This is a genomic window from Pseudomonas sp. JZ134 (assembly GCF_051027695.1).
Classification (GTDB): Bacteria; Pseudomonadota; Gammaproteobacteria; order Pseudomonadales; family Pseudomonadaceae; genus Chryseomonas; species Chryseomonas luteola.
Genome location: NZ_CP069252.1, coordinates 57672 through 113152, shown reverse-complemented (window position 1 = coordinate 113152; position 55481 = coordinate 57672). Strand labels below are relative to the sequence as shown.

General features: G+C 51.6%; 59 protein-coding genes and 10 pseudogenes (2 of these 69 cut by a window edge). 39 read left to right on the top strand and 30 right to left on the bottom strand.

All coding sequences use genetic code 11. From position 1 onward, the window contains the following. Positions 1-1332, top strand: the 3' portion of a protein-coding gene (locus JQR86_RS23665) for a P-loop NTPase fold protein (RefSeq protein ID WP_434155715.1). It extends 384 nt beyond the left edge of the window; the window shows 1332 of its 1716 coding nt (coding positions 385-1716); the start codon falls outside the window, past its left edge; its stop codon occupies positions 1330-1332. Positions 1333-1523: 191 nt separating this feature from the next. On the opposite strand, the gene JQR86_RS23660 is transcribed toward JQR86_RS23665, so the two are convergent. From JQR86_RS23660 to JQR86_RS23650, 3 genes are all read right to left on the bottom strand, one after another. After that, complete coding sequence (locus JQR86_RS23660; protein ID WP_434155714.1) at positions 1524-1946, bottom strand: type II toxin-antitoxin system YafO family toxin; 423 nt, start codon at positions 1944-1946, stop codon at positions 1524-1526. Between the two features lie 6 nt (positions 1947-1952). Continuing rightward, positions 1953-2123 carry a hypothetical protein gene (locus JQR86_RS23655; RefSeq protein WP_434155713.1) on the bottom strand — a complete coding sequence of 57 codons (171 nt, stop codon included), beginning with the start codon at positions 2121-2123 and terminating at the stop codon, positions 1953-1955. A 278-nt stretch (positions 2124-2401) separates the two neighbouring features. After that, the gene (locus JQR86_RS23650; protein ID WP_434155712.1) at positions 2402-2725 is read right to left on the bottom strand and encodes a hypothetical protein; all 324 of its coding nucleotides are present in this window, start codon (positions 2723-2725) and stop codon (positions 2402-2404) included. Between the two features lie 217 nt (positions 2726-2942). On the opposite strand from JQR86_RS23650, the pseudogene JQR86_RS23645 reads away from it, so the two are divergent. The 13 genes and pseudogenes from JQR86_RS23645 to JQR86_RS23585 form a co-directional block, all read left to right on the top strand. Further along, a pseudogene (locus JQR86_RS23645) lies at positions 2943-3256 on the top strand (IS66 family transposase); the annotation flags it as partial. 107 nt (positions 3257-3363) lie between these two features. Further along, complete coding sequence (locus JQR86_RS23640; protein ID WP_434155711.1) at positions 3364-3852, top strand: GNAT family N-acetyltransferase; 489 nt, start codon at positions 3364-3366, stop codon at positions 3850-3852. Positions 3853-5041: 1189 nt separating this feature from the next. Then, a complete protein-coding gene (locus JQR86_RS23635; RefSeq protein WP_434155710.1) occupies positions 5042-5317 on the top strand; it encodes a hypothetical protein in 276 nt (91 codons plus the stop codon). 192 nt (positions 5318-5509) lie between these two features. Further along, positions 5510-5854, top strand: coding sequence for a hypothetical protein (locus JQR86_RS23630; RefSeq protein ID WP_434155709.1), 345 nt, complete (start codon positions 5510-5512; stop codon positions 5852-5854). A gap of 146 nt (positions 5855-6000) precedes the next feature. Further along, a complete protein-coding gene (locus JQR86_RS23625; RefSeq protein ID WP_434155708.1) occupies positions 6001-6327 on the top strand; it encodes a hypothetical protein in 327 nt (108 codons plus the stop codon). Positions 6328-6468: 141 nt separating this feature from the next. Further along, positions 6469-6870 (top strand): DUF6331 family protein, encoded by a 402-nt coding sequence (locus tag JQR86_RS23620; protein WP_434155707.1) that lies wholly within the window; start codon positions 6469-6471, stop codon positions 6868-6870. Between the two features lie 568 nt (positions 6871-7438). Further along, entirely contained in the window at positions 7439-7798 is a 360-nt protein-coding gene (locus tag JQR86_RS23615) for a hypothetical protein (RefSeq protein WP_434155706.1), read from the top strand. Positions 7799-7892: 94 nt separating this feature from the next. Continuing rightward, positions 7893-8453, top strand: coding sequence for a hypothetical protein (locus tag JQR86_RS23610; protein ID WP_434155705.1), 561 nt, complete (start codon positions 7893-7895; stop codon positions 8451-8453). Between the two features lie 66 nt (positions 8454-8519). Beyond that, complete coding sequence (locus tag JQR86_RS23605; RefSeq protein WP_434155704.1) at positions 8520-9023, top strand: hypothetical protein; 504 nt, start codon at positions 8520-8522, stop codon at positions 9021-9023. A gap of 42 nt (positions 9024-9065) precedes the next feature. Beyond that, on the top strand, positions 9066-9542 hold the full coding sequence (locus tag JQR86_RS23600) for a DUF6985 domain-containing protein (RefSeq protein WP_434155703.1): 477 nt from the start codon (positions 9066-9068) through the stop codon (positions 9540-9542). A gap of 402 nt (positions 9543-9944) precedes the next feature. Next, positions 9945-10340 carry a hypothetical protein gene (locus JQR86_RS23595; RefSeq protein ID WP_434155702.1) on the top strand — a complete coding sequence of 132 codons (396 nt, stop codon included), beginning with the start codon at positions 9945-9947 and terminating at the stop codon, positions 10338-10340. Positions 10341-10423: 83 nt separating this feature from the next. Beyond that, positions 10424-10834, top strand: a complete 411-nt coding sequence (locus tag JQR86_RS23590) for a hypothetical protein (RefSeq protein ID WP_434155701.1) — start codon at positions 10424-10426, stop codon at positions 10832-10834. Between the two features lie 172 nt (positions 10835-11006). Further along, positions 11007-11297: a hypothetical protein gene (locus JQR86_RS23585; RefSeq protein ID WP_434155700.1), complete on the top strand. Its 291-nt coding sequence runs from the start codon at positions 11007-11009 to the stop codon at positions 11295-11297. A 122-nt stretch (positions 11298-11419) separates the two neighbouring features. Here JQR86_RS23585 and JQR86_RS23580 read toward each other — a convergent pair whose 3' ends face one another. The 3 genes from JQR86_RS23580 to JQR86_RS23570 form a co-directional block, all read right to left on the bottom strand. Continuing rightward, complete coding sequence (locus JQR86_RS23580) at positions 11420-12631, bottom strand: tyrosine-type recombinase/integrase (RefSeq protein WP_434155699.1); 1212 nt, start codon at positions 12629-12631, stop codon at positions 11420-11422. A gap of 160 nt (positions 12632-12791) precedes the next feature. Beyond that, positions 12792-13181, bottom strand: coding sequence for a hypothetical protein (locus JQR86_RS23575; RefSeq protein ID WP_434155698.1), 390 nt, complete (start codon positions 13179-13181; stop codon positions 12792-12794). Then, positions 13156-14009 (bottom strand): IS5 family transposase gene (locus JQR86_RS23570; protein ID WP_434155697.1). Its coding sequence is split into 2 segments (ribosomal slippage): positions 13156-13661 and positions 13661-14009, totalling 855 coding nucleotides; the frame shifts between segments, so codons are not numbered across the junction. The genes JQR86_RS23575 and JQR86_RS23570 overlap by 26 nt, the downstream gene beginning before the upstream one ends. A 107-nt stretch (positions 14010-14116) precedes the next feature. On the opposite strand from JQR86_RS23570, the pseudogene JQR86_RS23565 reads away from it, so the two are divergent. Both JQR86_RS23565 and JQR86_RS23560 read left to right on the top strand, forming a co-directional pair. Further along, positions 14117-14243: pseudogene (locus JQR86_RS23565) on the top strand (3'-5' exonuclease); the annotation flags it as partial. A gap of 333 nt (positions 14244-14576) precedes the next feature. Continuing rightward, entirely contained in the window at positions 14577-15041 is a 465-nt protein-coding gene (locus JQR86_RS23560; protein WP_434155696.1) for a hypothetical protein, read from the top strand. 937 nt (positions 15042-15978) lie between these two features. Here the strand turns inward: JQR86_RS23560 and JQR86_RS23555 are convergent. Further along, entirely contained in the window at positions 15979-16941 is a 963-nt protein-coding gene (locus tag JQR86_RS23555; RefSeq protein ID WP_434155695.1) for an endonuclease, read from the bottom strand. Positions 16942-17110: 169 nt separating this feature from the next. On the opposite strand from JQR86_RS23555, the pseudogene JQR86_RS23550 reads away from it, so the two are divergent. The 3 pseudogenes from JQR86_RS23550 to JQR86_RS23540 all read left to right on the top strand — a co-directional run. Continuing rightward, positions 17111-17946: pseudogene (locus tag JQR86_RS23550) on the top strand (3'-5' exonuclease); the annotation flags it as partial. Positions 17947-18006: 60 nt separating this feature from the next. Continuing rightward, positions 18007-18860, top strand: a pseudogene (locus JQR86_RS23545) (IS5 family transposase). Continuing rightward, positions 18824-19162 (top strand): annotated as a pseudogene (locus JQR86_RS23540) (DNA polymerase II); the annotation flags it as partial. The pseudogenes JQR86_RS23545 and JQR86_RS23540, both read left to right, overlap by 37 nt. A 1139-nt stretch (positions 19163-20301) precedes the next feature. Here JQR86_RS23540 and JQR86_RS23535 read toward each other — a convergent pair. Beyond that, positions 20302-20451: a hypothetical protein gene (locus JQR86_RS23535; RefSeq protein ID WP_434155694.1), complete on the bottom strand. Its 150-nt coding sequence runs from the start codon at positions 20449-20451 to the stop codon at positions 20302-20304. A 455-nt stretch (positions 20452-20906) separates the two neighbouring features. Here JQR86_RS23535 and JQR86_RS23530 point away from each other — a divergent pair, with 455 nt between their 5' ends. Continuing rightward, entirely contained in the window at positions 20907-21338 is a 432-nt protein-coding gene (locus JQR86_RS23530; RefSeq protein ID WP_434155693.1) for a hypothetical protein, read from the top strand. Between the two features lie 342 nt (positions 21339-21680). Here JQR86_RS23530 and JQR86_RS23525 read toward each other — a convergent pair whose 3' ends face one another. Continuing rightward, entirely contained in the window at positions 21681-22901 is a 1221-nt protein-coding gene (locus JQR86_RS23525) for an ATP-binding protein (protein ID WP_434155691.1), read from the bottom strand. A gap of 936 nt (positions 22902-23837) precedes the next feature. Continuing rightward, the gene (locus tag JQR86_RS23520; protein ID WP_434155690.1) at positions 23838-24125 is read right to left on the bottom strand and encodes a helix-turn-helix domain-containing protein; all 288 of its coding nucleotides are present in this window, start codon (positions 24123-24125) and stop codon (positions 23838-23840) included. 108 nt (positions 24126-24233) lie between these two features. Here JQR86_RS23520 and JQR86_RS23515 point away from each other — a divergent pair, with 108 nt between their 5' ends. Beyond that, the gene (locus tag JQR86_RS23515) at positions 24234-24677 is read left to right on the top strand and encodes a hypothetical protein (RefSeq protein WP_434155689.1); all 444 of its coding nucleotides are present in this window, start codon (positions 24234-24236) and stop codon (positions 24675-24677) included. Positions 24678-26415: 1738 nt separating this feature from the next. Here the strand turns inward: JQR86_RS23515 and JQR86_RS23510 are convergent. The 4 genes and pseudogenes from JQR86_RS23510 to JQR86_RS23495 all read right to left on the bottom strand — a co-directional run bounded on the left by JQR86_RS23510 (position 26416) and on the right by JQR86_RS23495 (position 28381). Continuing rightward, complete coding sequence (locus tag JQR86_RS23510; RefSeq protein ID WP_434155687.1) at positions 26416-26622, bottom strand: hypothetical protein; 207 nt, start codon at positions 26620-26622, stop codon at positions 26416-26418. 144 nt (positions 26623-26766) lie between these two features. Then, positions 26767-27597, bottom strand: a pseudogene (locus JQR86_RS23505) (IS630 family transposase); the annotation flags it as partial. Between the two features lie 112 nt (positions 27598-27709). After that, the gene (locus JQR86_RS23500) at positions 27710-27982 is read right to left on the bottom strand and encodes a DUF1654 domain-containing protein (RefSeq protein ID WP_434155685.1); all 273 of its coding nucleotides are present in this window, start codon (positions 27980-27982) and stop codon (positions 27710-27712) included. 105 nt (positions 27983-28087) lie between these two features. Next, entirely contained in the window at positions 28088-28381 is a 294-nt protein-coding gene (locus tag JQR86_RS23495; protein WP_260466474.1) for a hypothetical protein, read from the bottom strand. A 172-nt stretch (positions 28382-28553) separates the two neighbouring features. On the opposite strand from JQR86_RS23495, the gene JQR86_RS23490 reads away from it, so the two are divergent. Beyond that, complete coding sequence (locus JQR86_RS23490; protein WP_434155683.1) at positions 28554-29258, top strand: hypothetical protein; 705 nt, start codon at positions 28554-28556, stop codon at positions 29256-29258. Between the two features lie 166 nt (positions 29259-29424). After that, a complete protein-coding gene (locus JQR86_RS23485) occupies positions 29425-29571 on the top strand; it encodes a hypothetical protein (RefSeq protein ID WP_434155681.1) in 147 nt (48 codons plus the stop codon). Positions 29572-29695: 124 nt separating this feature from the next. Here JQR86_RS23485 and JQR86_RS23480 read toward each other — a convergent pair whose 3' ends face one another. Continuing rightward, a complete protein-coding gene (locus JQR86_RS23480; protein ID WP_434155680.1) occupies positions 29696-29872 on the bottom strand; it encodes a hypothetical protein in 177 nt (58 codons plus the stop codon). 44 nt (positions 29873-29916) lie between these two features. Continuing rightward, positions 29917-30333: a hypothetical protein gene (locus JQR86_RS23475; RefSeq protein ID WP_434155678.1), complete on the bottom strand. Its 417-nt coding sequence runs from the start codon at positions 30331-30333 to the stop codon at positions 29917-29919. 232 nt (positions 30334-30565) lie between these two features. Between JQR86_RS23475 and JQR86_RS23470 the strand changes: the two genes are divergently transcribed. Beyond that, positions 30566-30925 (top strand): hypothetical protein, encoded by a 360-nt coding sequence (locus tag JQR86_RS23470; RefSeq protein ID WP_434155677.1) that lies wholly within the window; start codon positions 30566-30568, stop codon positions 30923-30925. A gap of 55 nt (positions 30926-30980) precedes the next feature. Here the strand turns inward: JQR86_RS23470 and JQR86_RS23465 are convergent, their stop codons facing one another. Together JQR86_RS23465 and JQR86_RS23460 are read right to left on the bottom strand one after the other, a co-directional pair. After that, on the bottom strand, positions 30981-31256 hold the full coding sequence (locus JQR86_RS23465) for a DUF4326 domain-containing protein (RefSeq protein ID WP_434155738.1): 276 nt from the start codon (positions 31254-31256) through the stop codon (positions 30981-30983). A gap of 73 nt (positions 31257-31329) precedes the next feature. After that, positions 31330-32247 carry a LysR family transcriptional regulator gene (locus JQR86_RS23460; RefSeq protein ID WP_434136831.1) on the bottom strand — a complete coding sequence of 306 codons (918 nt, stop codon included), beginning with the start codon at positions 32245-32247 and terminating at the stop codon, positions 31330-31332. 89 nt (positions 32248-32336) lie between these two features. Here JQR86_RS23460 and JQR86_RS23455 point away from each other — a divergent pair, with 89 nt between their 5' ends. Continuing rightward, entirely contained in the window at positions 32337-33116 is a 780-nt protein-coding gene (locus JQR86_RS23455) for an NAD(P)H-dependent oxidoreductase (RefSeq protein ID WP_434136830.1), read from the top strand. Positions 33117-33459: 343 nt separating this feature from the next. Here JQR86_RS23455 and JQR86_RS23450 read toward each other — a convergent pair whose 3' ends face one another. Together JQR86_RS23450 and JQR86_RS23445 are read right to left on the bottom strand one after the other, a co-directional pair. After that, entirely contained in the window at positions 33460-33846 is a 387-nt protein-coding gene (locus JQR86_RS23450; protein ID WP_434155676.1) for a hypothetical protein, read from the bottom strand. Positions 33847-34702: 856 nt separating this feature from the next. Then, complete coding sequence (locus tag JQR86_RS23445; RefSeq protein WP_434155675.1) at positions 34703-35170, bottom strand: hypothetical protein; 468 nt, start codon at positions 35168-35170, stop codon at positions 34703-34705. A 146-nt stretch (positions 35171-35316) separates the two neighbouring features. On the opposite strand from JQR86_RS23445, the gene JQR86_RS23440 reads away from it, so the two are divergent. From JQR86_RS23440 to JQR86_RS23430, 3 genes are all read left to right on the top strand, one after another. Further along, positions 35317-35553, top strand: coding sequence for a hypothetical protein (locus tag JQR86_RS23440; protein WP_434155674.1), 237 nt, complete (start codon positions 35317-35319; stop codon positions 35551-35553). Between the two features lie 816 nt (positions 35554-36369). Then, positions 36370-36600: a type II toxin-antitoxin system VapB family antitoxin gene (gene vapB / locus JQR86_RS23435; RefSeq protein ID WP_074830119.1), complete on the top strand. Its 231-nt coding sequence runs from the start codon at positions 36370-36372 to the stop codon at positions 36598-36600. Between the two features lie 8 nt (positions 36601-36608). Beyond that, positions 36609-37007: a type II toxin-antitoxin system VapC family toxin gene (locus JQR86_RS23430; RefSeq protein ID WP_407364507.1), complete on the top strand. Its 399-nt coding sequence runs from the start codon at positions 36609-36611 to the stop codon at positions 37005-37007. A 44-nt stretch (positions 37008-37051) separates the two neighbouring features. Here the strand turns inward: JQR86_RS23430 and JQR86_RS23425 are convergent. The 5 genes and pseudogenes from JQR86_RS23425 to JQR86_RS23405 form a co-directional block, all read right to left on the bottom strand. Then, positions 37052-37219 (bottom strand): annotated as a pseudogene (locus tag JQR86_RS23425) (zinc ribbon domain-containing protein); the annotation flags it as partial. A 531-nt stretch (positions 37220-37750) separates the two neighbouring features. After that, positions 37751-39790: a 3-hydroxybutyrate oligomer hydrolase family protein gene (locus JQR86_RS23420; protein WP_434155672.1), complete on the bottom strand. Its 2040-nt coding sequence runs from the start codon at positions 39788-39790 to the stop codon at positions 37751-37753. 103 nt (positions 39791-39893) lie between these two features. Beyond that, positions 39894-41201 (bottom strand): CitMHS family transporter, encoded by a 1308-nt coding sequence (locus JQR86_RS23415; RefSeq protein ID WP_434155671.1) that lies wholly within the window; start codon positions 41199-41201, stop codon positions 39894-39896. A gap of 83 nt (positions 41202-41284) precedes the next feature. Then, a complete protein-coding gene (locus JQR86_RS23410; protein ID WP_434155670.1) occupies positions 41285-41608 on the bottom strand; it encodes an AtuA-related protein in 324 nt (107 codons plus the stop codon). Next, positions 41608-42957: an acyclic terpene utilization AtuA family protein gene (locus tag JQR86_RS23405; protein WP_434155668.1), complete on the bottom strand. Its 1350-nt coding sequence runs from the start codon at positions 42955-42957 to the stop codon at positions 41608-41610. The genes JQR86_RS23410 and JQR86_RS23405 overlap by 1 nt, the downstream gene beginning before the upstream one ends. Before the next feature lie 100 nt (positions 42958-43057). On the opposite strand from JQR86_RS23405, the gene JQR86_RS23400 reads away from it, so the two are divergent. From JQR86_RS23400 to JQR86_RS23375, 6 genes are all read left to right on the top strand, one after another. Beyond that, positions 43058-43951, top strand: coding sequence for a LysR family transcriptional regulator (locus tag JQR86_RS23400; RefSeq protein WP_434155667.1), 894 nt, complete (start codon positions 43058-43060; stop codon positions 43949-43951). Between the two features lie 513 nt (positions 43952-44464). Next, positions 44465-44986, top strand: a complete 522-nt coding sequence (locus JQR86_RS23395) for a JAB domain-containing protein (RefSeq protein ID WP_434155665.1) — start codon at positions 44465-44467, stop codon at positions 44984-44986. A 58-nt stretch (positions 44987-45044) separates the two neighbouring features. Continuing rightward, a complete protein-coding gene (locus JQR86_RS23390; RefSeq protein WP_407364516.1) occupies positions 45045-45320 on the top strand; it encodes an HU family DNA-binding protein in 276 nt (91 codons plus the stop codon). A gap of 249 nt (positions 45321-45569) precedes the next feature. Further along, positions 45570-45773, top strand: coding sequence for a carbon storage regulator (locus JQR86_RS23385; protein WP_434155664.1), 204 nt, complete (start codon positions 45570-45572; stop codon positions 45771-45773). 95 nt (positions 45774-45868) lie between these two features. Beyond that, the gene (locus tag JQR86_RS23380) at positions 45869-46615 is read left to right on the top strand and encodes a hypothetical protein (protein WP_434155662.1); all 747 of its coding nucleotides are present in this window, start codon (positions 45869-45871) and stop codon (positions 46613-46615) included. Next, complete coding sequence (locus JQR86_RS23375) at positions 46612-47400, top strand: tetratricopeptide repeat protein (protein ID WP_434155661.1); 789 nt, start codon at positions 46612-46614, stop codon at positions 47398-47400. Before JQR86_RS23380 ends, JQR86_RS23375 begins: the two co-directional genes overlap by 4 nt. Positions 47401-47649: 249 nt before the next feature. Here JQR86_RS23375 and JQR86_RS23370 read toward each other — a convergent pair whose 3' ends face one another. From JQR86_RS23370 to JQR86_RS23360, 3 genes and pseudogenes are all read right to left on the bottom strand, one after another. Next, the gene (locus tag JQR86_RS23370; RefSeq protein WP_434155659.1) at positions 47650-48696 is read right to left on the bottom strand and encodes a hypothetical protein; all 1047 of its coding nucleotides are present in this window, start codon (positions 48694-48696) and stop codon (positions 47650-47652) included. 304 nt (positions 48697-49000) lie between these two features. Then, a pseudogene (locus tag JQR86_RS23365) lies at positions 49001-50154 on the bottom strand (Fic family protein). 171 nt (positions 50155-50325) lie between these two features. After that, positions 50326-50859: a tyrosine-type recombinase/integrase gene (locus JQR86_RS23360; protein ID WP_434155657.1), complete on the bottom strand. Its 534-nt coding sequence runs from the start codon at positions 50857-50859 to the stop codon at positions 50326-50328. 420 nt (positions 50860-51279) lie between these two features. Between JQR86_RS23360 and JQR86_RS23355 the strand changes: the two genes are divergently transcribed. After that, a complete protein-coding gene (locus tag JQR86_RS23355; RefSeq protein WP_434155656.1) occupies positions 51280-51522 on the top strand; it encodes a type II toxin-antitoxin system Phd/YefM family antitoxin in 243 nt (80 codons plus the stop codon). Continuing rightward, positions 51519-51905 carry a type II toxin-antitoxin system VapC family toxin gene (locus JQR86_RS23350; protein ID WP_434155654.1) on the top strand — a complete coding sequence of 129 codons (387 nt, stop codon included), beginning with the start codon at positions 51519-51521 and terminating at the stop codon, positions 51903-51905. Before JQR86_RS23355 ends, JQR86_RS23350 begins: the two co-directional genes overlap by 4 nt. A gap of 141 nt (positions 51906-52046) precedes the next feature. Here the strand turns inward: JQR86_RS23350 and JQR86_RS23345 are convergent, their stop codons facing one another. Then, entirely contained in the window at positions 52047-53402 is a 1356-nt protein-coding gene (locus JQR86_RS23345) for a PipA/GogA/GtgA family type III secretion system effector (RefSeq protein ID WP_434155653.1), read from the bottom strand. 475 nt (positions 53403-53877) lie between these two features. Here JQR86_RS23345 and JQR86_RS23340 point away from each other — a divergent pair, with 475 nt between their 5' ends. From JQR86_RS23340 to JQR86_RS23330, 3 genes and pseudogenes are all read left to right on the top strand, one after another. After that, entirely contained in the window at positions 53878-54561 is a 684-nt protein-coding gene (locus JQR86_RS23340; RefSeq protein ID WP_434155652.1) for a site-2 protease family protein, read from the top strand. Positions 54562-54709: 148 nt separating this feature from the next. Further along, positions 54710-54899 (top strand): annotated as a pseudogene (locus JQR86_RS23335) (IS66 family transposase); the annotation flags it as partial. 79 nt (positions 54900-54978) lie between these two features. Next, positions 54979-55170: pseudogene (locus JQR86_RS23330) on the top strand (amidohydrolase family protein); the annotation flags it as partial. A 93-nt stretch (positions 55171-55263) separates the two neighbouring features. Here JQR86_RS23330 and JQR86_RS23325 read toward each other — a convergent pair. Further along, a protein-coding gene (locus JQR86_RS23325) for an NAD-dependent epimerase/dehydratase family protein (protein WP_434155651.1) crosses the window boundary here: on the bottom strand, positions 55264-55481 show its final stretch. 673 nt of this gene lie beyond the right edge of the window; only the last 218 of its 891 coding nucleotides appear in the window; its start codon lies beyond the right edge, outside the window; it ends in the stop codon at positions 55264-55266.

Here is a 55481-nt window from a genome sequence, read left to right as displayed (position 1 = left end):
ATAGATGATATTGAAAGAAAGCACAAAGACTTGGATATAGAAGAAGTCCTTGGATTTATTAACGAGTTTTCAGAGCTTCATAATGTAAAGTTTCTGATTCTTGTAAACTCTAACAAGCTTATCGATAAAGAGCTTTGGGACAAGTTTCATGAAAAAGTAATAGATCATGAAATAAAACTTAATCCAAGCATTGAAGATGCCTTCACCATTGCCAACAGTTTAGTGCCTGTCATACACCCACAGGTATTTAGTGAGTACCTGTCAATAATACATATCAAAAATATACGTGTTATAAAGAAAATACTTAATTTATTTAACAGGATTCATAAAAACTCTGACTTGCAAGACGAAGAAGTAGCTAGACCGATTATAGCTACAACACTTCTAGTAGCCGGATCCCACTATACGGCTTCCCCCCATATACCTACTGCTGCTTATCTTGAAAGTTATGATTCATTGGTTTGGGCAATGAAATCAAAAGAAAGCAATGATGAGAAAAGCGTCTGGAATCGCCTCTTGCAAGAGCTAGATACACATATAGATAAATCTTATGCTGATGGCCTTAACAAGTATATAGAAACAGGATTTATTGAAAACACAGATATCGATCTGTCTGTGAGGACTATTGCACAGTTTCAGAAAAATCGAAAAGCAAATGAGCTTTATGATGAATTTAAATGGGCATACTTATGGGATAAATCCCTAAATGAGGAAAGTTTAAAACCTTATTTCACCCGATTTTTTGGAAGCGTCAAAAGCCTAAATGCTGTCACTGTCACTTTAATAGCAGAGGCTTTTGATGAGTTTGGTTTGAAAGACTACTCATTAAGACTGATTAATGAATGGGTAGATAAAAACAAGAATACTCTTCTGTTATCAAGATCAGAGGCAGCACGCACAATAAAGGAAGTACACCCATTAATTGCTGAGATGATAAACGAAGAATCCAGTAAGCTTTACCCGCCTTTGTCTTTTGAAGCCGCTGTAGCCAGTATAGCTAAAGATGACAATTGGCTTGAGCAGGAATTAAAAGCTTTAGATGAATCAACTATTGAAACTTGCATTGAAGTTTTGCAAAGACTAAATGGATCTGAGCTTGCCCTGTTTTTAAGCCATATGTTCCATATAGCAAGAATTTCTAATAGAGGCCCTGAAACACAAAAAGCCTTAGATAACTTCTTAGCTGCTGTTCACACTATTATTAAGAAAGAGCCTAACTCCCGAGAAGCCAAGATACTGCAGCGAGCGTTTACTCAGTACGGTGCCGATGGTGCTCTCAAAGCACTCGACGAGAAGGAAAAAGCCGACGAAGATTCACGTAAGGCCCCGTAAATCTGAATTTACTGGCTATGCGCTCTGTGAAATCTGAGAGAGTTTGACGCCCTATCTCTTCCAGATTTCGCGTAGCTGCATGTAGGTTGAGTCTAGCCCAAGCCGTCAGGATATACTTCGGTCACAGGCACTTGCAGGCATCCAGCAACAAAAAAGGCCCCCGATTGGGAACCTTTGGCGTTCTGAATGATTTACTGGTCAGGTTCTTCGTCGTACTTACGTTTGCCTTGAAGCCAAGGTTCTATAACGGTCGTGTTGAGCTTACCGATATAGGATCTCCACTTGTTTCTATCGTGGGCTGCAGGACCAATAATATCCAACAGTAAATACTCTTCTTGGAAAGTATCCTTGCCGTACAGCAAGTAAAAGTCGTTCGGAGGGTCAAGCCGATTGGTTCTACTGTTTTGGTCCAGCGTCTTGCTCCACTCACTTACCCTTTTTGGATCCTGAGTGAGGTGCATGTGCCAGAACGTACCCTTAAAGTCGTCTTCAGGTACGTCCTTACCAAAGTAATCAGGAAGATCACCACACAGCTTATAGTTGTAGAAGTCTACAAAAATGCTATACCAGTGCGGGTTTTGTTTGAATTCGTCAGCAACCTTTACAGAATACAAGGAAACTCACTTAGCCGGAGGGAGCTCTTCGTGCTCACAGAAGTATTTGAAGCGGGCATTCCCTACTTCTGCACCTGCACGAATAGCGGCAGCAGTGTCGGCAAATGTATGCCCTGGCTTGTGGTTGCGACGACGTGGTGTAGCAGCAACAGGTTCTTTCGTCAGCGCAGTTTTCATAATCTTGTCCCCTTTGTGGGTGACTGGCCCCCGTTTGTGGGATGACCCGAAGGTACCGTGAAGACTCACATTAAGCCTCACAATAGACTTCATGATATTTGAGATCGTAATTCACTGCAATAGTCAACCATCATTAGCGCCACAGCCTGTGGATAATCACTGACAAGCGGCCTTTGTCAGCTTCCATTAGCAGGTCGGGACGATCTCTGGGTTCCTCTAAGTAACAAAAAAGGCCCCGTAGGGCCTTCTCTGTATTTACGTATTTACGTACTTACATATTACTCGGTAGCAGCTGCTTCCTGAGTAGAGTCAGTAGCTTCTACTACGATCGGAGCGTTCAGTTTGAACGTACCTGCGCGGTAGAACGTGACGGTGGCATCTACATCACCCTTGGCAATCTGAAGCTGAAGACGAGTTGTAACACTCTGGATCTTCTCATCGATTGTCAGGTCAGGAGTCTGCAGGGACAGGCCCTTGAGTTCCTGGCTTGGGTAGTTGTTGTTTGCCAACAAGTCGCTGTCAGCCTGAGTGCTCCACGCATCTGCTACAACCGAGTGGCTCAACTGTACAGCGGCTAGGCCGGTACCCTTGGAGTCTGCCAAGCAAACCGAACGCAGTACATCGCCTACTATCAAATCCTCAGCATGAATGACTTGGCTCAGGGTTGCAGCGCACGCATCAGGTCACCCGCTGGCACGCATCAACATACCTGCCAATCTGATTGCCGTCGAAAATGACGATCAGGCGCCTTACACGAGCGTTGGGGCAGACAGAATTGGCTTCAGTGTAGCAGCACAGGCCGGGAATATTTCAGAGTTTGTAGCTCAACGCGAACGTGTGCCCGCGGGCTCGGGCACGGCCAAGGCACTGGATTACAGCTTTAAACGCTGGGCAGCGCTGACGCGCTACCTGGAAGATGATGCTGTGCTCATCGACATCAACCAGATCGAGAACTTGATCCGGCCGTGAGCGCTTGGGCGGTCGAACTGTTTGTTTTCGGGGGGTCGCTGCGCAGCGGCAAGCGGGCGGCGGCGATCATGAGCCTGACCCAGTCGGCGCGCATGAATGAACATGAGCCGTATACGTATCTCAAGGATGTGCTGACGCGGTTGCCGACGCAGCGGGCCAGCTAGATCGAGCAACTGCTGCCGCACCAATGAAGGCGCCCGATAACAGGCAAGATGCTTGAGCAAATCTAAGTAGGCTAGAATGCCTGATGCACAGACCTCAAGGACGCGCGATGATATTGCAACACAGGCCAGTGAAGGCTGATGACATCAGAACTATCTGTAGCTTTCCCCTGAACGCTCGCGAACTGTTTTATATGTTCCCGAAAGCTCAATACCCTCTGACTGAAACTCAGCTGTCTAACGCTATTACTCAACGATTCGACTCGACGGTTGCCGAGAGCCAGAACAGCATCGTCGGCTTTGCTAACTTCTATCGGGCTGAAACAGGTGGGGTTTGCTGTATCGGCAATGTCATCGTTGCCCAAGAAGCACGAGGTAGAGGTGTGGCAACCTTCATTGTGGAGACGATGACAGCCCTGGCGTTCGACCGTTATGACGCTACAGAGGTACAGATCTCGTGTTTTAACGAAAATACAGCAGGCTTGCTGCTTTATTCAAAGCTAGGCTTCTCGCCCTTTGCTGTCGAAGAGCGAATCTCGCTTGATAGTCGTAGATCAGCACTCATTCATATGACCCGCAGCAGATCGGCCCGAGCGTAATGCTCACTTTGAAAGCCCGCTTAATGCCGCTGCTTTCAGGTATACAGTCGGCTGCTTTGGTTTTGGTGTGTCAGTGCTGAATAGGCAGCGCTGTGCCACCAAGAATCAGGGGCGCGATCACCGGACGCTTACCTAACAACGGCTTTCTTGAGCACCGCGTCTTCAAGAGCTGTCTTGCTGCCTGCGTTCTTTGGACCCTGTTGATCGCAGGCGCCACGTACCTGAGCTGGCCAGAGCAGACTCGACCCATGCCTGTCCTGCCCGAGCTGCCCAGCCTCGAACACTACGAGCAGGCGTATAGCAGAGGTCTTACAGAGGAATCGTTCTTTGAATTCCATGCCGCAGCAGTAAGGAAGCAGAACACCATCCTTGCTACCCATCAGGAATTTGAAGAAGGGTATGGGGACAGGATCAAAAGGCTGCTGCTTGTGGTTTTAGGGATATGGACAGGCCCCTGTGCAGCGCTTGGAGTAGCCTTAGCACGCATGGAAGACAGACGATAATGCGATCCTTTAGCGTATCAAATATTTTCCAGAGCTTGGCGACATACATAGGGGCAAAAAGTCTGGTCCTTCTCCTCCTACCGCGCAGCGGTAAAACTACGACGCTGGACGGCTCAAATTTAGTGGATTCGACGATGTACAATTCCCATATACCGTCACTACGACTCGGTAACGTCAGTGCTAGACAGGGAGAAAAATATGACATGGAATGTTATGCGTCAGACGTGCTCAGCGTGTTATCCGTCAGTTGACGTCTAATAATAGTTAGGTACTTGAATGGAATCACTGAACCTCCCAAGACTGAAGTACTTCATGTCTTGCTACTATCATCAAGACTGGGCTCTTGACGCAGGCAGCGACAACGAATGCGACCTCTGGAGCCATTACTTCACGTCTGAGAACTTAACCTCCGACGAGGAACGTTATATCTAACGTCCGCGCGCTGCTCTAGGAGCCCAGCGATCAAATTCTAAAGACACTATCTGAGTTTCAGTCTTCAGGGAAATATTGGAATTCGTCAAGCACAGCAAAACAGTGGTTAATCGATTTCGAGCAATATTTAAACACACGCCCTCAAAACGCTGCCCACCGCACGAGCACCTAACTAGTGGTTCAAATCGCTCGCTTCGCTCACTGGGACCGGCTAAAGCCGGCCCCTTAACCAAACGTTAGGCCTCAGCAGTGCAATGAGCTTACTTCGATACATTCCGATATGGCGCCGCAATAAAAATGGCATTGTCCTGTACCGGTGCTTCGAAATTATCGGCGGCAATGGTTTCACGGTGCAGAGCGCAGATCACTTCACTACCGAATCACTGCCAACACGTATGCCAGAGCTTGAAAAGCAATTTCTTGAACTTTTGGCTGAGCAATCGCCAGAGGAGCGCTTTCCTCTTCACCCGTCAATTGAATCGGCCATTGCGGCTTTCGATGCAGAGTTCGGAAACGAATACAGCGTTTAGCAGAGGATGTGGCATGGCATTTCGCTTTTTGCGCGGCTCAGTTTTACATACATCGAAGCAGCTATAGCCTAACCAGTCGTTCAAATCGCTCGCTTCGCTCACTGGAACGGGCTAAAGCCCGCCCCTTAACCAAACGTTAGGCTGGCCATGAGACGTCGACTGCTGGATCAATGCTCCTAAGGAGAATAGGTCGTGCCAACGATTGCAATTCAGCTCAACCCAGCTCTTCTGAGCAACCCCGACCTTGATCTCCGCTATGTAGTGCCGGAGACCATCGAAGCTCGATCCGGCCGAATGGTGTCTGATGACGGATTCGACTACGGGAGAACATCCGACCGAATGACGGTATTTCTTAGGACTGCAGATGTTGAAGCTTCGATCCCAGCTGTTCTCGACGCCCTTGATGTCGAAATACTGGGAAACCGACTTCTGGAAGAAGGAGTCATTATCGCGACCGCCGCTCAAGACCACTGCCACGATGAGAATGAGTACACAGTTGTCTATCCCATTGAATCAAGGGCTTTCTCACTTGAGTAGAAATGATGTTTTTCTTCATTTACTAAACGGTCAGGCGCTACAGCAGAACCACTTGTTGCGAAGTCGGCCTAACCACTCCATTGAGGGGATGTGCAACCGACTTCGCCGGTCGGCCACCCCTCATGCCAAACGTTAGGCCAGTGCATATGGAATTCATAGCACCACTTAGCTCTGAGGCCGCATGCAGAGAAGTTATTTCTCAGTGGTCACAATTGTCGGAGTTGGCTGATTTTGCTGAACGCAGACATGGCTACGGAAGTAGTGATGGCGGGTTTGGTATTACCTATCCTGGTGACCTTGATGAATACGACATTGAAGTAGAAGGGATTAAGATACCAAATGGTTCAGTGCTGCTTTATAGCTATGCGTTCGCACTGCCACCGGGATACGAGCTTTTAGTTTCCGAGTACCACTACTTAACTGTCTTAGCTCATGTTTTTTTGGAAAAAAAACTTACAATGCGAGGTCAATAGAATACGAGCGCTCATGCTAAAACTCGAGCAGTCTTAAATGACAACCGTTTGGCGTTCTCGCCTAACAAACGGTTCAAATCGCTCGTTTCGCTCACTGGGACGGGCTAAAGCCCGCCCTTTAACCAAACGTTCGGAAGAGAAATGAGGCTGGAAGATCCCTTACTCAATATGGTGAGCAAATGCCAGACGCTCTGTGTCGCAGAGTGCTGCGGCGCCGACGCGTTCGACTTCTCTCCGATTCATATCGCATCGTACTTAATCATGTGGGAAGGTAAGCCAAACCCGAATAGTGTGGCCAAACTACGTAGCCAGCTTGAATTCCTAAAGGCTAGTTATGGTAGCTCGACGTCCAGCGCTTCCGGTGTAACTATTCACGACATGAACCAAGAGTTCGCTAGTGCCGAAATCGATGCGCTCGTGGATGAGATCACGGCAAACCTAGAACTCGCGCTCCGGCTTTGTACTGAAACTGAGAAGCGGCGGTACGGCAGCATCGAACAAAGAGCTGGAGCCGACGGCGAGGACGCCGCAGCTCAGCCCTAACGTTAGGTATACATGGAAAGTTTGAGTGCCGCTCTGTCATTGTGGAAGGTTGGGCTTGTAAGCTCAGAAGACCTAATCGCTTGGGTAGACGCGCACATTGGGGCATCCAAGAACCCTAATGAAGTTTTAGTCAATCTATCACTAGACGGCCCCGATGCTTGTCTTAAGCGACCCATTTATGATTTTCCTCTTAGGCCAGAAGAGCTCACATTTACCGAAGAGTTTGGCTTGCGTGTGTCCGGACTAGATCTATCTGCGCTATCTATAATGCATAGCTTTATAAAGTGGGCAACAACTAACTGCTTCGGCGAAAACCTAGATGATCCTGTAGTTATATTTTGCTACCAGCTTGAAGATATAAGCACTTTGGGAGAGCAGGTGGACTTTCTGTACAATCAGCTTCCGCCGCTGATCCCTCGAAGCCTGTCTGTCGCCGATTCTTTCTTTTCCCGCGTACCTGGCTTGAAACCGAAGGGAGCCGGATGAAGCGCCTAACACCCGGTTCAAACCGTTCGCTTCGCTCACTGGGACGGAATAAAGCCGCCCCTCAACCAAACGTTAGGCAATTATGTATCGTATTCCAGAAGACTTAGACCTCTCAGATATGGTGGGAGAAGTCACAACGCAGATAATGGTTGGTCAGTTCGATCTGCAGTTCAGCTTTGGGAAATACCATTTTGCAGTTCAATCAAACATAAACCTTGTCAAAAGCGGTAAAGTTATTGGTGTCTGGCAAGAAGGTGTGTGGCCTCCATCTCTTTTTTTTGAAATCATGAATGTCAGCGTAGTGAGATGCCGAATTTTGGATGACAGAACAATCGCTATCTATCTGGACAACGGCATTGAGATACATCTGAAAGACAATTCGGATCAATTTGAGAGCATGTACATCTCAATTGATGGCGAGCTAGGGCCGTGGGTCATCTGAAAGGCCTAACACACTGTTCAAACCATTCGCTTCGTTCTCTGGGATTGCGTACCGCAGCCCCTTAACCAAACTTTATGCCCGAGAGAGGGGCGAGATGAAAGCTGACAGGATCTACTTCGAAGATAATCCGTGGCCTGAAGGACACCCGGTCAAAGAGTTCACTTGGTCCGCGAAAGAGGTAGGTGGAGATGTATGGTTCGACATACATCTTGAGTCGGCTGATTACTACGCTGAACGCGACATAGAACATGACGACGAGATAGATTACCCATCGGACTGGGCGGCGCCGATCGTGTGGGGCAACTATCACTCGTGCACTTTGTCTTCGAACTATTGGCATGATGGCGGGTTTCGGATTTGCCCCAAGACGAAGTACACGCCTGACTTTCTAGACGGGCTTGAAGTAGAGGTAGACCCGAACCCTGAAGGCATAGAGGAGTGGAGTGATCTCGCCTTTCACATCTATCTGCTAGGGCATGATGCGGTCGCCAAACACAGGATAAGGTTTGAACGGATCGGCGCCTCTACCCGTTTCAAAATTATTTGGTCAGGCATGATTGCCCAGGCGTATGTCGGAGACTATGAATTTGAGCACAGATTCTCTGTTATTGTCTCAACAGCAGAGTTTCCCGAGCTTAAAGAGAAAGAGGCATAACCAGAGGTTAGAGCCGATACGCTAACGTGCGCGGCTCAATCTGGATGTTAGAGGTATAGCTTAGCCATGCGTCTACAAGTAGCTCTTTTCAGGGATGGGCTTCGGCTTGGCTTATGTGAGGTGCGAGATGTTGTTCAGTGGGCAGACCATCAACTAGCTCGCTTGAAAAATCCACCTTATGAGCTGATTGAGTTTTCATTGTTAGGCAGCAGTATTCATGAAGCTGTAAGTAAGTTGCGCGAATTCAGCGAAAGTATTTCGGTAGTTGAGACACTTCCAATACTGCTTTCAGCAGCCAACAAGCGTCTTCAGATAGAGATCGGATTTGGCCCGCAACTGGCTGAAGCGTTATATCAGATATACATTCAGCACAGTTCTGTCCTTCCAGAGCCGTTTTCCATTTGTGGCTACTTTGACGATGCATACAGCCTCGCCAGCTCTGGAACGTTTGGCACAGAGGGGGATGTGTACCGAGAACTGCTTGAGTTTACCGCAGAGTTCACATCCGCCTCTAACAACATCTTCGACCCGACCGCCTTCTCCGCTGACGCTACGAAGCCGGCGAGTTAAGCTGGGCGTTGGACTTCTTGGTGACGGCTTGGAGAAGAACACATGTTCGGTCTGTTTAAGTCAAGGCTGTTCTCCGATCCGCAGCTGGGCGAGCTCCTTCGTTCTCAAGGCTCTTGGCGCGGTTCGATTACCTTCTGTGAAGTCAGCACCTCACTCGTAGTCAGTGGCGATAGAAACGGACCAGACTCACAAGCAATGCAGGAAGCTCGCGCCCTTTCGAGCCAATTCCCAGCCTGGAAACAGATTATCGAAAATGCATTGTTCGAGCACTATACCCCATACGCGGAGGCACTGGCAGCAGGCGAGTTGCTGCGGTCGAGCGAGCCGATTCCAATACTTGAAGCGCCTGGTCAAGTCTGGCCTCACGTCACTCTGGTCTTCGTTTCTGTCAGGCCACTAGGCATCAAGCTAACTACAGAGTTTGGTTACACCACCGCCTGGGATGAAGAGCACATCCTTGGAGCTCGCTTCCAAGCGGGTCGGTTCATTGAGCTTTGTGGCAGTGTGATGCCTGCATGATCGAGACCTCCAACCCTTCAATCGAGAGGACTTGCGCCGGCAAGCCTTTCATCTCAAACGCTAGGTAGCTCATGCCGAAACTTGCATGCCCGTGCGGCTATGTTCATAACCTCTCGCAAATCCCAGATGCCGGCTGGATAACGATTCGAGACGAAGAGTTTGAATTAATTAGCACCTCAGGTCTCAGCGACGAGGAAAAGCTTAATGCTTTCTACTCAGCATCGGGGAGCATCTATGTCTGCCCCAACTGCGAGCGACTAATGTGGGCCAAAGAAGACAGCGCCGAGTTTGTTACCTACTCCAAAGAGCAACCTAACTAGTGGTTCAAGTCGTTCGCTTCGCTCACTCGGGACGGGCTAAAGCCCGCCCTTTAACCAAACGTTAGGCAACCAAGAAAGAATCATGAAGCTAATCAACGGAATTGATACTGTAAACGATATTGTTTCCGGAAGCTGGGTCAAACACTCCGACGTTTTCGCGGTGAAGCTCACCCCAACGCTTAACGAGCTAGGCGAGTTCTCATTCGAATTCTCTTTGACAATGGTTCATAACTTCCCTGCCACCAATGCGGATGGAATCACAATCCATTGTTCAAACCCTGAAATTAAACAGTGGCCCACAGGCAACCAAATTATTGGCCTTGCAATAGATTACGTAGACGCATGTAAGGATTCTGGTTGGGAGCGCGGATTCTGGGAGATCTCCGACTTTGAATTTGGTGCTATAGAAATACGATGCACAGATCTATACGTCACTAGGGAGTCTCCCGAAGCCCTAAATGCCATGATTAAAGCCTAACAAGTGGTCCAAAAGTTCGCTTCGCTCGCTGGGACGCGCTAAACCGCCCGTTAACCAAATGTTAGATGCCGAAAGGAAAAGACATGCTGTATCCCTATTTTTTCGAGCGCGATAATGCGCGCTCTCATCTAACACTCGAAGAGTGGCAAAAAGCTGTCGAGAGTGTGTCAGGTGTCCGTTCTGTTAAATCACCACTCCAAGGGCTTGGCGAATGGATTGGGTACGTTGTTAATCCTCTGGGCTCACCCAACAAGGAGTTTCATGACCGCCCAGAACGTGCCCACGATGCCGAGGTGTTCTTCCCAGACGTAAATCACTGGTTTCGTGCGTTCTACTGGTATCCTCTTCCTGAGCGTGGGCTTGGTGTCGTAACTTTCGAAAGTCCGCCTGGAAATGTTGTGCCCAATGACTATCAGGTATGGGTTATTGCCCGTAAGCTGGCGGCACACTTGGGTGCCGAGCTCGTTGGCGCAAACGAAACCGCTTATGAATAGTTGTCGCCTGGCAGCGTGGCCTAACCCGTCCATCAAGCGGACGGGCCAGTGGCGGCTTCGCATTCATTGATCCGCCGCTTATTCAAACGTTATGCATCAAGGATAGATTTATGCAGCTAGCGGATTTTGCACACGATTATTGGCAATTGCGTAACTCAACGTGGGGCATCATATGAGACTCTTGCTCGCATACGCAGTGACCGTGTTTTTGTCGGGAGTTGTAGCCTTCATCGTAGCGGCGATGTTGGGAGGTGCCGCGATCTTCGCAACACCCTTTGTTTTTAACTTTCCCGTGCCCGATCCTCCAGACTCAGTCGACTTTGGGAGAGGAATCTTGATGATGCTGGTCGGTTTGAGCGTGTTCGGAACGCTTCTAGTGCCTCTGTGGGTCGTTGGTTTCGGATACTTATGGAAGAAACTCGATGTTGAATCATTTATTGCAAATGATGCCGCAAGTAACTAAGTTAACACCCGGCTGGATTTGAAATAACCAACAAAGAAAGCGGATAAGTCACATTACCTACCTGACTGGATGCACTTTTGATAACGCAGATCTGCAAAACTATCTAACAGCCTTACGCTATATCAGCCAGCCACGAAGCCTGTCTCCGCCTGTTTAGTCCGCTCAGAGGGCCTATACAGGAAATCGCTCCACACCTGCATCAACCCTCTCCTCTTTTCCAACAGATCCCCACGGTTATAGGCCGCTTCCACCTTGCTCCCCAACGTATGCGCCAGTGCCATCTCACATACCTCTCGGGGATAATTCGTAGTCTCCGCGGCCCAGGTTCTGAAGGTGGCGCGAAAGCCATGCGGCACTGCCATGTGAACCTTTAGGGTATCTAGTACGCGGCCAATGGCATTGCCGGGAATACAGCCCGTGCGACGACTGTTTGGGAAAACCCACTCCGGATGCTGGCCCTTCTGCTGGCTGATCACCTCAATCATGGCCTCGGTCAGCGGGATACGATGTGTCTTGCCCGTCTTCATGCGCTCGCCCGGAATAGTCCAGAGCTTTTGCTCAAGATCCAGCTCGGCCCACCGTGCGCCGCAGGTCTCGCTGTTACGGGTTGCGGTCAGGATCATGAGTTCTGTTGCGCGTGCTGCAGCGCCCTCAAGGCTATCGAGCCGATGCATGAGCTGGGCGGTATCCTCGGCAGACAACGAGCCAAACGGCCTGACCCTGCTGCCCTGTTTGGGCAGGAGCTTGTCCAGGTGCCCGCGCCAGCGCGCCGGGTTCTCCCCTTCCCTTAGCTTTCTGGCCTTGGCCGCATCGAGGACCAGTTCAATACGGTTGCGCAGGCGACTGGCCGTTACCGGGATAACGCTCCAGATAGGTTCCAGCACTTCCAGGACATCATCGGTATCTATTTCGGCAAGAGGCATTGAGCCAATCACGGGAAAGACATGCTTAGCCAGTGAGTTCTGCCACTGCTGCGCGTGCTTGGTGCTCCAGCTGGGCGAGTGCGTTCGAATATAACGTGCAGCCTCGGTCTGAAAGGTCTTGGCTTCCAGCTTCTCAGAGGATTTGCCCTCACGCTCTTTCCGGCGCTCAAGGACTGGGTTGATTCCACGAGAGATTTTAAGCCGGTACTTGTCTGCCGCCAGGCGCGCATCACGCAGGGAGACTGCTGGATAGCTGCCCACCGAAAGATCATGCCGCCGGCCATTGATCATGTACCGAAATATCCAGCTCTTGCGCAGCTGGGCGGAAATGCGAAGCTGAAGACCGCGGCCATCCTGATAGCTTCCGGGTTCGGAAAGGGCTTTTACAAGTTTGGGGGTTAGCTTGCTCATATGAGGCCATGATACTGCCGGAATCATAAAATGAAACGAAATGTATGGGGATAGTTCATCCTCATACATTAGTGATCTAAAGCTTTGTGATAACTGATTTCTTGCAATGGGGCCAGAATTTCTCCCACACCTTTTCCCCACAGGTCGCCTGCCCCAGCGCCTAGCTATGTCCCAGCACCTGGGCCAGCGTCTGTTGGGCTACCTGAACCGGGCTGTCCACCATTTCGGTGACGAGTGGCGAAAGGGATATGGCCGAGACGGCGCGCTCCAGCCGGTCAAGCGAATTAACCAGTGCCGGCGCAGCTCTACACAAGGCATCGATGCGTGCCATGTCCTTTACGCGGATGCCGGTGACGTTCCACTGCTTGAGCAACAGTGAGCCAAAGTCATCATCCAGACACAGGACTCCAGCCCTCGCATGTGTCTCTTCAGACAGATCGAACAGGCACAGCGGGCGACTATCCAGGCACAAGGCATGGTAGTGATCTGTCTTGTACTGCCGCTGGGTATACACCAGCAGACACTTAGGGTTTGTCTGAAAAGTCGGCACGCATGCATCGCTCGATACAGGCCAGCGTAACCATGGCCTTGAAGCTGCTAGCCAGCTTGTCAAAGCGAGTACAGAGCCGACGCTTTTCCTTTAACCAACCGAATAGCCGTTCGATCACGTTACGCTGTTGATACTTGGGCCTATCAAACAGGCGAGGCAGACCTGTCCGGGGCTTGCGGTGCATCGTGCGCTGGGCAATCACCGGCTGCATACCGAAGCGGTCGCAATAGCGACGCAACCCTTCACTATCGTAGCCCTTGTCCGCGATCACTGTCCGGCAACGCTTGCGTGGTCTGCCCTGAGAGCCAGGAAGACGCACCTGATCGAGTAACGGAATAAAGTTGCGCGAATCGGCCTGCTGACCAGGCGAGAGGGTAAAGCTCAGCGGATAACCATTGGCATCGCAAAGCAGGTGAATCTTGGTACCTAACCCACCCCGGCTGCGTCCCAGGCAATGATCTACAGGTTCGTCCGGGCCCCTTTCTTTCCGCCTCCTGCCGCGGCACGGGTAGCTCGAATGGTCGTAGAGTCCACCATCCAGGTATCCAGATCGATAAAGCTATCCTGGCGAAGCTGCAGATGCAGACGAGTCAATACGCGCTCAAACGTTCCGTCGTCCCGCCATTGGCGAAAACGCTGATAGACCGTTTTCCAAGGGCCGTAGCGTTCGGGTAGATCACGCCATTTGGCGCCGGAGCAAAGGATCCAGAAGATACCATTGAGCATCTGTCGATCATCCCGGCGAGGACGGCCCATGGTCTGGGGAGGAGAAACGATGTCTTCAATCAATGCCCAGCGCTGACTCGAAAGCTCGTAGCGACCTGTCATGTCTGCCTCCGCTTGCCACAACGGCATTAGGCTAACAAACGCGACTTTTCAGACAAACCCTAGCCTTGTTCAACTCTCAGCATACTATTCGAAATATAAGGGGCTAGATGATGAGCGATGAGTTTTATGTTTCCGTCGATGTCGAGACTGCCGGGCCGGTGCCAGACATTTATAGCCTGCTCTCCATCGGTACTTGCCTCGTCTCAGAGCCGCTAGTCCATCTATCTTGAGTTATTGAAAAGCAATCTGCTTGTTTTAGCGCAAGCTACGAACTGCCTGATCTCTATGGCCTTGAGTCTCAAGGGCCTCCACGTTAAAGGACAGATTTCCAGTCTTTTAAATTCACCCGCATGAAGGGAGGGCTGAATGTGACGCTGCAAACTTCCTATTAGCTTTATAATAGGAGATTCGGTGTAGAGGCCAATAGTGATGATTGGCTGATGAGCAGTGATTCAGACGTCCATTCTAGGTCCACTCTCCACATATATCTCATGGCCTATTTGAGGGAATGACCTATCTATGAATGGTAATGGTCCTGATAGGTACACTCCGCGAGCGTACTGGGACATGCAGAAGGCAGCGCTTTTATCTGCCAAGCAACTCTTGCCGGATGAATTGCAAAGTATTGAGCTGAGGCCTATTGGCAAAGAGGAACTGATTGCTCACCTCGAATGGGTGTCATCGCCACACACCTTCGATTGGGCTCTGATTGCTACATACAAGTTTAGAAAGCATCACAGCTTTGATTTTGCTATTTGGCATAACGACGTTCTGTGTGGCTTGTGCTGTGCAAGTTCAGAGTATGCTGATGATGTAGATATAGAGTATTTACAAGGCAATTCCGATCCAGGCCATCCTCTCAAAGGCGAGATTATACCTACGGCTGTTACCGTTCTCAGAGCTTATGCAGCCGTGCTGGATGCAAACAACATAGTCGTGCAGAACGCACTTGAGGGAGCCGTACAGGCATACAGGCGAGCTGGATTCACTGGTGATAAAAGCTATCTTGCTCTCCCAGCCTTGGAGGTATAGATTTGAGCTATTCAGAGGGCTTTGCCATGGCTAAAACTAAAGAGACTTCATCGATATCTGTAGGAGGCACTACCGTCTCGTATGAAGAGGCATTACGAAGGATTGCTGCTAGGGGCCTAAATCGTAGGCTTACCTACGCAGAGTTCAATAAATCTGCCGAAGCTGAAAAAGCTATGGATAATGGTGACTTCGCGGGTAGTGCTCCGGCTGTCCAGAAACGCCATTAATGATGCATCTCACTGGCTAAAGGCGCACTTAAGTGCGCCTTTTCTTTGCCTGCTTGTCTCGTAGTGGTGAGAAATCTTGTCCACACCAAATCTGGCATATGCCACGCCCTGGAAGATTTTCCCTCAGCGCTTGAAAAATGTGGGCTATTGTTTGTGGCAACAGATTTTGCACAGCGGTAGATCAAGGTTATAAGTTCGGTGTAATAGTAGAGCCCGGTGGCGGTAACGGCCCGAACCTTGGGGAACTGCGCCCAGTGAGAATGTAAGCGTCCTTACGTTGTTCTGTTTTCACGTAACGACCCGGCTAGCGAAGTATTGGCAAGCGTGGTGCACTCGTACTACTCCTGGCGCCAGCCGCGTGATAATCCCAAGCCGATACTTTATATGTCTGACGGTGCTCCGGCATATGCGCCAAGTTTCTTGTCTTTTGGTGGCCATACAGCTGTAGTCAATGGTCTGCATGGAATTCCATCAGGAGATCGGGCTGGCGAGTTCTACGGTTACAAAAGCGCGTTCAAGGTTATTGGCTCAGCACAAGGGCTTACGTACATGGGTAAGCGTGTTGCTTTAAATGCGGGTGCCTACAACTAAACCCTCATGTCGCCAAGTCTCGCCCGAGGCATAACGATTTACTTTAGATATTAAGGGGAATATTTCCCCTAGATTTGCCACAAAGCTATTTTTCACCTAAATAACTCATGGCTATCCTATCACTTGCAGTTACCCGCCTTTCGGTATCCAGCAGCCTGCGCTTCGGCTTCTGAGCCGAACGCCACCTGATTCTTTGGTGAAACTTTGTCATAGCTAGGACACCCCACTGGTAGGTGATAGATATGACTGCTCTTGTTACCCATAATGGCAACTGAAGATGACGTGCTGCTTACATTTGTTGTGTTTATTGGCTGAGGTGTTCGTGTTGGAATAGGGCTAACGATGCCTTCACCGACTGGTTTATAACCGAGTGTCCATTTTCGCTCATCTGTTACGAACGGATTGTGGTGCCCCATTACCGTTGCGATTCGATTGTCCCGCTCTTTTTCCCATGGAGTAACAGGAAACTGCTTATCCCAGGCCGTCAGGAGCTGTTGTTGCTGGCGTGACATGGACAAGTTGTAACGATCATACATATAAAAGGTCACCCGAGCCGTTAGCCCCTTAACTTCATCGCGAGGCTCCGCTGCACGGCCAGCAAAATCGACCTTTGTATTACACTGTCCATACTGGGAGCCGGCGCCGGCAACCATACCGTACTGGAAGTTGCTGCGATCACCGTTCACTTCACCCACAGAAGGATAGAGGTTATAGAGGTCCGCCTCCATGGCGCGGAAAACAGGATCGTCCGCTACGCAATTTTTACGACCGCCGTTCTGCCAGCCCTGACGCTGATGCCCAAAAATCCAAGCCGGCACGATATGCTCCCATTCAACACGTTCTGCTCGGTTTTGCTGCGAGCGTGTTTGGTAGCCACATGAGGCAAAATCGATACGGCCTCCAGATTTACCAGCCCAGGTCCAGTGGCAGCCACAATACAATTCGCCTTGAGTGCTATTGGTTTGGTCGAAATAAATCTTTTGCTTGGCTACTACCTTATCTTCGGTGAAGGTGAATGGAGGAGCCGCTTGCGCGGTAAAGGGCAGAAGTAGAGCCAGGGCGGCAAGCAGGACTTTTTTCATGACCGCACATATAAAAAACGAAACGGGCGCGCATTATAGAGGCTACGATTGACGATATAACGGTAATCGAACTCAGTAGTTTATTGATTGAAGCCCTAGGTAATGCCGTCAATCTGGGAATCTATATTTCCAGTTATCCCTGTGCAGCAATCTGCGTCATCATAAAGAGATCTATGGTTTTGCTGTATGGGCTGAAGGTGGAACTTTCACAGCGTTTGTACTTACGAGACACTGGCGGGACACGCCGGTAGGTACAGAAATCGACTTCTGTCTTGCCACAGATACAGGACCGGTTCACGCATCCCTGCCCTACCAACCTTCCGTTGCCTTTATTCCTGTTGAACAGCAGGGTCAGGTAGCTGCACTCATTGCACGTGAACCCGGCACGCAGCTACGCCAACTTGAATTATGTGACTTCAGGCACCGCCCAATGGCGGGCCTGTACTGCCAGACCTACCGGCAGCTTCTTGGCCTTGCCGATAAACTCAAAAGTGCAGGAGTCGATATCTATGAGGCAGATATCCGACCTCACGAGCGTTATCTCATGGAGCGCTTTATCACCGCCCCTGTCCTCTTCACTGGCGAGTTGGATGGTAATGGGCGGCTCCGCAACGCTCAGCTAAAACCCGCGCCTGATTTTCGACCAACACTTAGGTTGGCCTCACTAGACATAGAAACCAGTGAGCGAGGGAACTTTATTGTATTGGCATTGAAGGCTGTGGCGTGCGCCAAGTATTCATGTTGGGGCCAGCCAATGGCAATGATGACGCCCTCGATTTCGATCTTTTTTACTGCGATACCCGCGCCGAACTACTCGAAAGACTCAATGAGTGGTTCGCCCAATATGACCCCGATGCCATTATCGGCTGGAACGTTATTGGCTTTGATCTACGTGTACTTCAGGAGCATGCAAGCAAGTTACAAATACCGCTGCGTCAGGGGCGAGGAGCATCCGAGCTTGAGTGGCGAGACGGGCGCTTCGCCTCTGCTCCAGGGCGGTTACTAGGGTTTGTCTGAAAAGTCGCGTTTGTTAGCCTAATGCCGTTGTGGCAAGCGGAGGCAGACATGACAGATCGCTACGAGCTTTCGAGTCAGCGCTGGGCATTGATTGAAGACATCGTTTCCCCTCCCCAGACCATGGGCCGTCCTCGCCGGGATGATCGACAGATGCTCAATGGTATCTTCTGGATCCTTTGCTCCGGCGCCAAATGGCGTGATCTACCCGAACGCTAAGGCCCTTGGAAAACGGTCTATCAGCGTTTTCGCCAATGGCGGGACGACGGAACGTTTGAGCGCGTATTGACTCGTCTGCATCTGCGGCTTCGCCAGGATGGCTTTATCGATCTGGATACCTGGATGGTGGACTCTACGACCATTCGAGCTACCCGTGCCGCGGCAGGAGGCGGAAAAAAAGGGGCCCGGACGAACCTGTAGATCATTGCCTGGGACGCAGCCGGGGTGGGTTAGGTACCAAGATTCACCTGCTTTGCGATGCCAATGGTTATCCGCTGAGCTTTACCCTCTCGCCTGGTCAGCAGGCCGATTCGCGCAACTTTATTCCGTTACTCGATCAGGTGCGTCTTCCTGGCTCTCAGGGCAGACCACGCAAGCGTTGCCGGACAGTGATCGCGGACAAGGGCTACGATAGTGAAGGGTTGCGTCGCTATTGCGACCGCTTCGGTATGCAGCCGGTGATTGCCCAGCGCACGATGCACCGCAAGCCCCGGACAGGTCTGCCTCGCCTGTTTGATAGGCCCAAGTATCAACAGCGTAACGTGATCGAACGGCTATTCGGTTGGTTAAAGGAAAAGCGTCGGCTCTGTACTCGCTTTGACAAGCTGGCTAGCAGCTTCAAGGCCATGGTTACGCTGGCCTGTATCGAGCGATGCATGCGGGCCGACTTTTCAGACAAACCCTAATCGATGGTGTCGAAGCGCTTCGCTCGGCCTTTTGGAGTTTTTCATCTTTTAGTTTGGAGAACGTCTCACAGACACTTCTGGGAGAAGGCAAGGATATCGATAGCCCCTACCCGCGTATGGCGTCCATCAACCGGATGTTTGCGAACGACAAGGCTGCGCTGGCCAGATACAACATCAAAGACTGCATACTTGTACTGCGAATCGTTGAGAAGACAGACATCCTGGTGTTTCTTCTAGATCGGGCCAGCGTTACAGGGCTACCGGCTGACCGCCATGCAGGCTCTATTGCTGCCTTTACTCACCCCTTCTTCTAGGAGCCGCGCTTTATCCACGGGAAACCTACACATTTCTTCGGATTATCTTATCCCTGCCTTCTAATGACCTCCACCGTTCCTGCTGATGCTGTATCCCAAACCCAGGCCACCTTCCAATACAAGCGCCCCGCCACAGAGCTACCTTCGAAACATCAGTCATATAGCCTCGGAATTCATCGAAAAACCCATAGGCTGCTTGGAATACCATGGGGATTTCCGTCTCCCACCAGTGAGATCCAGTCGTTTATCAGTAGGAGTGCGTACCGAGCACTTACTAACCAGTGAAAAAGCTCTGCCAAACCTGAAGATTTCATCGGGAAACCCATAGGTTGCTTGGAATACCATGGGGATTTCCTTCTCCCACCAGTGAGATTCAGTCGTTTATCAGTAGGAGTGCGCACCGGGCATTTACTAACCAGTGAAAAAGCTCTGCCAAGCTTGAAAATTTCATTGGGAAACCCTTACGCAACAGCGCTTTACCTAGGCGAATCAGTCGCGGGCAGTTAAATACCTGAAGTTACCGTAGGAAGATGCAGGTGACCATTAAGGCACCAGTAGGCAGGCTAAAAGCAAGATGAAACCCAAGGTAAAGCTGGCCTTGACCACGCTTCATTGCAGCCAGAAGTCTCAACGAATACTCCTGGAACAGAAGCGGAAGTCTTTGACGAAAAACCGAGCGAAAGGATGAGTCAGAAAAGCGCGGAGAGGAATTCTACTTATCGCCCGGCACACTACAAAAATAGAACAATATCTCCAATCTAGGATGGTGCCAGCAAATTATGACCAAAAATAAACGCTAAAACATACCGCTATAATAATTGGCTTCTATGCAACATAAAGGGCCAATAATAGCCAAATTTACCGGTTTGGTCGGTGACCAATTTTTCAGCCTAAAACATACCGCTAATGATTATTGGCTTTCTATAACCTTGGCCACCCCCTCCGTGTTGCACGGGCAATAAATGACCAATTTTTGAGACTAAATAGCCGTCTAATGTAATTATTGAGTCAGACCCTCTACTTTTTCCCTTTTACCCTATAGCGAACTCTTGCTGGCTTAGCCTACGGCTTTGTCTCAGTCATGAAAAAGCCGGCACATCGCCGGCTTGTCACAGGTGTTTCTCGGCTTAGAACTCGCCCCCCTCACCCATAGGTTTTGCGTTCTGGCTCTCGTACAGCTCGACCAGCATCTTTACCACCTCATCTGAGGCCTTCATGCTTTTGTTGCCCTCCTGGACTACCGCCAGAGCATCGAACTCTTCTTCGCCGATATACACAACCTCCTTGAGGGTCTTCTTTTGGTGTCTCCCACCAGATACAGGAGATAGTTGGACGGCGCTGGTGGGTTTTCTTCACATAGACATGCAGTCTCCCTTCTACCTTTTTGGCGAAAGCCTCCATTGCTGAACTGAGGTTTGATACGGAAGTGGTCTGAGTATTCATGTTTGCGCCTTCAGCTTGTTTATCAGTACCTCTTTTATAACGGGTCACTATTCCTCACTACACACCCTCGGACTGTTTTCACACATTTAAGGGCCAGCATGTCACCTAACCCATGTGGGGTAGGCGTAACTGCATTTAGTTGAGTTGCACGCTTGCCCCAAATCCCAACAATCAATTCTGAGCTGAACGCTTTGGCGCCGGCGGGGCGATAGTTCCCAAACACAGATTGAACAGAAGAGGGGAGCGGCTGTTGTCGTTCCAGTCGACGGATGCTTGTAGGAGGCACGCCGTGGAATACCGCACAATGTGGTTGACAGACCTGACAGATTCAGAGCTGCGCGAACTTGACCCATGGCGCATCTTGACCGCCGATAGAGCGCGAGGCTTTCTCATCATGGCGGCTCGCGATGCTCTGGGCAGGTATAAGAAGAAGTTCGGCCTTGCCAAGATGGACAATGATGAGCTGCTGCATGAGGTTTATCCCATGCTGTATGAAGCCCTGCCCGAAATCATGGCTAGCTGTATCGATGCGACCGAACCCGAAAACCGGGATCGCTTCATATACGGTAACTTGCGGCGCCTGATCCGCTGCCGCTTGGCTGAACAAGTCTTTGGCGGCATAGCTCCGAACGACCTCACCTATATAGAAGAGGTGAGCACTGTTATCGACGATGCAGACGAATCCTCGCTGGTCTACCTAAGTGACCTAGAGAACTCTTAGGTTTTTTAAAGGACAAGTCACGACCTCTGTTGAGAGAGGTGATGAAAACCGGACGGCATAAGTAGCACGTGAGAATCGAATAGTAAGAGCTTTTCGCAAACACGAACCACGTCGAGGTAAACGTGTTACTCCACTGCCCGACAATTTGCCCTAGTGCACCTTTTCCTTTGTAAGCCAGCGGCCAAGACAAATTAGCGTGGCTTGGGTGGTGCTTCGGGTCGCGCTTTTGTAGGTTATAGAGGGCAAAGTCGCAACCTTTGCACGCCATGTCGGTTCGCATGGCGATTAGATTTTCTTCAGCGCAATTAACCACAGACTCAACAGAAGAAGGGAAAAGCCTCCTCAGTTGGTCCATAACAATGAAATCGGCACGGCTATTAGCTGTTCATCGAAAGACACAACCTGATCACCAAAATAGAAGACCACGCCACGTTTAAATTGCTGCGATGTTACCTCGCGCAGCTGGCGAAGACCGCTGAAATCTTTACTGCTGATCGTGGCTGCTGCCTTAACCTCAACACCTAACAACTCGCCTTGTCGATTTTCAAGAACAAAATCAACCTCAACGCCGGTATAGGTGCAGTAGTGCATTAAATGTGTGCATGACGCCGACCATCCCTGATGCTTGACTAATTCTGCCTGTACAAAGGCTTCGACAAGATCAGCGGGCAATTCAAATTTGTTTGCAATTCGGCTGCTGTTCAACCCCTGCAAATGAGCCATCATGCCGTAATCGGTCACGAACAGCTTGGGTGACTTCTGAAGTCGCTTTCCTAGGTTAGAAGCCCATGCCGGCACCTGACGTATCAAGAACAAGGTTTCGAGCAGAGTCAGGTAACGCTTAAGTGTCGTTTGCGGTATCCCAATTGAGCGTGAGAGCTCGGCTGCATTGAGCAACTTGCCACTGCGAGCCCCAAGCAGCCTCATCAACCTCGGCAACTCTAATAGCCCATCGATTTGAGCAAGGTCTCGAATATCTCGAGTTAGAACAGTGTAGAGGTAACTTTCGAACCAAGCTTCGCGGTGGCGCTTACTTACACGTTCCAGCGCCTCGGGATATCCACCTTGCAACAATCGGTTTATAAAGTCCTGCCTTTGAAAACCGCATCTGTCTGGGAGATCGTTTCGGTAGAGTCGATCAATCACGCTCGTTGATCTGCCCTCTATCTCGCACTGCGCCAGCGGCCAGAGGCCAATTACTTTCATACGCCCTGCTAGAGACTCGGCTATCTGTGGCAGAAGCGTCAGGCTGGCCGAGCCGGTGAGCAGAAAACGTCCAGCGGTGCGGTCTTGATCTATGGACGCCTTGATCGCAAGAAATACCCGAGGCGCACGCTGGACTTCATCAAGGCAAACCGGCCCCTTAAGAGAGCTTATGAAGCCGAACGGGTCTGCTTGAACCGCAGCACAGACTGTAGGATTGTCGAACGTGTAATAAGTGGCTTTTCGTTCAAGGCTCTGAATCAAAGCGCTTTTGCCGGTTTGGCGTGCACCATTGAGTAGCACTGCCGGGCTATTTTGCAAAGCTTCTATTATATTTTGGCGAATTTTCCGTGGATACATGGTTGAATTTCATCCACTTGATGGGTGAAATTACAGCCTAACTCAAGTCCCATTGTTGTTCATGTGGCTTATGCTTTAACCACCACAACTAGGCCTGGTAGCACTAGAGTCTGTCTGAAAAAGCTTTTCTCAAGCAAATCCGTAAGCAAGCCGGAGAAATCATGGCTTCAAAGCTGCTGATGAGTTCCTCGAAACGAGTAGCTATCCGGTGATGCTCCTCAAGCCTGCTAAAAAAGCCGCTCGATAACATTGCGCTTGAGATAGGTCGGTCGGCCAAACAATCTGGGCAGGCCTGTCCTGGGACGACGATGCATCTGACATAGGGGATGATGGGCTTGATCCTGAAGCGGCTGCAGTACTGGCCTAGCGCCTGACTATCATAATCCTTATCAGCCAGAACCGTGCGGCACCGTTTGAGTAGAGCATTAAACAGCAAGCGTACGGAAACGGTGATAGACCGTTTGCCAGGCGGCAAAATGCAAGAAAAGCCACTTTTCGTGCATTTTGATGGACTGCTGAATCAGTGACAATCGAGGAAGCTTTTGGCCAGCTTCAACATCGACGCCACGTGGGCAACATTAAGGCAGTAAAGGTCCAAGATTACATCTTCTCCTTCAAGTCGTCATGCTTATCACGCGGCAACAACCTCTCTGCGAGGGCAAAGCTCTCTACTTTGGCAAATGTATCGATTTCCGTCGGATTGAAGAAGCTCGGTGTTTGGTAATCGCTGTTGTCGACTAATTTTATCTTTAGCGGCGTTCATGATCTCTATGCGTGAACGCTCACAATTGTTTGTTCTATCTGATACCTAACGGCTAGCCCAAACCAAACGACAATGTAGGCATTAATATGGCATCAGTGCCGAAATGCCAAGCGCACAGCTCATCAAGCCCTATCAATACGACGTGGCGAAATCGTTCAGCGAACCGATGTAGTTTACTCTGCTACTAGTTTCATTAATTCATTACTAACCCGGCTCAGCAGCGCCTCATAATCCTCCAGACCATCCGTACCAAGTAAATAGGTCAGAGCTATCATGGTGACTGGATGAACGTCGAGAGCCTTGCACAAGCTATCAAGCTTTTCGAGCGTCGGGCTCGTACCTCCACGCTCTATTAAACTGACATAGGTGCGGCTACTGACAACTGAAAAATCCTCCTGACTGAGCCCTTGGCTTTGCCTTACCAGTCTCAGCGCCTGACCGAACGAATTTCTAACATCCATTTTACGACCCCGCAAAATGGAAAGATGAAGCGATATTGAACAATTTATGGCTACAACATATATTGTTCGCCAATCGAGATATGATCTCATCAAAAGTCGAGGCGCAACGTGTTCAAGACCAATCGCTATGCTGAGTTACTTCCTGGGCTTTCAAACGGCCCAGCCGGTGTGCAGTTCTGGTCATTTGTCGAGCAAGAGATAGCGTGGCCTTGGTTTTATCTCCAGTTAGTAGAGGTCGATGGCCAAGAGATTTTTCGAAGCATGCTGATGGTTCCCACAACCCCAATGCTTGAGCAGATCGTGGCCGTAAAAACGGACAACGCCTGGCTAGAACAAGCTCTACTAGTTTCACCAAGCTCCTTAAACAAAACGGGCCGCTGGATGATGGAGCCGCTGGTAGAGGTTTGCTCCATACGCAACGAGCAAGACCGAGAGTTTGGATATGTTTACCGAGTAGAAGGACCGAAAACTTACTCTACCCTAGATTTCTTAGTGAATGAGCCCTTAAAAACTTGCACGATTTTCTCGGCGGAATTGCATTTACCAAATTGAGGGTGCTTAACCATGCCCAAATTTGTCGTTTGACGTGTGGTTACACTAGCCTGAGTGGGCACGAGTCGCTATGGATAATGCCCATCGCAATGAGTGTATAGACCCCACAGTACCGGTGTACCTGAGGTGGCAGACCATGCGGCTGAAGCGGGGGAAACTACCTTAAAAGGCTACCGCGTTCTTGATGGCCGAGGATAAGAAGCGTTGACGTTAGTTGACCACTATCGCTCAGATGAGCTTATTGATCTGCTGTGTTTGCTCGCTAGTACGCGGCTGTTAGCGGGGCATCGGGCGGGGCATACTGCTCAACTTGGCTTCCCGTATATAACGAGGCATTACTGAAGCCATTTCGGTGGAACAGTTCCTTAACCGGTACGACGACCCTACCTGCGTGATAAAAGCGATAATCTGCTATGGGATAAAACGCTTTTCTCACAGTTGTCTCTTACTTATTAAACCGACTCTACTAAACTAGGGGTAATACTGAAATCGGAAAGCAGGTCAAGCTGATCCGGGTCATGGTGACCGTGCTGATTCCCTTGACGTTGTTAAATTTAGTGGATTTTTATATGGTGCAGCATCAGCAGTATCATATCTCCTCTTGTTTCAGGCAGATGACTGCATCTATGGATGCTTCAATCTAATGCCGTCACTGCTTATACGGTAGGTATCCTTGTACAGTTACCTTTTTAACAAAACCGATTTATACCGACCCGGTTGCTCATTATTTGAATAGAGCGGATCGTTCTTGAATGATATCTGCTGCGGTTACGGCCGAGGCGCTATGTGTAGCATGAGGTAGACTACCTCTAAAAACTCAATAGTAAATGCAGTACTTTATACGCTTCAGGAAATCCTTAATGTCTTAAACGTCAGACAGGATTGTCAGTGACGTCCAGCGGCATGTTATCTTCCAGATACGTTCCGGTCATTCTTCAGCCAGCAGCATCTAAGTGCCAAACACATTGGTGGAACGCTTCAGCAGCTTCGCGTATTGGAAGGCACGGCACCCTGGCGAGAATTGAGGCGTGCCGGTTGCTTGCGGCTCTGGTGATAAATTGTCCTGGTCGACTTCCCAACGGTGCGGCTAAGTTGCTCTTCGTCAAGTACAAATCAGAAATAGTAAGTATGCCTTGCACGTCTTTCAGGTCGAAACCTTTGACAATGAACCTTAGACCGAGACCGGGCTTAGCTGACAGAAGTCTGTCTGGAGAAAGTACTCCGTCAGCTTGCAGATAGGGGGCGCCTTCCGAGCACAAGCGAGGGAGAACGGCATAGCGCGCTATTTTGAACAATATATATTCTGTGAGAGTAACGTTATTTAGCTCATAGCGTTTTAACACCTTTTACATCTTATCCCGCTTTGAGCCAATAATTTTATTGCCATGCTATCGTCCAGCGTTGCGAGGAGTTGATTGGTAGCGGTTCGCCGTTGCCTCCCCCGCGGATACTCTCTCCTGCCTCCGAAGAACAGCGATGGAGCAGCATATAATTATTGAGGAGCGGAATAGAAATAGCGTAATACCAAACTTAACGAGTCTTTGCAGGAAATGAGCATAGGCGTTGGGACAAACTTCACTGGTTAAATGGGTACGAAGGCACCACACGCTACCCTGGTACTTAGCAAGACGGCACGCATTTCTGATCGCGCTGATGAGCTGTTTGATGACAGAAATCAGCGGCCATATTTGCGACGGGTAAAAATTAAGCCGAATAATCGGCTAATGTGAGCAGCGATTCACTGCTTACCTTTGACTACAGAGTCTTCATGCTCATCCTGTGGCAGCGATTTACCAGCAAGGGCTGAACTCTTAATCTTTTCAAAGGCGTTCATTGCTTCTTTATTGAAAAAGCTGTGATATCGTGGTGATTGCTGCAGAAGGCGAATTTTATCCCGGGCAGCAGCAAGGGTTTGTGCATGCGAATATCCATCGTCATTGCTCATACCTTATTCCTTATCGTTAGCCTTTGTAGCAAAAATAAAACATTAGAAAGACAGCGGCAATGTTTAACTTGCAATCCTGCATGTACATGATCTCATTTAACGGACACGACGGTTGCTAGTGTGGTTAATCACAACTACGTTTAATTAGTTCCTGCGAAAAGCCCGTGCTGCCCGACCTACCGAAGCCAGGATTTCACCAGCGCTCCTACTCCAGCGGAAGGGCCTCGGGTTCTGGTTGTAAGTCGCCAGGTAATGGTTAATAGACTGCTCAAGATCGCTTACGCTGGTATGTGATTGCCGCTTGATCCATCTCTGGCTAAGGGTCGAGAAAAAGCGTTCTACCAGGTTTAGCCAGGAAGCCGAGGTTGGGGTGAAATGCACCTGATAACGAGGGTGTGCGGCTAGCTATGCCTTTACCTGATCGGTCTTATTTACCGCATTGGTGTCCATGATCAAGTGAACCGGTAGGTCAGTACAGATCTCTTCATCAATAGCCTTCAAGAACTCCACAAACTCAGCGCTACGATGACAACGCTTGAGACGCCCGATCACTTTGCCTGTGACAACATCCAGCGCAGCAAACAATGTCGTTGTGCCAAAGCGCTGATAATCATGTATTCGAGTTACGAGATGGCCTGGTGCCAACGGCAGACCTGGCTGGGTTCAATCCAGGGCCTGGATCTGGCTTTTCTCATCAATACACAGCACCAGAGCCTTATCCGGTGGGTTCAGGTATAGCCCAACGATGTCATGAACTTTATCGACGAAGGCCGGATCGGTTGAGAGTTTGAACGTCTGCTCAAGGTGAGGCTTAAGGCCAAAGGCTCGCCAGATACGTTGCACACTGGCCATGGAAATATCGGTAGCCTTGCTCATGCGGCGCGAACTCCAGTGGCTGGCATCCTCAGGCTTGGTTTGCCGGACCCGATCAACGACCTCTTGAACCTTCGCGTCACTAGTACGGCTGAACCCGGCTGGGCCATGGGGCGCGAAATGATGAGCCAGAGCTACATAACACGGCTGGATCAGCTTTGGACGGTGCGCAGTTGAAAGAGTAGCTTCGACCGGAGAGTGAGAGAAGGTACGGTCAACCTTTCTGCGGAACCGTCCAGAAGATCTGAACATTGCCATCATCGCGAAAAGCCAGGGTCACGTTATCCGTCTCACCTAATTCCGCCATGACCTGCTCCTGCTCCTGCTCCTGCTCCTGCTCCCAGACATCATCCGGATCGCTTTCCAGTCGCTCAAGCAGCGTTGTCTTTGCGCGCTGAGCAGCTGGACTGTTGATCACGCGCTGAAGACGCATTGCCAGTACTTCATAGGATTTGGGAGCAGATGGAGACGCAGTTTTCTTTGCCATGTGTACAACCTGATACTGTATATATTTACAGCACTACATACCTCGCATCTAGATCAAGCTATTTTACGGGCAGCTCCTGAGCGCCAGGAGCCAAGCAACCAATGTTCACTCTGTACGCGGTTTTCCGCTCACCAGCCGGTTCAGCTCGGTGCGAACCATGTTGCGATACTGCTGCGGCTCAAGCGCCTCGATCTGAGCGTCTGCCCAAGCCCGAAAGCCCGCTTTACGCTTTTCCTTTTCGCTGAAAATCCTGCCGGCTTCGGCATAGCTGCGTTCGCGATTCTGCTGCCAGAACGCAAACATCTCGGCCTTTTGGGCTTCAAGTGCGGCTCGATACTCGGCTGGGTGATTGGCAAGGTTCAAGGACAGTGTAGGGCTGGCGCTGGACGTGATTTCCATGGGTACAAGGGACTCCTGATGACGCCACACAAGATACTACTGAGGTTCTAGGCCGAGCGATAGGTTTAATTAGATTGACCATCTAGAGTCACATGTTCTGAAATGATAGGAAATGCCTGTCCATGCCCAATCTTCAGGGGTTGAGTCCGCGGCAACTACAAGGAGAATGCTATTGCTACGACTGGTTTTGCTGGGGGCCGCTGCCCTGTGGCCTTTTGCCTATTCGCAAGCCGATTCGGCTTCACCATGGGCTGATGGACAAGACCTTGAAAAGTTCTACAAGCAGTATTGCTCGGCGCCAAACCTTGAAAAGCATTACTTCCCGTCGCTGGCGCCCAAGCAGATGGAAGGGCTTACTAAGCTGATTTCAGAGGTCCTGTGGGCTGACAATTCCGATAATCTGCTGGGAATTCAAGGATCATCGACAACGGCTGTTGTAGCCCGAATGCGGGCTTTGCAGCTCCCTATAGCCCCCGCATTTGAAACCATGACTCAGCAAGCCTCTAAAGAGCCGATGCATAGTAAATACATGCACTTGAATAATGTTAATGTGAAGCAACGTGACCAAGCCTTGGAGCGCTTTGAAAAACTGGCCACAACTAATACTCAGCTGGCTGGTGCCATGCTGACGGTCCTCGACTGTCGAATCATTCGCAATGTGAAGACTATGGATCCTTTTGTAGCCAATCGAGTCGCCCAGGTGAAGGACATGAAGTTGACGATCAAGATGGACCCCAAAAGCTCGCACCATACGGAAATGGGTGATGGCTATTCCGATTCGGAGTGCGGCTGCGGAGGCGGAAATTTTTGTTACGGGCCTCGAGGCGGGCATTACTGCATCACATCGGGCGGTAACAAGCGCTACTTGAAGCACTGATTACCCTGCACTGAAACACTTCATAGATCAGCCCGCTCATGTGGGCTAATCCTGTAAGAATAGGTCAGGAGCTTCACGATACACGGATACCCCTTCTCTGAAACAGTTAAACCGCCTCCTGCAAAATGGTAAGGCAGAGAATAGATATAAGGTAGTAAACCCGGCTATGAAAAATATTTCTCAAATTCTACTAGCACTAGCCCTTAGTCTTGGGCTTGGCCTAGGATTGGCTGGCTGCAAAGATGAGCAAAAAGAAAATGATAAGAGTGCTACTAAAGGCTCTTTTAGAAAATCTGAGGATAAAGGATGGTGATATTAGTCCGGTGAAGCACCATCCAAACCCGAAGTGATTGCAGCTCTGTATATTTGCTTGCCTGGCAGTATATTCTCCGTCGAGTGTACTGCCCTAGCATAAATATGCGTGACATTAGAGGTCCTTAGCCAGCCTCCACGACGATTCTCGCCGCCTGCTCTGCATCCATGCCCATGCTCCATGCCTGCTGCATCCTGAACAGCTGAGCCTCTACGATGGCCGACGCATCCGAATGGCTTGCATCCAGTGCAGTTGCGACTTGCTCAACGACAGCTTCTTCCCACTCAAAATATTCACTCACTTTAATGTCCTCGCTGCGCATGAAGGGACAATTGCTTACTGTTATCAGTCACCGCCGCCACCGTCTCCACGGGAACTACCCGAATCACTGACGCCCCCGGTACAGGTAGGCCCCGTGTCGGTATTGCTCAGTATCGCCAGCGTAGCGAGGGTCGTGAGATCGGCACCGCTGCTGTTTGAGGAGCTACCTGATTGAGAGGCGTAGCTGCGAGAGGCATAGCTGCTGGCGCGGGAGGCGTTCCTGTGCTGACGCCCCGTTCCAGGGCGAGCTGAGACCTTTTGAGCCGCAGGCCCCTTTTCCGTGATCAGCTGCGTGACGAGCCAACCCAGCGCCAGCAACAGGCTGACCATCAGAAGAAAAATCATCGGATTGATGGAGGCATATAGGCCCAGCATGTGGCCCAGACACCAGGTCACGCTTAGGGCGGCGATGTAGAGGATGACGAGCTGCTTCGTATTCATAGGGGAGATCCTGAAAGTGGAAGACACTTTTACTCTCTCATGGGAATCCGGTTATGCAAGGGCGCGAAGCGCAGCAGAAAGAGCACTAGAGCACATGGGACAGGTAGAGGCGCCTGTTACAATTAGCAGGAGGAGTCAGAGACTTATTCTGACGCTTGATAAGGATGAGAGGTTATTGAGGCATCATGGCCGCAAGACCCTGAAGATGTTTGATTAAGGATGAGTACGTAATATGTGTAGCTCTAAAACTCTGCTCAAGGGTCTGTCTCTGACAGTCGTGTTCGCGTTCATGGCAGGCTGTAAGGACCATGACTACTCCAAGTACGTAGGTACTTGGAAAACAGTAAACGCCCGTGTTCCAAAAACATTAGTCTTGAGAGAGGAAGGCGACAAGTTACGTGCTATAGAACATCTGGATGCATATGCCCCAGGTCAGGGCTGGGATGTGGACATATACCTGTCTGCCCAGACTGATGACGTGCTGGTCGAAACCAGCGACGGAGAGATAATTCCCAAGCTGGAAATGCAGAAAGACGGCACATTGCTAAGTCACTTGAGATCAGCAGACAACATCTACAAGAAAGTAAACTGATGCCAGCACATCTGCACAATTGATCTCGTTTGCCCTGACTCAATCATGGTTAACCTTAATCGTTGGCGCGTTTGATCAGGACATCTGCATGGCAGGGTTCGTCCAGGCGACACCAGCAGGCCAGAGCCTTGCCACGCAGCTCCGTTATATCAAGGGCACCCGCCGCCAGCTGCTGATCCAGATACGCTGAAAACAGCGCTATGGCCCTTTCGCGGCCATGCTCGGCAACAACACTAAAGGGGTTTCCCCACTTGCCCGGTCTGGCAACACGTACAGCGCCTTCTGGCAAGCGCCAGCCCTTGGTACGACGTAACTGAATGCGCGCAGGCAAGTTAGTCATGATCACTCTCCAACAGCTATAAGCCAAAGCGCAGCCTGCAAGGCTATTTACTATTACGAAGCACCTATCGCCGTCCTGGCAGCTCCCCTGCACATGATGCAACAAATTGCTCACGTAACCACCGATGTGCCGGATCATGATGCAAACGCTCATGCCAAAGCATGCTTATCTCGTAGCATGGAATATTCAGTGGCGGCTCTATAAACGAGAGCGCTGGATTATTACGAGCCAGCCTTAAAGGCACAACGGCGACCATATCAGTTGTTGCCAGTACAGAAAGAACGAACAGGAAGTGCGGGACGGAAAGCGCAACGCGACGAGTCATACCCTGTGTCGCAAGAGCCTGATCGGTAACCCCAGAGAACCCACCGCCGTCCGGAGAGACAACAACGTGCTCAAGCGTGCAGAACTGTTTCAAGGTAAGCTCTTGCGCCAGTGCCGGGTGATGAGCACGGCCAGCTAGTACGTAACGCTCCTTGAACAACGGATGACAGCGTAGCGTTGGTGGACTGTCATGAAGTGTATGGAAAGCCAGATCCATATCATCCTGTTCAAGTTGCTTAGCAATGCGTTTGGGGACCATTTCCAGCACTGCCAGCCGCGTCTTGGGCGCTTGTGTCGTCAATGTATTCAAGGTTGGCAGGATGATGGTTGATTCAGCGTAGTCCGTTGCTGCTACTCGCCAGGTATTTTGCGCGAGGGCGGGTTCAAAAACCCTGGTGCCCTGGATGGCTTCAGCAAGTGCTTCCAATGCCTGGTGCAAGGGCTCACGTAGTTCGTTAGCCCTGGTTGTTGGACGCATGCCACGTGGGCCAGGCAGCAGAAGCGGATCATCAAAGTAATCGCGTAGCTTCGCTAATTGCACGCTTACTGATGATTGCGCAAGATTGAGGCGCTCGGCTGCTCGCGTGACGTTGTGTTCAACGAGCAATGTATCAAGTGTAACCAATAGATTCAGATCAAGCTTACTGAAATCGTCCACCGCAATACCTGGTATTAGCGTTATACGTTTCAATAATACTATATTGCGCGGCATCCTCTGCTGACCGAAACGAGCCGAGGATACCGGACATGAATGTGTTATTGATCTACGCTCATCCAGAGCCCCATTCCCTTAACGGTGCTTTAAAGAATTTTTCCATACAGCACCTCCTGGAAGCGGGCCACAAGGTCAAGATCTCAGACCTTTATGCCATGCAGTGGAAAGCAACTCTCGACGCTGTTGACAGTCTCGATTTTTCATCTGAAAAGCCTTTCAACCCGTCGCTCGATTCCATGCAGGCCTATCAGAGTGGCCGACAGAGCCCTGATATTGCTGGCGAGCAGGCCAAGCTGCTATGGGCTGACGCGGTAATTCTTCAGTTCCCGCTCTGGTGGTTTAGCATGCCGGCGATTCTCAAGGGCTGGGTAGACCGTGTCTATGCTTACGGCTTTGCCTATGGCGTTGGCGAGCATTCGGATAGCCGGTGGGGAGATCGCTACGGTGAAGGTACTCTTGCCGGTAAGCGTGCAATGCTAGTAGTTACTGCTGGCGGCTGGGATTCTCATTACAGCGCGCGTGGTATCAATGGACCGATTGAGGATGTGCTTTTTCCAATACAGCATGGCGTGCTGTATTACCCTGGCTTCGATGTATTACCACCCTTTGTAGTCTACCGGACCAGCCGAGTGGACGATGACCGATATGCCGCGATTTGCACTGGTCTTGGTGAGCGTCTTGATAACCTGTTCCATACAGCACCTATCCAGTTCCGCTCACAGAATGGCGGTGACTATGACATTCCTGCATTAACGCTCCGCACCGACATTGCGCCAGGTGTAACAGGCTTTAGGGCACACATAGCGGAATGACTTAAGGCTGTGTCCAGTCCTGTTAGGCCGGCAATACTTGACGAAAACTAATTCGAATCCTAAAGGCAGGCGCATCACATGGATGTTGGCGCCAAATATTAACCATCCTGAATTTGGTACAGTTAGATGCGTACAGGAAGAGCATCATGGCTCATACCTATAGAGCCTCAAGCTGTCTAGCCACCTCGACCGCCGTGATGATGTGGCCGCGCTTGAGTAGTCCCAGACGCAGTATATGTACAAAAGGTCTCGGCTGGGCTTTTTCGACAGGATGATTTTGCGCTCCTGATCGTTCAGGTTGTACACTGTGCAGTAATGCTCTGCCGCTGCCGAAAAGGCACCGTCAAAGCCAAGTAGAGTCGTCTGGAACCGCTTCTCCCCCTTTGCCATATCCGGGGTTGGCAATAACGGAATAGGGAGTGATGTAGGTTCCATAGTGACCCTTGCGGCCACGCTCAACCTTGAATGCCGCCCGGAACCCCATGGCCAGTACACCTGGCCCACCCTTGGGCCGACCTTGACGCAGGCCTCTGGCACGCTTGACCGCTTCGGCCTCAGTACGCCATTTCCTGTCGAGCGATTCAGCCAGGCTATGCGCCTGAGCGGGACTGTATTCAGATAGGCCAAAGTAGCGCTGTCGAAACTCGGATTCTTCACCCAGCGTGGTCGCCACTCGGTAACCAATGAATCCTGCGGGGTGTTCACCCTCTCCATAGAACATCACGGCCATCTTCAATCCTTCCTGATAGTCATCTACCTCGATAGCCAGTACTTCAAAGCTCTGCCCTAGCGGGATTGTAAAAACTTAGGGGTGATACGGGTCCAGGTGCATACCGTAGCGCTATTTATCGGCAGCACTAGGGGTCGATTTGTCATTGTCGAAATCACTCCAAGTTTTGCCGTCAAATGGATTCAGACGTTCCCCATAAACTTGTACAAAAACAACTAGAGCAGAGAGGAATATTACGCCTACGATCGGAAGTATCCCGTGGAGCTTTACGAAATTACTTATGAACTTACGCACGATTGGTTCCTTGAACTGTATGGGTGTTTTGTTCACGTTCAGCCTGACTACGACAAGCAGAAATCAACATCAAAGACCGAAAGAGGGCCGCAAACTACTTCAAGCGTACTGTTGATAGACAAACCAAACCACAGCCATTGAGCAAGCAATTACAGAATAGAAGGCCAATAGAAGCGCGGAATTCTTAACCATCCTTATAGAACAGTCCAAGCGGTATCAACATCGAAAATGGTCAAATCCATAGCCTGTAGTATTCAGGACCAGGCCTTTCCTGCTGATGACAGTTTTCTTTCGTTGAGCTATCCATTGGGTTCACCTTTGTGATCTTGCTGGTTGAAAGCGCGCCCACTACCTGAGCTAGAGTATTCCTTGAGCGTACACAGTGAAGTTTTGGGCAAGACTTTCTCCCTCAATTAATCGAGCCACTCTTGGCAGACCTTCCAGCTCCAGAACCACTACTCGCAAGCCGTTGCGATGCCAATCCAAATGGTAGGTAGTGCTGACGCCAGAAAAATGTAACCAAGTAGTTTCCTGAACGACTGTCTTAAGCGTTTGCATGGTTCTACTCCGACGTAGCTGAGAAGGCCGCGCGAAACTTCTGCTCAAACGCAAGGTAGTCGTGCAGCAACCTTAGTCGCTCCGCCTCGCCTCGATCAGGCCAGTCAGTACCCGTGGTTTCGGACCACTGCTCTCCACTGAAAAACAGGCCTGCCAGATCGCCGGTTTCTATCCCACATTCCGACTGGATGGCGATCAATGCTTCGTCCATATCGGACATGGCAGCAGACCTCTCCAGCAGCTTGGGAGTCGCCTTGCTGATATCAAACCGCACCTGCTTGGCGGTCGTTACTGGATTAAAGCGGGCATCATCTCCAGTGCGTCGTTTCTCCTCGATCAGCTGGTAAGCCTGGGTATCAAGGCCACCGCACAGATCGATCAAAAGCCCCTCATCACGGCAAAGGTCGCACTCGCCCGTTTGCCCTGCTTTCAGGTTGTCACCACAGCACTCATACGATTCTTGGACAGGCATGGATTGCTCTCAACTTTGCAGACTCAATCGAACCTAACATCCAAATCCTGTGATGCAAGTGGCTACCTGCGCGGCAACGGCACTAACGTTTCGGTGTCTATCCTGTACACAGACACATCCGCATCTCTACGTCGTAAGGAAACACCATGCACAAGGACAGGGAAACGTTAATCGCCATGCTCGACGCCCAGGTACAGCACGAGACCCGCTGGCCCAGACGCATTTCTCTCTTGATAGGAATACTGGCCGCTGCAGTAGCCTGCTTTGGCTACACCATGGGCTACTGGAAGATAATGACCGTTGCGTTGTTTATCCTAATCATCGGCCTGTCTGCACAGGCGGTACTCTGGTTTGGACTATGGGATTTAAATAAGCGCCAATAAATCCAGATGTACACCTTATACATTCTCAATCCGCGAAAATAGCTGCTTTTTCATAGCCATATTTATTGGCCTGAGTGGACTTGCATCAGCGGATTTGTAGGGCAAGGTGGAGTTATCGCACACGGCCACGAGCCCACGATGACTGCCTTCCCTCTCACTCAAGAGGCCTTTGCCTTCCCTCAAAATGAGGTAGCAATCCAGCTGCCCGAGCGCTCACTGGAGCAGAAGATCGAAGGGGCTGTGCAGGCCATCACCGTGCTGATCGAGCAAGGCTGGCATCCAGTCGTGGCATGGAGTGGCGGCAAGGACTCCAGCGTCACGCTGAACCTTACGCTGACCGCGTTGATCCGTCTCAAGGAGGCTGGCGCCACTCTCCCGACCCTGCACGTCTGCCACAGCGACACGCTGGTCGAGAACCCCGTGATCAAGGCCTTCAACCGCTCACAGGTCTCGCAGATCCGCGCCTACGCCAAGGCCCAGGGCATCGCCGTCAAGGTCTGGCTGGCCACGCCCAGCCTGAGCAATGACTATCTGGTCTCCGTAATTGGTGGCCGAACCATCCTGTCCGTCGGCAACAACACCAAGTGCCAGCAGATGATGAAAAGCAGCGTGCTGACCCGTGCCAAGGCGCACATCAAGCGCCAGATCCGGCAGGAGGGTGTGAGCAGTCAGGGAATGTTGTCTATTATTGGAACCCGCCGTGAGGATGATATGCAGGGCTTTCAAGCTTGCTTCTTAACTATGCCATATGTCTTGCATATGCCAAACTTTAGCATTACATTTGCATATGCCGAACATATGCAGGAGAAGCAAGACATGCGTACCGTCTCTATTTTCAAAAATGGTAAGAATCAGGCCGTTCGCTTGCCCAATGACATGGCCTATGAAGGCGTCGGGGAGCTTGAGATTACGCGGGAAGGTGATGTGATAACGCTGCGCCCTGCTCGGCCATCCTGGGCATCTTTTGCTGAGCTCCCCAAGGCTGATGCTGACTTCCTGCAAGAGCGGCAACCGGTAGTCGGCGATGAAGGCAGATTCAATCTGTGATCACCTATATGCTTGACACCTGCATCTGCTCTTTCATTATGCGAGAACATCCGGCCTCGGTGATCCAGCGTCTGGCCACCGAAGTAGAGCAGGGCAACCGGATTGTGATCTCGGCCATTACCTACGCCGAAATGCGTTATGGGCAGATCGGCAAAAAAGCATCGACCAAGCACAAGACGCTGGTTGATGAGTTTGTAAAGCGCCTGGATGCCGTACTGCCTTGGGATCAGAAGGCAGTCGATGCGACTGTCGAACTCATGCGCGTGCTAACCAAGGCCGGCACGCCAATTGGCCCTAACGATACCGCTATTGCAGGGCATGCCGTGGCTATTGGCTGTGTACTTGTGACCAATAATGTGCGTGAGTTTAGCCGTGTCCCTAGCCTTGTTTACGAGGACTGGGTTTGAGAACAGATCATATGCCTACTGGCTAACTTGACATCCTCCCCGCCCTAAAGGACGGTGATTCTCATAGATGGACGCTCATACCCGAGCGCGAGAGTGTTTCTGCCCGCGTTGATATCGCGATCGTGAGCGACACCGCACTCACAGCAGGTCCATTCTCTTATACGCAACCCATTGACGCCTCCTGGCCCCGTCAGGGAGCCACAAGCCGAACAGATGCGACGCCCAGGTACAGCACGAAATCCGCTGGCTTAGACGCATTCCTCTCTTGATAGAAATACTGGCCGCTGCAATAGCCTGCTTTGGCTACGCCGTGGGCTACTGGAAGATAATGACCTTTGCGTTGTTTATCCTCACCATTGGCCTGTCTGCACAGGCTGTACTCTGGTTTGGGCTGTGGGATTTGAACAAGCGCCAGTAGACTTCAGGAGTACGCCTCATAAGCCTAAGCCCCGAAGCGCATATATTGCCCGAGCAGCTACGCGCTCAAAGAGTAAAGGCGCTAGAGGTAGGCAAGACTGGCATTTTGATGATTTTTCAAAAAATCCTTGGACATTTCAGGAAGACCAGAAAGGCACATCTGCGGGCTGCTGCTCATACAGCCTGTGATAGATCGAGCGGCAGGAAGACCCTCGCGGTTACAAAAGAATGAGCGCCCCCATGCTCTTATCTGTTTGGCTTTGCCCTTGTAACACCTTTCGATCCTGCAATCGGCATACAGGAGCCATGCCGATTGCAGGATAGTTTCAGTCAGGAATTGTGACCTTTCCACGCCTCACTGAGATGCGATCCTCGACCACAGGCATTAACTGCATTGGTGCAAGATTGGCCAGCGTCGTGTCAGGGGCCGACCCTGACACCCCGCCACGCGACTTTGTTCTGACGAACTGACTGGGAGGCAGGGGCCGACCTTGCGTGAGATGTGCCCACATCTGATCTAGCGCCTGCTCCTCATAGTACGTTAACGGAAGATAGTGACTATCGAAGGGAGGACTGGCTCCAAAGTGGCCCACATTGTCGATCTCGATGTAGCTCAGGCGACTCTTTAAGCCTTCAACAAGACTGTTAAGGCCTAGATAAGGTCTACTCGAGAACATGGGCGGTACGCGAGCATCTGTTCTGCCATGTAGTACAAGCGTGGGAATGCCATGCAGATTACCCGTCGCCCGGAACTCGTTATTTCCCTGGCGCACTCGATAGGCCTCATATGAATGTCCAGCAGCGAGTCTACGCAGGCAGCGCGCACCATCTAGGTTATAGTCCTTGCGCCCGCTCAGGGCCGAAACAGACTCCGTGTCCCAATGTGGCCCTCTTGGATCTGCATCGTTGATCAGATCGATACTTCCAACCGGCGGGCCGCCTCCTGCATCAACAAACAAAGTCGCCAGTTCCTTATCCGTGGTGGCTCTTGGCCGAAAGCTTGAAGCATCGTGCGCGGCTATACTGTAGTTGCATAGATGGTCCTCTACGCCGAAGCGTCCCAGTGCCGTTATATACTTGAGTAACGTAGCGGTCGGGGCCACTCGAAAGCTAAAGGCCTGTTGATCATCTGCTTCAGGCTCCCAGCCTAGTGCATGTAGTTTGGCGAGCGCTTCCCTCGCCTGCTCTACTGGCTTATTGGCCTTGATCAAGCCTTGTTCAGAAAGAGACTGGCAGCGTTGAGCTGCATAAGTTATCTCGGTAGCGAAAGGGGCATTGGGAGTAGCAAGTACTGCACATGGCTGATAGAGGATGGCCTGAGAAAAATAATCAATTAGCGACCGCCCACCGCCCCGCCACTCACGGCCTGCCCGCTCGATACTGACCAAACCCGATGCCCTGGGCTGGACTTGTGGCTGGGCCGCAACAATGCCGTCAATAATGCCGGCATGGTCGGCCTCACCTGCCAGAAGTGCTGCCCCGCCTCCATTGGAATTACCTGTCACTATAACCAGCGTATTAACGGACGAGAGTCTTTTAGCGCGCTCTGGTCGGGACCGGTTGATCCACCAAAAGGCAAACTCAATGGAGCGAAGTACGTCTCTTCCCCAGGTCGCGTCTGGATTCAATCTGGAATGGGCATGCTTGAACGCTAGTCGATCAGGATAATGCGAGAGATATTTCGCCCGTTCAGCCGTATGTAGCGGGGCTCTGAAATGAGCTTCTTGGCCAGCCATGAAGGAAGAAACCACACGACCATCGATCAGTTGAACCCGATTAGTGGCAAGATCATGCCATCCATTTCCCTGGCCTTTATCGGTATACACCACTGCGCATCCACGATGCAGCCCCCATCCTCCTACACGGGGAACATCCTGATACAGTCGAGACGAGCCTGAAGCAGGTACCGCAAGAATACAGGGACTCTGCCAACTGAAATTCTTGGGGATATGCAGCAACATGGCCGCTGTTGCAAAGCCCTGCTGATCATCGGAATAAGCCAGCACTTCATCCCCTGCTACTCGCTCAGCATCTGCAACCACGCGCCCATCAATAAGTGTAGGACCGTAGAGTCGTCCCCATCCCTGACGTGGATCCTGTTTTGAATATAAGGCGTTACGGCGGAGTTCATTTACAGTGGGGTGTGCCGCGTCCCGATAGCCAGGCGCCTCACCTAACCAGATGGCCTTTCCAAGGCCCGCTGTGAGCAGATCATCACTGATGCCATCGGTATGGCGAACCGAGTAGATCTTTAGCCATTGGGGACGATGGTCATGATAGGACGTTGCGTCTATCTGGGCAGCGTTTGCATACAAGGCAAACGATACGCCCAGACCTATTGCAAGAATACACAGACGTTTTTGCATGAGATGCCTCTTCTTGGAGTTATCGGTCAACAGATGCAGGTATATGAGGGTTTGGTTGTGGCTCAAAGGCTTCTGAAGCGTTCGGGCCTGGCTGTATCAGTAGTTAGTAATGGACCGCGCCGCTGAGCACAGCGAATACCAACATGACCAGACTCACGCCCCAGGCCCAGAAAAAGGTAAAGGCAATGTGTTTGCGCAGCTCGACCCCGGCCAGGGCCAGGGCGAGATAAACGCTGGGGACTACGGGGCTAATGGCGAAACCAGTGTTTTCGCCAATGAGCATCGCACGCGCTACTGCCTCAAGCGGGACTCCAGCTGCCACCGCCACATCGCGTATCACGGGCAATAGGGCGAAATAGTACGCGTCGGGTGAGAAGATCATTCCCAGCGGTACACCAAATGCGCCAATAATCAGATGCAGGTACTGCGCCGCCCCCGCTGGTAGGGTATCTATCAGCGCCATGGCCATGCCGTCAGACATCTTTGCTCCCGCCAGAACGCCGAGCAGTACCCCGGCAGCCATCATGACCAGCACCATCTGCAGGGCGTCAGCGGCATGCGCCTTGATACGCTCGGTTTGGCTTTCCAGGGAGGTGAAGTTGAGCGGCAACGCCAGGCCTAGCCCCACCATGAAACAGGCATATAGCGGGAAGATGCCTGTAAACAGGCAAGCCAGGATTGCGGCGGTCAGGGTTACGTTTAGCCAGTAGCGTATCCCGCGTGGCGACAGGGCGTGCTCGCGCGCTTCCGGCTGGGCCAGGGTCAGGTCAAAGCTTGATGCCGCCCCCAGGGACACTGGCAGTTGACGTTGCGCTCGCAGACCGAGCCAGGCAGCGATAAGCAGTAAGCAGGCAAACCCAACCAGTTGCACAGGTATCAGCCCCAGCCACAATTGGGTGGCATCGAGCCCAGTAGTCGCTGCTGCGCGGGCAGTGGTTCCCCCCCAGGGCACCATATTGCCTACCCCGGCAGTGGTCCCAACCAGCATCAAAAGCATAGTGGGACTCATGTTCACGCGTTTATACAGGGGCAACAGCGCCGGGATGGTCAGCAGGAAGGTTGCCGCCCCAACACCATCAAGGTGAACCACTGCGGTAACCACCACGGTTACCAAGGCAACCAGCAGCGGTTTGCCACCTGTACAGCGGATCAGCAAATTGACTAGAGGATCAAACAGGCCGCGATCTCGCATGATGCCAAAATAGAGAATGGCGAACAAAAACAGCGCAGCAGTTGGCGCAACCGTGAGCAGACCATTTTTGATAAACGCGCCGATTTCAACGGGGGAAAAGCCAGCCAGAAGGCAGATGGCAACAGGAATTGTAGTAAAGGCCACGACCGGGCTGATTCGGCGCAACAGTATCAGCACAATGATGCTGAGCATCATGGTGAAACCTAGTGCGGTGATCATGTTTTGAACCTCGGTATTTGTTTTTATTGTGGGGTCCGACCCGATGGTCCTGGCCGGCAGGTCGAAGAACAGGCGCAGGCAGATCAGTCAGGAGGTGGTAGACGCATCGACAACAAAAGATAACTCAGGCTCTTGCCGTGCCGGTCAAGACCAGGGCTGCGATTGACTCCTCCCTCCAGAGCGTCCTCCAGGACAAAGTTAAGCGCTTGTAGCGAATCGACTGCATAGCGCTTGACGTGTGATGGCCGGCGGCTGGCAAACTGCGTAGCGACGCGATCGGCCGTCAGTTCCTGCTTGAGCCATTCGTAGTGGGCCGCGTCCAGTGGAAACACCGCAATGCTGAGGATATTGCCCTTGTCGCCTGCGCGAGCATGAGCAACGTCGGCAAGAGTGACAGTTGCATTCATCAGTACCACTCCAGACGTGTGTTAATTTCAGCGCGTGGAATCAGAAAGCTGCGCGTGGTAAGGGATTCACCAAGGTGTCGGCGTACGCCACCTCCTCCAGCCGGACCGTTTGTATAAAGCGCCTCCACTTCAGCAAGCAACCTCTCAAGCAGCACCCGGTCATGGTGGACCAGACCGACCCGGGTTCGCACGTCCTCGACATGAGGCGCCTGCGCAAGACATTTGCCCAGGTAGTCGCCACGGGTATCATTAAAGAGGCTGGCAACACCAGCAAGATCAATCCATGGCTCCACCTCAGGGGCAAGTCGGTCAAACCGTTGCAGAAGGATCTCACGGGCCAGATTGGCTCGGGCCACAGCGCCAGGCCCGGCGTAGGATATCTCCGCCTCGCCAAACCACAGCCCGCGCATCCCGGCCAGGCCTTTAAGCTGCTCCGGGCGTGGGTGCCCCTGAATACCACTAATGGCCACGCGATCGGCTGCCAGCGTGCTCACCCTGACCCCGCTTAGATCCAGGATGACGTCAGGTGTAAGGTAGCGACTTGGATCATGCACTTCGTAGAGCAATTGCTCCTTGACCGTGCGCTCGTTCACGAAACCGCCGGAGCCAGCCGACTTGGTAATCACAAGGCTGCCATCGGCACGGACCTCGGCAATGGGACACCCCAGCTCGGCCAGATCGGGTACGTCCTTTAGGCCGGGATGAGCAAAGTAGCCGCCGGTAATCTGGGTGCAACACTCCAGTAAATGCCCGGCTACGGTAGCGATTGCTATCTTCTGCCAGTCATCGGCAGCCCAGCCGAGTCCATGCCGGATCGGGCCAACCGCCAACGAGGGATCGGCGACTCGACCACAGAGCACAATAGATGCCCCTTCAGTCAAGGCCTGGGTAATTCCGTCAGCACCGGTATAGACATTGACCGAGACAAGGTCGTCTTGCACGCCGTCCAGGTTCAGCCACTGACCAAGACGCTGACGATCCATACCAAGCAGATCATCACCAAGGACACAGGCTATTTTCAGCCCGGGATAGTTTCCGCCAAGTCTGGCACGCAGGCGCTCGGCGGCTGCCCGCGGATTGGCCGCGCCACCATTGGTAATGATCGGTATCCCTGCTTCTATGCAGATATCAAGCACAGGTTCAAGAAAGTCGAACAGCCGTGCGGCATAGCCGGTGGCAGGATCGGCCTGCTTGCGCAGCTGTGCCTCCGCTAAGGTACGCTCGGCCAGCAATTCGAACATCAGGTAACGCTGCCCTGAACGGCGAGCCAGATCCTCCGCAAGCTGTCGCCCCGTGTCAGGGCGGTCATTGGCGAAGCCCGCCCCACAGCCGATATGTACTGTTGTCATTGCTTCGGACTCAACATGGGTTCCATGTCATAGTGCAAGCAAATATACTTTTCTGTAAATTTTAAATATTCTAATAATTAATCCACTTATTTTATTAATTATGGATATCAACTTCCGGCAACTACGTGCTTTTGTTCTGATTGCAGAGACCTCCAGCTTTACTCGTACCTCAGAGCAGTTACACCTGTCTCAGCCAGCACTGAGCTACAGTATCCGCAAGCTGGAAGAAGCGGTTGGCTTGCAATTACTGGCACGTAATACTCGGAGTGTAGAACTGACCCCGGGCGGAGAACATTTCCTGTCGCAGGCCAGGCGGATGCTGAGCGATATGGATAATGCTGTACGTGACGCTCGTGAAACACTAAGCCTGAGTCGAGGAACGATCCGCCTGGCCGCACTTCCCACAGCGGCGGCCTCGTTTCTTCCAGAAGCCATTGCTGCGTTTATGGGCGATCATCCAGGGGTGCAGGTATCGCTGCGTGATGGTCGAGCAGGAGAAGTCAGAGCCTGGGTTCAGAGCGGTGAAGTGGATGCAGGCATCACCTCACGGCCCGAGGATCTTTCCGGCCTCAGCTTTGAAGCGCTGGTAAATGATAATCTGGTGTTGCTGGCTCCGCGGGGCAGGATCTCAGACGGGAAAAAAAAGGCGCAGGTGTGGCAGGCGCTGCCCTATATCGCACTGACGCCCGATACCAGCATCCGTCCATTGGCTGACGCTGCCTTGCATTTACTAAAGGTGCCTGCCGAGCCCGCCTGGGAAGTAGCACACATGAGTACTGCCGCTGCGCTAGTGCGTGCTGGCCTTGGTTTTTCTTTGCTGCCGGCAAGCTGCACAGCGTTTCTACGGATCGACAACGAACTATTAGTGGTTCCCTTGAAGCAGACTGGACAACGCTCCCTGGGTTTCCTGCAGAAGAAGCCTATTAGACATACGCCATCGATGCGGGCCTTTATGGTTTACCTGACCCGCCAATTGGCAGCGAACGCAACCTGAGCGTTCATGTACCACGTTTCCTCTTACCTTCTGGTCCAGTCAAGAAGCCTGTCGCTGGCCTTTTCATCCTTACCATCGGCATCACTGCACCGGCTGTACTCGGGTTTGGACTGTGGGATTTGAACAAGCGCCAGTAGAATAAGATATACAGAAATATACATCCTGATTCCCTAAAAATAGCCGCTTGTTCACAGCCGGATGTATTGGCCTGAGTGGATTTGCATCACTGGATTTGTAGGGCAAGGTGGAGTTATCGAGCAACGCCCGGCAGCCTGCGATGACTGCCTTTCCTCTAGCTCAAAATGCTTCAGCCTTGCCTTGAAAAGTGAGGTAGCGATCCGAACAGAGGGTGTGAGCGCTTCATCTTTACCTTGCTGCATTGTCTACTCGCCTCTGCCAGCTCACCGTTTGAGCGTGGCTATCTTCGTTGCCCGACGGCTGGTCTCTTGCATCGCCGGATTTCGATGAGACGCTGGATGTATTACCTGCGACTGATCGAGGCGCTTCACACCTATGAGTACTCATCAAAAGTTCAAAGCCGGTGAGACGCACGGGACGTATGTTATTGACGGGCCTGTTACCGAGCAGGATATCCTGCAGATGGCCAGAGCTCTGGCGCGTCGGCGCTTCTGTCGGGGGTTGCCCTTCACCGGGACCCGAGAGGTTTTCCCTTATCTGCAAACCCTGTTGGCTGACTATGAGCACGAGGTGTTTGCCACAGTTTTCCTGGACAGCCGGCATCGTTCAATCGCCTACCGCAAGCTGTTTACCGGGACGATTGACCATGTCGCGGTGCCGCCCAGGGAGGTTGTCAAAGCAGCGCTTGTACACAACGCGGCCGCCGTGATCCTCCTGCATAACCATCCCTCAGGCGATCCCGAGCCCAGCGAGCGCGACTACGACCTTACCCATGAGCTAAACCGTGCGCTGGCCCTGGTCGGTGTCCGGATACTTGATCATGTTGTCGTGGCAACCGAGGGCTGTGTCTCACTGGCCGAGCGCGGCTATCTGCAGCCCCAGCCCAGAGCGGATTAGTACATGTCCTGCGCTCAGGCTATCATGGGGGTCCGTTTCTTATCTTTACGGTACACACATGAACAAATCCGAACTGATCCAGGCCATCTCCGAAAAGGCAGACCTGAACAAGGCCATGGCAGAAAAAGCCCTGAACTCACTGGTTGAGGTAATCAGCGGCGAGCTGGCCAAGGGCGAGACGGTGGCGCTGGTGGGGTTTGGCACCTTTCAGGTCAGCGAACGTGCGGCGCGCAAGGGACGCAACCCGCAGACCGGACAGGAAATCGATATCGCAGCCAGCAAGAATCCCACCTTCAAGCCCGGCAAGGGCCTGAAGGATACCGTGAACAGCTGATCCGCCGTGCTATCTGAGAAGCCCCGCCCAGCGGGGCTTTTTCTATGGGAGCGCTCCAAGGCCCGCAGCAGTAGCCAAGGGCTTACAGAGCCTTCAGGAAAATCCTGTTGTTGTCTCTGCTTAAGACCTCGTATGCTATATCGAGTATGCGGTACGGCGGCGCCGGATTGTCGGGATAGCTCATCCTGTCTACAGGCGCTGCCAGGATATCACCACCGCGTTTCTCAATACCCCAGCAAGGAAGCCAGCATGGGACTCGTTCTAACTCGCCAGGAAGGCGAAAACATCATTCTTCTGCTTGACCCCGAGTGTGATGAAGCCCAGGTGCTTGATGCCCTGCGCCATGAGGGCATCATGCTCTCGATTACCCATGTCCAGAACGGCAAGGCCCGCGTCCTGATCGAGGCGCCGCAGGACATCTCTATCATTCGCGAAGAGCTGATTGAAGGCTAAGACGGCTGCGCCTGTTACTAGGCCTCCTGTCTGCCCAAGGCCCCTGGTGCCAGAGGCGTGATCACCGTACCCGATACCATCAAAAAGGATTTTTTATGCCACGTGCCTGGATGGCCGCTGCCCTGACTCTTGTCCTCTCACCCACTGCCTTTGCTCAGGACTGCTCGGTAAGCGAGATCCTTGAGCACGTCTATGGACCTGACCACAAGGCCGATCTTGAGCTTTCAACCTGCAAGGTATGGCCAGCCCGGCCCGGAATTACCCTTGTTGCCGCGGGGCTAAATCGCGATGGCGATTATCAGGTTGGCAGTGAAGATCTAGAACTCCTGCTGGTGGACACGGCCACGTCCAGGGTAATTGCCCGTCGCCTGGAGGAGAGTCGTCTCGCCTACGATGCTATCCAGGTTGGCAAGCTCACATTTGATACAGCACCCTATAAGCTCAACGATGGCGTGCTCGCCTTTGGCTTGAGAATTGGCCGCCATAACAACTCAGGTGGGTATCCCTTTTCAGAGACATCCCTGACACTTTATATCGCAGGAACGAGCGGACTTGAGCCTGTATTGGAGGATCTGTTGGTTGAATCTTTTTCTGGCGAAACAGACACTGTTTGCCAGGGAAGATATGAGGAATCGGCCGCTACGCTTGCCTTGGGAAGCGCAGCATCACATGGGTTGCATTCATTGGCTGTAACCCAGCACATCTCTACCTATCGTGAAGTCATGGGCACATCAAATACATGTATGCCTGAGGATGAAAAGACAATCCAGCACCGTTATACGCTGACATTTGACGGAACACGTTATCCTATCCCCGCCAAGCTTCAGGCACTGATACCATGAAGGTAACTATCAGGGGACCTTCAACCAGGGAGAAATATCTTCTGGTATTTCGAGGCGGTCTTCTGGCGCTCCTCTTGGCCGGCGCCCATGGCGCACATGCCGACATTACCCAGGAGCAGGTCGAAGCGGACTGTCGCACTATCAGAAACCTTGCCGCACAGGGCGATCGTCTCTACACGCAAAAGCACTTTGCCAGAGCCCGGGAGTTCTACGAGCAACAGGTGGCCTGGTCGCAGAGCTGCCAGCTGGATGAGTCTGCGATTGCCACGGCCTACAACAACGTTGCGCTGACCTATGCCCATGAGGGGACCTTTCTGAAAGCCAAGGCTTGGCTGGCGATCAACGCCAACAGCTCAAAATCAGTCTTCAATCTCAAAAAGTATGCAGCAGCGATTGAGCATGCAGCGTCCATGGCTGATAACACACTGGAAGGAGAATACTGGTCCTACGTAGGCATGGCCATGTGGAACGTGGTCAACATCAAAAGAAACGGTACAGGTTACAAGGTCTGGTTTGATGGGCTAACTCCCGGGATGATGGCAATGTATGTCGGTCCAAACCTGGGGAGTTTCGAAGCCGATGTCCACTTCGATGGCGGCAAGGCCTTCCACACAATGGCATCCGATAATACCGGCTACGATTGCACCTTTACCTTTACAGTCCAGCCTGGAGGGCTCAAGGTTGACCAGACAGGAGACTACTGCGGGTTTGGTCATAACGTCTATGCAGGCGGAAAGTATCTGAAAGTCTCCAGCAAGCCGGATCCCAAGCCACTGGCTTACTGATCATAACCGGCCTGCTGCAACAGGCCAGAGACGTGCTCAACGTTACCTTGTCTTGAAGCCATATGAGTACAGGATGGTTCCTGGGATCGCATCAGCGCTTGTTGTATCTAATGCCCTGGCTGCCTGAGCAACTAGGGCACGCTGGGATCCTGTGGCCGCTTACGCGCAACGTGCGCAGCTAATCAGCTAAAACGACTCGACTTTCCAGCGGCTTTCTTGGCGAGCTTTGCTGCACGGTGAGCAGGGAACCTATGCATAGAGCGCTCTCATCTTTTCAAGCTGAGCCAGGGTAAAGTCAAGCCGTGGCAAGCGGAAACCTTCCTGCATTTCCGCCTCGAAAGCCCCAGCATTATGGAGTGTATGAACGGTCTGAACCGCCAACAGATCGTTGTCAAAGCTGAGGCAGAGGTAGCCTGTGTCAGAAAACTCCATGTTTAGGCCCTCAAGAACATCAGCCAGTGCAAGACAGCATTCAAGCATTTCGGCCTTGGCAAAGCGCTCGCATGCATCCTCACGTGAGCTGGTCAGTTTGAAGCGGTGATTGAACTGCCCGTTTGGTGTTTTGCAGTGCTGCTCCCTGTCCAGCGAGAACATGAGGGATTCGCCACGTACCGTCACCTCTCTGACCCAGGGAAACTCAACGGTCAGGCTGTACCGGTCCAGCTCGTATTCCCCGCCTGAGGTGCGCCTGTGGGTGGAGCGAAGGTGATGGTAGTTGTAGGGAAATGTCTGGACTTGCCCCTGATACCTGGCGGTCAATGCTACAACAAGATAGCGCTTGTATCCGCTAAACTGAGACTCCGTGCCTCGCCAGAAGTCCTTGAACGTTGCGCAAAGCCAGCTCAGCTGCATGCCTGCGCCACCTGGCACTTCACGTATCTGATACGCCATAGCCAGATAGCGTGTGGCAATACGCGTGGAAAGTGTATTGATTGCTTCGGACTGGTCCGTGACCCTAGAGGTGTAAATTACAGAAATAACCAGCATTGGAAACAGGATGCAGGCCCCTACAAATCTGGTATTCACGTAATCGGGGAGCCAGGGCCAGTCGGGTGATACGTCAACCAGCAGGACAAAGCCCAAGAGCACCATGGCCCAAAGCGGGATCAGGATGAGGCGTGGCAGGATCAGGTTGTAGCGCAGCGATTCGTCAAAGGCGCCTATCTCTCGTATCGCCGCCACCAGGTCGTTGACGGAGCACGCACGGCTCACTTGGCTGTTAACGCGTGATGATAGCTCTTTCAGCCGCTGATTATGGCCAGGCGTGAACCGTGATAGCCGTTTTTTGATATTCATCCCTGATGTCTCACTTACGTACGTCCATATACAACTGATATTGCCAGACATGGTTTGGTATTGCATTAACCTTGCCACCCATGCCAGTCCTCTTGAAAGACTTCAGTACAACTAGTTTTGAGGAACCCCTGGAGTATTGCCTTATCAACAAGTGCGCCACTAGCGCTTGGTCAGCAAAACAGAATCACTTAAGTGGATGACGGACGCGAATGCTGTCTGACGTGGGTGCGTTTACAAACTCTATGGGAAAGCTGGTTCTTGGCGTAAGACCTCGGCTCCCCTGGCCTTTTTAACTAGAGCACGGTTAGCTACCCGACTGAATCGATGATCCAGTGCTCGCTGGAGCAATCACATAGCGCGTGCTGCGCCTGCCGCCAGGCAAACGAACAACACAGCCCCTGCTCAGGAGATCGCTCAAGTGGCGCGTGGCCGTAGCCTTGGAGACCTGCGCCACTGTCTTGTATTGCGCCGCACTAATGCCCTCCTCGAATCCACGCTCTCCACCGCCAAACAACCGGTTGAGCACCTTTACCTGTTCTTTAGAGGGTCATCGGTGCGATGGCTGTGCCAAAACCGGGCCTTTGCCAGCACACGATCAATGCGCGTCATCGCCTGTTCCAGGCTTTGCAGGAGAGTTTGCAGGAACCACGCCAGCCAGGCGGTGATGTCCAGCGTACCCTTCTGGCTTGATTCAAGGATCCTGTAGTACTCATTACGGTTATCAAGAATGCTTGCCGACAGGGTATACAAGCAGATTGACTGCTGCTCACTCTGGGCAAGCGCCAGATCGGTAAGCGCACGGGTAAGCCGGCCATTGCCATCGTCGAAGGGATGCAGGGTTACAAACCAGAAATGCGCTATGCCGGCGCGCAGCAACGGATCAAGGCACGACTCCTGACGACTGCGTTCGAACCAGTCCAGAAAACGGTCCATCTGGTGTTCAAGACCGGCGCAGGGCGACGCCTCAAAATGTACAGTAGGGCAGTCAAGCCGACCTGAGACCACCTGCATCAGCTCCTCACCACGCAGTGCACCGACACGAACATGGACACCCAGAGATAACTCGTCCTGGGGAAAGAGCCAGCGGTGCCACTGGTATAGCCTTTCCAGAGTAAGCGGCTGGGCCTGATTGCCCGTGGCATCGAGCAGCAACTCTGCCAAGCCTTCGCTGCATGAACTGGGCTTACCTGTGTCTGCAAGGCCAAGGCGACGGGCAAGCGATGACCGTACCGAACCCACATTGAGCTGCTCCCCTTCTATTGCTGAAGAGGTCACGATGTTACGCAGCAGGGTGTCCAGCGTGTTTTGAAGCCCTGGAAAGTCTTCGACGGTAGCGGACATACCGAGCAATTGTCCTGGTGCCCGGTTGCAGGTTCTTAAGAGCTGCATCAGGTCCTTTTCCTGCCAGGTGAAAGCGGGCCAGTCGGATTGCTGCCAGATCCAGTTTAGCGTTTGCAGGGCACGGCCTCGGTGCAATGAGCCGAATGGATAGCTTAATCGGCTCTATAAATGAGCCGATTATACGGATTAATCGACTCATCCGTCACAGGATTGCCAGTACATCCTGTTAGTAGACAACAGGCGCAACAGTCTGGACGCGCCGGATAGTAGGCATCTAAGGATAGATCTTCAGGCATCCGGCAAAATGGATGGCTGCGCACCTCGCGGGGGTAGTTCGTCGTCTCCGCTGCCCAAGTTATAAAAGGTCGCCCGAGAGCCATGCGGGACGGCCATGTGAATCTTTAGGGTATCCAATACGCGGCCAATGGCATCGTCGGGAATACAGCATGTGCGGCAACTGTTTGGGAAAATCCACTTCAGATGCTGGCCCTTCTGCTGGCTGATCACTCCAATGATGGCCTTGGTAAGCGGGATGCGGTGCGGCTTGCCCGTCTTCATGCGCTCATCCGGTCTCATCCAGAACTTCTGCTCAAGATCCAGCTCAGCCCAGCGTGCTCTGCAGATTTCGCTGTTACGGGGTGCGGTCAGGATCATCTGCTCAGTGTCCCGGGCGGCAGCACCCTCCAGGCTATCGAGCAGATGCATGAGCCGTGCGGTACCCTCGGCAGACAACGAGCCAAACGGCTTGACACTGCTGCCCTGCCTGGGTAGGAGCTTGTCCAGATACCTGTGCCAGCGCGCCGGGTTCTCTCCTTCCCTCAACTTTCTGCCTTGGCCGCATCGAGGACCAGTTCAATACAGTTACGCATCCGACTGGCCATACAGGAATCGCGCTCCAGATAGGATCCAGTACCTCCAATCAACTTCGGCAGAGTCATGGAGCCGATAAAACATGCCTAGCAAGAGAGTGCTGCCATTGCTGGGAGTGTTTAGTTTCCTGTCTTAAGCTAAGTCTTTATGCCTGTCTGGAGGCTTGGTATCAACTGCAATTAAGCAGTTCCGTAAACCAGCGAGTCGATTCAGTCAAAGGTTCAGCTAATCCAATCTCTTGGTGATACAACGGTTCTGACACCGCCCTGCCCTTCTTCCTTTTACAGTCTCAGAGCATCAATATGGTTACGTTTACATACTCAGCTAGGTTAGCTAAGCTAGATTAGCTAACCTTATGTATCGAGGTCCATCATGACTCCAGAAACTGTAAACATTCACGATGCCAAAACCAACCTGTCCAAGATCATCGACGAGGTAGTTAGTACAGGTGTAGAACAGATTATTGCCAAAGCTGGTCGGCCAGTGGTTAAGGTGATCCCTTACACTGAGACGCCTCAAAAGCGCATTGGAATGCTGGATGGTATGTATCCGTCTGTGCCAGCCGATATTGATGCGCAATTCAAAGACGATATTGAGGCAATGTTCAACGTATGACCCTTATTGTCGACACGCACCTTTTACTGTGGGCCTGCTTTGACAGCACTAAATTGCCAAAGCAGGCTCTACCCCTCCTGACAGGGCCTGGCATGCTGTACTTTAGTGCCGCTAGCATTTGGGAGATCGGTATCAAGCGTGCATTAAACAAGCCAGACTTTCCTTACGATCCAGCAGTGACACGAACAGCGCTAATTGGTGCAGGTTACCGAGAGCTACCGATTAGCTCCAGTCACAGTATTACTGCTGCCGCGCTGCCATCGCACCACAACGACCCATTCGACAGATTGCTGATTGGCCAAGCTATTGAGGAAGGCATGTTTCTACTAACCTGCGACCACATATTGACTAAGTATCAGGCACCGATTCGCTACCTGGATTAACCCTTTCAATCGAAGCCTTTTGTAAAAGATTCGCTTCAGTAACCACTACAAAGCGACCTCTGTAGTTTAGTAACTGTTAGATCGATGTTGGGTGACCACAAGCAGTTCCGTCAATATCCCCAAGAGGTCACTGAAGGCTAGTTAAGATTTCATTAAATAGCGATTCAGGTCTTTACCGTATTCTTCAGGGTCTACTTGACAGCCAAATACGGGATCAAAATAAACCTTAGATGCCTGATCGTCTTCAAGGGAGAGAATAGTATGTCGCGCAAACTCGACAACTTCGCCACCTTTCCAGTGAACGATCTCTGGTTTGGCCGACAGGGAGAACCTCATAGGTCCTGTTAATTCGAATGGCTGCAGTCCTTTCATACCTGCTGCCTGGCCGAGCATGTTGAAAATATGGGCAAAGGATGAGCAATCACCGTCCCGGCGGCCAATCATTTCAAATGGATCTCTGCTCTTATCCATACGATAGATAAACAGTTTTTGTCGCATGTTCTGATGTGCCATTTTTTCAAGCTGCTTCAAGGCAGACTCAGTGCCCTCTATTCCAGTAAGAAGGCGAGACAGCATGGGCATAAAACCTTGGGCGTTTCGCTTGTCCTCCAGCATCTTTCTCTGGAGTTCAGGATGATGGGGGTTTGGGCGATTAGCAATTAACTCAAGACGGCCTTGCGCAATTTTGCTCAACTCGCTCTTGGTACGTTGAAGGTACTCCTGGTCTGGCGCACTTTTTCCTTTCTTTATAGCCATTTCGTGATTAATCAGCACACTATTCAGTATGGTTCGCGGACTTTGCGAGCCACTATTGACGCGACGATCTACAGGCTCCTCCAGAGCTATCAAGGCAGGTTCTGTGCGTTCTCCCATCTCTTTTAGGACAATGTTGACATATTCCTGTAGAGGACCTCGAGGATGCATGTCTTCACTATTCGACAGTCCAGTAATAGCACTCAAAAGTTGCTCTATTTGGATACGTCTACTGCTGGATACTCTATTTCCTGAATTAGTCTGATAGGCCAGAATAGGCTGGTGGGCTTGAGATTCAGAAGTGGCCTGATCGTGCAATAAAGGAATACTTCTACGTGATCTAGTGGTTGGTGACGCCAGTGTTAAGTCAAATCTTCCCCCAACGGTGAGACGACCTGAACTGAGTGCATGGTTATAAAGACGACGAAATGCAGGACTGGATTCATAGGACTTGATTAGAGTCTCCTTTAAAGCAGCCATCGTTTTTATATGGTCGACCTGCTTCCCATCTGCTGACTGACCTTCGGCACTAAACAAATATTCGCCAAGACGGGCTAGCTCTATTCGAAAGCTATCGTCAACAGCCTTAAGATCATGTTGCTTTCGTAGAGTGCTAGGATTTTTCAGCTGCGCGTACATGTCGGAATGAGTCTCTGCGAGCTGCTGATCACTGCCCTTCAACTGTATACTTAGTTGCGTATCTGCTACACCAGATCGTGATGTGACTTGTAAGGGAGCGAGCATGGAACCGCCTTCTGATTCGTCATTTTCAGGCGTTTGTGGTCGGCATTTTCGTTGGGTTCCTTTTACGAAGCCTATGTAAAACTTCCCGCAGCGGCATAAGCTGATTAACCGTAAGTGAATCTAAGGCGGGAATAAGTTAGAGGGCAACCCAAAACGACCACCCTTTGAGTCATTGCGCTCATACCCCGACGGACAGAGCCTGAGCGTTAAGCCAGCATTTCCGCGACTGGACCTATCTTCCTGATTCTGGCCATAACTTGACGACTGTCTCTGCTAGATCGTTGGCACTACGCTAAAGTTATACGCCTAAAGCTAATAGACTGGCGCAGGCAAGATGCCTAGTCGCTAGTGATCCTCAGCGCTCATAAATACTCCCATACAGGAAGATACAAGGATGACAAGGAACGTTATATATCACGCTCGTACAGCATATTTTAAAGCGACGGTACGTCTAATTGCAGTGGGGTTAATGTAGATGCCCACGCTCGTTCAGATGCTTGTTGCAACGATGATCTTTCTCTTTGTGCACATATCATCCTTGGCTGCTGGCGCAAGGATGCTGGGAGTAACGATCCGCGAAGTAAATTATGGTATTGGTCCGTGTCTCCTTAGTTATGGCAAGGTCCGGATCAAGGCATTCCCCTTTTTCGGAACGCTGATAGTCAAGGATTCAAGGCTTGAAGTTCTGCCGCCTGAAGAAATGCTCGACGCCTTTGATCACCAACCTGTTTGGAAGCAGGTGCTTCTTCCTTTGACGGGCCCATTTGCCGTGCTCTTGGTTGCGCTGCCTATTCTGGGAACTGCCGGGTGGACGAGCTTTTTGTCAGGGTTTTCTCAGATCATAGAGGGGGCACTTGCGCCGTTCTCAACGGCCCAGGCTGCTCTCAATGATTTCTCGAGCTTTGCTGCCGTACACTCCCCATCAACAGTAGTTGCGCTTGTCCTCGTAAAACTGTCTGCCTTCAACCTGCTGCCATTTGCTGGTTTTAATGGGGGCAGTGCGCTGATGGGCCTCCTAAGATGTGGACGTCAGGATCTAGCGTGGCAGCAAAAGGTGACAAGCGCACTAGGTATGTTAGGGCTTATTACACTTTCAAGCTGGCTGCTTGCGTTGTGCTTTTATGGTCTACCTGAGCTAACCCGTATCATCCATTCCTAACAGCGCAACAACCAACGGTAACCGTGCGGCCACGTCACCTACCAGAATCCTGTGGTGGGGAATGTTTTCCAAAAAAATACGCGGACATCGCTCTATCATCAGGATCGCCATGCGCCAAGGAACCGCTTACCCTAAACGGTTTAGAGCCCAGGTCCGGCCATGGGCTCTTGGACGCTCCAACAGGTTATTTGCCTGGTCCTACGTAGCGGTAAACAAGCAGCGGCGGTCATAAGCTTGATCCGGCAGTACGCATTAGTGGACACGATCCGTATGCCTATTTCAAAGACGTGCCGACGCGGCATGCGAGTAAGACTGATCGGCTGTTGCCGGATCAGTGAGTGGCTGCTGGCCTAGGCTAAATGATTCGGAGCTCTCATCGAAGCGCTTGGCGTCGGCGCCGCCTGGGCCAGATTATAGGACAAGATCGGCAGCTTGGTCCCCGGAAAACAGGCCGACATGATCCTTATCAATGCGCAGGACATAACCCTTGCCCGTCAGGCAACACGGTCGGCATGCTGGAATACGACCGAACGCAGCAAGGTTGATACGGTTATGATTGGCGGGCACATCGTCAAGCGGGACGGCAAGATACTGCGCGTGGACCGCGAGTAGCTCCGTGCAGCGGATATGATCAAGGTTCTACGTAACGGCTGTTATAAGAAAGACCACCCTACCAAAGTTATCTGGAGATGAGTGAAGAACTTATAGATACTTATGTATATCATCCTGCGGTTCATAGCCTATTAATTCTTTGGCAGACGTCAGATCCCACACCGTATTCTTGTTTTTTGATACACCATTGACGACTACTGCAGGGGTCGGCCACTGCTGTTGATCGGCCCTCAGCGCGGCTATGAAAAGACTTACAAAGTCATCGTTTGACAGCCACATATCCCTAAACCAGTGCAAGGCCCGCTTTT

Bases quoted from the DNA above. Each gene is read 5' to 3' on its own strand.
- JQR86_RS23455 (WP_434136830.1), top strand. From the start codon at position 32,337: ATGAATGTGTTATTGATCTACGCTCATCCAGAGCCCCATTCCCTTAAC.
- JQR86_RS23560 (WP_434155696.1), top strand. From the start codon at position 14,577: ATGCAGAAGGCAGCGCTTTTATCTGCCAAGCAACTCTTGCCGGATGAA.
- JQR86_RS23615 (WP_434155706.1), top strand. From the start codon at position 7,439: ATGTATCGTATTCCAGAAGACTTAGACCTCTCAGATATGGTGGGAGAA.
- JQR86_RS23355 (WP_434155656.1), top strand. From the start codon at position 51,280: ATGACTCCAGAAACTGTAAACATTCACGATGCCAAAACCAACCTGTCC.
- JQR86_RS23430 (WP_407364507.1), top strand. From the start codon at position 36,609: ATGCTTGACACCTGCATCTGCTCTTTCATTATGCGAGAACATCCGGCC.
- JQR86_RS23375 (WP_434155661.1), top strand. From the start codon at position 46,612: ATGAAGGTAACTATCAGGGGACCTTCAACCAGGGAGAAATATCTTCTG.
- JQR86_RS23485 (WP_434155681.1), top strand. From the start codon at position 29,425: ATGAAAAATATTTCTCAAATTCTACTAGCACTAGCCCTTAGTCTTGGG.
- JQR86_RS23345 (WP_434155653.1), bottom strand. From the start codon at position 53,402: ATGCTCGCTCCCTTACAAGTCACATCACGATCTGGTGTAGCAGATACG.
- JQR86_RS23350 (WP_434155654.1), top strand. From the start codon at position 51,519: ATGACCCTTATTGTCGACACGCACCTTTTACTGTGGGCCTGCTTTGAC.
- JQR86_RS23555 (WP_434155695.1), bottom strand. From the start codon at position 16,941: ATGAAAAAAGTCCTGCTTGCCGCCCTGGCTCTACTTCTGCCCTTTACC.
- JQR86_RS23475 (WP_434155678.1), bottom strand. From the start codon at position 30,333: ATGAATACGAAGCAGCTCGTCATCCTCTACATCGCCGCCCTAAGCGTG.
- JQR86_RS23585 (WP_434155700.1), top strand. From the start codon at position 11,007: ATGAGACTCTTGCTCGCATACGCAGTGACCGTGTTTTTGTCGGGAGTT.
- JQR86_RS23525 (WP_434155691.1), bottom strand. From the start codon at position 22,901: ATGTATCCACGGAAAATTCGCCAAAATATAATAGAAGCTTTGCAAAAT.
- JQR86_RS23415 (WP_434155671.1), bottom strand. From the start codon at position 41,201: ATGATCACCGCACTAGGTTTCACCATGATGCTCAGCATCATTGTGCTG.
- JQR86_RS23595 (WP_434155702.1), top strand. From the start codon at position 9,945: ATGAAGCTAATCAACGGAATTGATACTGTAAACGATATTGTTTCCGGA.
- JQR86_RS23370 (WP_434155659.1), bottom strand. From the start codon at position 48,696: ATGAATATCAAAAAACGGCTATCACGGTTCACGCCTGGCCATAATCAG.
- vapB (WP_074830119.1), top strand. From the start codon at position 36,370: ATGCGTACCGTCTCTATTTTCAAAAATGGTAAGAATCAGGCCGTTCGC.
- JQR86_RS23405 (WP_434155668.1), bottom strand. From the start codon at position 42,957: ATGACAACAGTACATATCGGCTGTGGGGCGGGCTTCGCCAATGACCGC.
- JQR86_RS23605 (WP_434155704.1), top strand. From the start codon at position 8,520: ATGCGTCTACAAGTAGCTCTTTTCAGGGATGGGCTTCGGCTTGGCTTA.
- JQR86_RS23635 (WP_434155710.1), top strand. From the start codon at position 5,042: ATGAGCTTACTTCGATACATTCCGATATGGCGCCGCAATAAAAATGGC.
- JQR86_RS23590 (WP_434155701.1), top strand. From the start codon at position 10,424: ATGCTGTATCCCTATTTTTTCGAGCGCGATAATGCGCGCTCTCATCTA.
- JQR86_RS23440 (WP_434155674.1), top strand. From the start codon at position 35,317: ATGCACAAGGACAGGGAAACGTTAATCGCCATGCTCGACGCCCAGGTA.
- JQR86_RS23625 (WP_434155708.1), top strand. From the start codon at position 6,001: ATGGAATTCATAGCACCACTTAGCTCTGAGGCCGCATGCAGAGAAGTT.
- JQR86_RS23445 (WP_434155675.1), bottom strand. From the start codon at position 35,170: ATGCCTGTCCAAGAATCGTATGAGTGCTGTGGTGACAACCTGAAAGCA.
- JQR86_RS23450 (WP_434155676.1), bottom strand. From the start codon at position 33,846: ATGGCCGTGATGTTCTATGGAGAGGGTGAACACCCCGCAGGATTCATT.
- JQR86_RS23380 (WP_434155662.1), top strand. From the start codon at position 45,869: ATGCCACGTGCCTGGATGGCCGCTGCCCTGACTCTTGTCCTCTCACCC.
- JQR86_RS23520 (WP_434155690.1), bottom strand. From the start codon at position 24,125: ATGGATGTTAGAAATTCGTTCGGTCAGGCGCTGAGACTGGTAAGGCAA.
- JQR86_RS23420 (WP_434155672.1), bottom strand. From the start codon at position 39,790: ATGCAAAAACGTCTGTGTATTCTTGCAATAGGTCTGGGCGTATCGTTT.
- JQR86_RS23500 (WP_434155685.1), bottom strand. From the start codon at position 27,982: ATGGCAAAGAAAACTGCGTCTCCATCTGCTCCCAAATCCTATGAAGTA.
- JQR86_RS23495 (WP_260466474.1), bottom strand. From the start codon at position 28,381: ATGGAAATCACGTCCAGCGCCAGCCCTACACTGTCCTTGAACCTTGCC.
- JQR86_RS23580 (WP_434155699.1), bottom strand. From the start codon at position 12,631: ATGAGCAAGCTAACCCCCAAACTTGTAAAAGCCCTTTCCGAACCCGGA.
- JQR86_RS23470 (WP_434155677.1), top strand. From the start codon at position 30,566: ATGTGTAGCTCTAAAACTCTGCTCAAGGGTCTGTCTCTGACAGTCGTG.
- JQR86_RS23385 (WP_434155664.1), top strand. From the start codon at position 45,570: ATGGGACTCGTTCTAACTCGCCAGGAAGGCGAAAACATCATTCTTCTG.
- JQR86_RS23510 (WP_434155687.1), bottom strand. From the start codon at position 26,622: ATGAGCAATGACGATGGATATTCGCATGCACAAACCCTTGCTGCTGCC.
- JQR86_RS23400 (WP_434155667.1), top strand. From the start codon at position 43,058: ATGGATATCAACTTCCGGCAACTACGTGCTTTTGTTCTGATTGCAGAG.
- JQR86_RS23600 (WP_434155703.1), top strand. From the start codon at position 9,066: ATGTTCGGTCTGTTTAAGTCAAGGCTGTTCTCCGATCCGCAGCTGGGC.
- JQR86_RS23410 (WP_434155670.1), bottom strand. From the start codon at position 41,608: ATGAATGCAACTGTCACTCTTGCCGACGTTGCTCATGCTCGCGCAGGC.
- JQR86_RS23390 (WP_407364516.1), top strand. From the start codon at position 45,045: ATGAACAAATCCGAACTGATCCAGGCCATCTCCGAAAAGGCAGACCTG.
- JQR86_RS23395 (WP_434155665.1), top strand. From the start codon at position 44,465: ATGAGTACTCATCAAAAGTTCAAAGCCGGTGAGACGCACGGGACGTAT.
- JQR86_RS23640 (WP_434155711.1), top strand. From the start codon at position 3,364: ATGATATTGCAACACAGGCCAGTGAAGGCTGATGACATCAGAACTATC.
- JQR86_RS23610 (WP_434155705.1), top strand. From the start codon at position 7,893: ATGAAAGCTGACAGGATCTACTTCGAAGATAATCCGTGGCCTGAAGGA.
- JQR86_RS23340 (WP_434155652.1), top strand. From the start codon at position 53,878: ATGCCCACGCTCGTTCAGATGCTTGTTGCAACGATGATCTTTCTCTTT.
- JQR86_RS23620 (WP_434155707.1), top strand. From the start codon at position 6,469: ATGAGGCTGGAAGATCCCTTACTCAATATGGTGAGCAAATGCCAGACG.
- JQR86_RS23655 (WP_434155713.1), bottom strand. From the start codon at position 2,123: ATGAAAACTGCGCTGACGAAAGAACCTGTTGCTGCTACACCACGTCGT.